The sequence below is a fragment of the Paenibacillus sp. Soil724D2 genome (assembly GCF_001427935.1).
Lineage (GTDB): Bacteria > Bacillota > Bacilli > Paenibacillales > NBRC-103111 > Paenibacillus_E.
Map to the genome: position 1 here is coordinate 57,672 of NZ_LMRY01000022.1, position 57,671 is coordinate 115,342.

Sequence of the window (57,671 nt, forward strand, 5' to 3'; positions counted from 1 at the left end):
AGCAGAAGTATTAGCCGATTGCATGGTGACGCAGGTGTTAATGGGAAAAGACGGGGTGGCGAAAGGCATCGCCTTCGTACATGACGGAAGAACTTATGAGCAAAAAGCTAAAATCGTGATTTTGTCTGCCTATGTTGTAGAAACGCCACGTTTACTTCTTAACTCTGCAAATTCTCAGTATCCGGATGGGCTAGCCAATAGCAGCGGTTGGGTGGGGAAATCTATTATGGTTCACAGCTCTCAAGACGTTTATGCCAGATTTGAAGAAGAAATCAGGCTGTATAAGGGTACACCCGTATTAGCTACAACACAAGATTTCTACCGTACTGATTCCAAAAACAACTTTGCTCGTGGATATACCCTTCATTCTCATGGAGCGAGACCGGTCGAGTTTTCGAAAGGTATTTCGCAAGCGGAAGGTGGACCCGTGTGGGGGGAGCGTCTCAGAGAGGCGATGTTGAATTATAACTACTACGGAAGAGTTACTTTGGTCGGCGAAGTACTTCCGAGTCCAATGAACCGGGTCACGTTGGTGGATGAAAAAGACGAATATGGATTGCCGCGTGCAAAAGTAACATTCAGCTATGGCGATAACGATCAGAAACTCATTGATCATGCGGTCGGCAATATGAGTACAATACTCGAGGCGGCAGGTGGGAAAGTCGAATACGTTGTTCCCGACACCGCTCATATGATGGGGGGCTGCCGTATGGGGAATGACCCCAAATCTTCAGTGGTCAATTCTTTTGGACAAACCCATGACATTCCTAACTTGTTTATATGCGATGCGAGTATTTTTGTAACATCGGGCGCCGGCAATCCAACCAATACGGTCATGTCACTTGCATTAAGAACTGCGGAATATATAAAGGAGAAAGCAAAAAAGTTTGAATTGTTGGGCTCGAGGTCGGTTTAGCCGACCTCCTTACAGATGCCTAAGTAAATAAACAGATGGGTAAAAATTGAAATGAAACTTCAAATAAAATCTTTTATTCAAGATACAGGCTTGATAGTCATGTACTTTCAAAGTAAGATGCCTACTTATCCTTTTGATCGCATTCGTGATACGGTTATCGGAGCTGCAACTGCGTTACTAATCCACGTACTCATATTCCCTCCTGATTCCGTTAGGAAAGCTAAAAACCATATGAGCAAATTTGCGGACCATTTAACTATGTCCTTTTTCAAGACTGCTCAATGGGTCGAAGCCGGTTGCTCCTTGATGGAATCACGTGACATGAACAAAGAAATTCAACAGTTATTCCAAGAACTGCATCAAGCTACGACCGAGATGGATAAGGCGAATCAAAGTCTAATTTATAATCTTTTCGCTTCAGAAAAACGTGTTACTTTAAGGCGAAAAACTCAGCATTTGCAACAACTCCGGCTATGCTTTGCCAATCTCACAGACATGATACGGATTTTTACGGAATGGTCCGAAAGTAAGCACTGGACGGCGGAGGATCAAAAGATTTGGGCTGATCATTTAAATACGATTGCCTTGTATATGAAAGAATGGAATTTACCTCTCAATAACCTAACCAATTCCAACCTCGTTAGTACTCCTGTCCCCAATATCAAAGCACCAGTCACTCTAGAGAAATATCAGTATCCTCTTACTTTATATATTAATGCTAATCAGATTATTCAAGATCTCCAAAAGTTCAGCAATAAGTGACTCAAGGATACCGAGAATAATTCTTCACTTACGCGGATGCCTATGTCAAATCCCTTTTAACCTTCATAGTGTGAGTAAACGGAGGTAAAGGAGTTAAGACATGAATAAGATACCTGTATCAGGTTTTGTATTTCACTCAAACGACTCATTATCAGATCATTCGCATGGATTGTATATTACTTCTTGGGATGGCAGGCCATACTTGCATCGGCATATGTTTTCTGGAATTACTTCATTAAATGATGGGCATGTACACGAATACGTTGGCATAACTGAGCCAGCTCCGACAGGCATCCCTCACTTTCATCGTTATCATACTGTTACTTCTATGAATGACGGTCACACTCATAGTATTGAAGGAACAACAGGTCCAGCAATCGATCTTCCCACTGGAGGGCATGTTCATTATTTTGAAGGATTTACAACGATAAATGGCATGCATCCACATACTCATCATTATAAAGGAACCACAGGAAATGAAGTTGGTTAGGCTATTAAGAGAACTTTCCTATGTATTTAGGGAAAGTTCTTTTTTGATTTTTAATGAAAATTTTATTTTTAACCCCATTTCTTTTTAAATAGTTTTCCTTATCCTAGAGTAAATGAATGGCTAGGAGGAAACTAAGGATGAAGAAGTGGTTTTTTTGGTTCATTATACTATTACTGCTTGGTTATGGAGTTGCTCAACATAAACTGCAAGTTGTTAACGAGAAACCACTGGAAGAAGCCAATCAAGCTCAAAAGGTGACTCCTCAAATGAAAGAACTTAAAGTAACAAAAGATCAGATTTATAAAGGCAATTTGTTGTTAGTCAATAAGGATCATCCTGTACCCCCAGGTGGCGAAGAGTCCGAAGCGGTCAATCTGTCTCAACATAAGGAACTGCTGAATGGATTCATTGTGCTGGATAAAACGATTCGGTTGTCGCCAGACTTGGTGCGAAAATTTACAGAAATGATAGGAGCTGCAGAAAAGGATGGGGTTAGCCGATTTTTAATCAGCAGCGGTTATCGGGACAATAAAGAACAAAATAAACTCTATCAACAAATGGGTGCTAAATATGCGTTGCCAGCAGGCTATAGCGAACACAATTTAGGTTTATCGCTGGATATTGGATCTACACAATCGGAGATGAGTCAAGCACCTGAAGGAAAGTGGCTGAAAAAAAACGCATCGAGATACGGCTTTATCTTGCGTTATCCGGCTGATAAAACTGCAATTACAGGTATTCAATTTGAGCCCTGGCATTTCCGCTATGTTGGTTTGCCGCACAGTGCAATTATGCAGGAAAATAATTTTGTCCTAGAACAATATTTGGACTTCTTGAAAGAAAAGAAGACCATTAAGACTATTGTAGATCGTCAAACCTATGAGATCTCCTACTATCCTGTCTCCAAAAATACAACTATCCTTGTGCCAGCGAATGGTCGCTATCAGATATCAGGCAACAATACGGACGGTATCATTGTGACCGTGTATTCATGATCAGGGCTTATGAGACTCAAGAAGGCGAGAATGGCGTATGAAACATAAGATAATGTTGAAAGATATTACAATTCAAGTACTGTTTACCCTGTATGTGTACATTTTGTTCAAAATTATTCTATTTAAGTTTGGCTCGATCGACATGTCATTTCTCTGGCATCAGCTTAGGTTGAATCTGTGGAACACGGATCATATGAGCAGGCAAATCCAAAAAGGAAATCTGGTTCCCTTTAAAGAAATATCCGGAACCATTCATGATATCTCGAGTCATGGTCTAATTAACCTGGTTGGGAATTTTACGATATTCATACCGTACGGTATTTTTCTTGGTTTAATGTTAAGAAACAAAAAGATATCATGTATGGATGCGTTCATTCTTTCTTTAGGTTTAAGTCTAATCCTGGAGTTAGCGCAGGCCTTTTTCTCTATTGGACGTTATGATGTAGATGATCTTATACTAAATTCAAGTGGGGGCTTGATCGGTTTCATTACTTTCAAATTATTCGCTATGTTAATTAATACATCAAGTGCTACCAAGCAAGAGGTAGCCCCATCTGATACAATAAAAGCGATACTAAGGTCATACAGGGGTGGAACGAATGAAGTCGATCACAATTCTGATAGCGGATGATGAGGTAGAAATTGCCGATCTGATTGAGTTGCATTTAAAAAAAGAGGGTTACCGCTGCATTAAAGTTGCTAATGGGCAGGAAGCCATTACTGCTGTTCAGACGCATTCCATTGATTTGGCGATTTTAGATATTATGATGCCCAAACTGAACGGCTATGAAGCAACAAGGCAAATTCGAATTCAGCATCATCTGCCTATCATTTTTTTAAGCGCCAAAGCGACCGACCTTGATAAGATTACAGGACTAGTAAATGGAGCGGATGATTATGTAACCAAACCGTTCAACCCGATGGAATTGGTCGCTCGCGTGAATGCCCAGCTGAGGCGTTCCACTCAGTTGAATCAGCCTCCAGCTGCAAACAAGTCTGTTTTGGAAGCGGGTGGAATGGTCATTTATCCTGAACAACGAACCGTTAGCCTCTATGGTGAAACGATTGAGATAACTCCGAAAGAGTTTGATATTCTGTATCTACTGGCCAGTTATCCGAAGAAAGTCTTTAGCGCGGAAAATATTTTTCAGCAGGTGTGGGGCGATACCTATTATGAAGGCAGCAATACGGTCATGGTGCATATTCGTACTTTACGGAAGAAGCTTGGAGAAGACGTTCATAAAAACAAATTGATCAAAACCGTTTGGGGCGTGGGGTATACATTCAATGGCTGAAATGATCCGAAGCTTTCGATTTAAAATGATTCAACTCTTTGGTTTAAGCATGCTTTTCTCCGCTGCCATTACCTATATGATCTATAAAGCCCTCCAACTCTATTATTATACGACCAAGTGGGAAAATCCATTGACCAAAATCCGGTTTATGATAAGAGAAATTGGGGATATTAACTTCTTTTTGCTTATTTTCATTCCTCTCTCGATTTTGTTTTTCTTTCTTCTTACCAATAGATACGCCGCTTATTTTAATGAAATATCCAACGGAATAAAACAGCTCGCGAATGGCGACTTCAACAATCGTATACTTATTCCATCCAAAGATGAATTCGGGGATATTGCGAGAGATATCAACCTGGCAAGTGAAAAGTTGCAGCAAGCTTTGGAGAGAGGAGACTTTGCAGAAAACAGCAAGGAACAATTGGTTTTGAATTTGGCTCATGATTTGCGTACGCCGCTGACCTCCGTTTTAGGTTATTTGGATTTCATTCTTCAGGACGATCAGCTGACTGCAGACCAAATCAAGCACTATACGAGCATTGCTTATACCAAGTCTCAACGTTTAGAAAAGCTCATTGACGAGCTATTCGAAATCACTCGAATGAACTATGGCAAGCTTACCATTGAAAAAAAGCAAATCGATCTGAGTGAGCTGCTCATCCAGTTAAACGAGGAGTTATACCCTGCCTTTGAGAAAAATAATGTAACAACCCGTTTGAATGTGACTCCGCATTTGACTGTTTGGGGTGACGGTGAGCTGTTGGCACGCGTATTTGAAAATCTGTTGACGAATGCCATTCGCTATGGAAAAGATGGTCAGTTTATTGATATTCATTGCCATATTGACGCAGAAGATGTGGTGATTCAAGTGGTTAATTATGGGGATTGCATTCCTCCGGAAGAGCTGCCGCATATCTTCGATATGTTTTTTACCGGCGATCAAGCGCGAACACATCGTGAGGGGAGCACTGGCCTTGGCTTATCCATAGCAAAGAACATTGTTGCCCAGCATCAAGGCACAATTTCTGCCCAGAGCAGTTTAATTCGTACGATTTTTGAAGTCCGTTTCCCACAAAAAGTGGCATCCGAAGGTCTCGGTTAACTATTGTGCCGACATGTCATGAAAACTTTCACTCCATGATCTTTGGAGGGGCTGGTATATTTGTATGATAGGGAGGGGAGAACCTTTATGGCGAAATATAAGGTAGTATTAACCAAAGAAACATGGCCTGCTGCCATGGAAAGAATTGTACAGCATTGTGAGGTAAAGGTTTGGAAAGAAGCAGAACCGATCCCACGGACATTATTACTCGAATGGTTAAAAGATGCGGAGGGTTTATTCAGCACAGGTGATGTAAAGGTAGACGAAGATTTGTTGGCTAATGCACCTCAACTAAGAGTAGTAGCACAATCATCAGTAGGGTACGATAATATGGATATCGATGCCTGCACAAGGAGGGGAATCCCCTTCGGAAATACACCTGGTGTGCTTGTCGAAACAACGGCAGATTTAACCTTTGCCTTACTACTGAGCGCAGCTCGCCGAATTCATGAATGTTGGGATTTCGTCAAATCAGGCCATTGGGCAACTAATAACAACATTCCATTCGGTGTAGATTTATTTGGGAAAACTCTCGGTATCGTAGGCATGGGAGATATCGGCTGCGCTGTAGCTAGGAGAGCTAGGGCGTGCGGACTGAACATTATTTACTATAACCGTACAAGGCGTATGGATGATCAGTTGCTTGAAGCGAGATATGTCGACTTTAGAGACTTGCTGCAAGAGTCCGACTTTATCATAACTCTCGTTCCTTTATCGAATAAAAGCCGGGGAATGTTTGGAGCGGAGGAGTTTGCGCAGATGAAGCCCTCAGCTTATTTTATCAATGCGGCACGCGGGCCTATCGTGAATACCGAGGCCCTTTACGAAGCATTGAAAAGCAAACAAATTGCATATGCCGCATTGGATGTGACTGATCCAGAACCCATTGCGGGAGACCATCCGTTACTCAGCCTTTCGAATATCTTAATAACCCCGCATGTAGGTAGTGCAACTTACGAAACGAGAAATCGCATGGCCCATTTAGCTGTGGATAATTTATTAGCAGGTCTGGGTAGACAACCGCTTCCAACTTGTGTGAATCCAACCGTTAATTATCCGAAGTAAGCCTTTTAAATGTAATTCTATTGGCTTCGCCTTTTATCAAAGGGCGAGGCTGTTTGCATTGTTTCCATGCATAACTATGGAGAAAAAAATGGATACTATGGTTAAAGGTGATATGTATGGAATTACCGGTTTCCGTTGATCTTTTCAGATCATAAAGCAAAAAGCTGCCATTGGCTTAATGGCAGCTTTTACTTTGTCAGTAGATAAGAAAGTATAAGTTTTATACTTTTGCTTCGCAGCTACCTTGACAAACACGCTCGTCCCAGAAGGACGACGAAGTCGCTTATCCCTAGTCCACCAGTGTTTCCCCGTGTTTCAGCAGTTTAAGACGGCTTGAATCGAGCTCCCTTCTCCGCCAATCGGCCAACAACCGGTCGAGTGCTTCCTGCGGCGTATCATCGGCTAGCCGAAAAGCGCCATAATGCATCGGGATGAACGTCTCGGCCCCTACATCGAGGAATGCCTGAACCGCCTCCTCCGGCGAAACGTGCTGCATACCCATAAACCACTCCGGCTCGTATGCGCCGATCGGCATGAGAGCATAGTGAATACCCGGAAATCTCGCGCCGATATCGCGGAAGCCTTGGAAATATCCGCTGTCTCCGGCAAAATAAATCGCATCGTTCTTCTCCGCGCCATCCACTAATAACTCTGGTGAGCGATTGATCACCCAGCCTCCCCAAAGCGACTTGTTCGTATCCGTCAGCGTACGCCGAGTCCAATGCTGCGCTGGAACGAAATGAAACTCCAGCGGCCCGACCGTCGTCTTCCCCCACCAAGGCAGCTCGTGGACTGTACTCAGCCCAAGCCGCCTTATCTTCATGCCAAGTCCTTCAGGCACTAGGGCAACAGGCGAGCCTTTCAGCTTGCTCAATGATCCGACGTGCAGGTGATCATAGTGCGAATGAGACAGCAAGACGATATCAACCGGCGGTATTTCATCGAGTGCAAGCCCTGGGGCCTCGAGCCTGCGGGCAAAGCCCATTCGGTTCGCCCATACCGGATCTGTAACGATCGTCAAACCAGCTATCTGCAGCAGGAAAGTCGAGTGTCCAATCCAGGTGATTGTTGTTTCGCTGCGGTTATGCAACAGGAGCTCTTGCTGCTTATGCTCCGCTTGGCCGATGCGTAAGGTGAGATCCTTGACTTTCCCTTTCCGTTCTTGCTGCCATCGGCGAATTTCCTTCCATGTTTTCACCTGCGCAGCTGGATCAGTATTGCTATAACGTTTGCGTGCCATAAATCGCTGCTCCCCTCATAAAGCCGCCATAAGTCCTTTGAAATAATATCTCCATACCTATTAAGATGTGGAATCTTATCATTTTTGTCAACTTTTAGTTGGTGTGATTTATCTCACATACCGGAAAGTTTTTTCGAAATATAATGAAGACAGAAAAGAAAAAAAGGAGATGGTTCAAATGATGAAATGGTTAAGGGGAAATCGTTACGCGGCGATGATGTTGGCGATTATTCGTTTGTATGTGGGTTGGCAGTGGATGACAGCGGGATGGCATAAAATCACCGGGGCAAAGCCATTTGACGCAGCGGGTTATTTGAAAGGCGCAATTGCGAAACCAGTCCTTGAATCGGGAACTACGGATATGGTTTACGCGAATTACGTGGCTTTCTTGAAAAGCTTTGCCCTCCCCAATGTGGGCGTCTTCAATACGTTAGTTCCTTGGGGGGAATTGTTAGTTGGTTTGGGTCTGATACTTGGCGCACTGACTACTACAGCCATATTGTTTGGATTATTAATGAACTTTATGTATATGTTCGCTGGAACGGTTAGCAGCAACCCATGGTTAGTACTTCTTGGATTCTTTATCATCGCCGCAGGTGCTAACGCAGGCAAGTTCGGCGTTGACCATCTGATCCTTCCGTATCTTCACAAATGGTTTGATAAAATGATCGATAGACTCCATTTGAAGCCAAAATATAAATAAATGTGCACAATGGAGCGGGTAATTTTCAAAGGACGTTCATACATGCCAAAAGAACCTACTCTTTGACTCAGTTCGCTGAAGAAGAGTAGGTGTTTTTTTCTCAAAACAAAACGGGATAGAGGGAGTGTGATAGTGATGCTTACAGGTGTCATTTTGGCTGGTGGAGCAAACCGTCGAATGAATGGAGAACTGAAAGCATTACTTCCATTTGGTGGACAGCCTCTCATTGTTCGCCAAGTGGATCGAATGAAGATATTGTGTGATGAAATCATTGTTGTAACCAACGATCCCAAGTCGTATCTGCCTATTCTGGATCGTTCGGTACGGATCATTACCGATTTTCACACCGGCTATGGACCGCTTGGGGGCATGCATGCGGGATTGTCGCTAGCTAAGCATTCATCGGTCTGGGTTGTTGGTTGTGATATGCCTTTTATTTCGTACAAAGCGGCCGAACTTTTGTGGAACAGAAAGCGGGAAGGCATTGAGGCTGTAGTTCCTCTTGTATCGGGTAAATTAGTTCCCCTGCATGGGATTTATGATCGAGAATGCAAGACTAAGATTCTTCCTCTGCTGGGTAAAGGTGAAACTCGGATTTCAGCTTTACTGGAACATATTTTCTGGAGTGAGTTAGGGGATGAATATTTGCAGAAGAATGGTGTCGATCTGAAATTCATTTCGAGCATCAAGACCATGGAAGATTATGAAGCTTTCCAACACACCGTGAAGCCGGGGATGTAAGGAATTGTGCCATTTTTGACCACTTAGGATTTTTCACATACAGAATGTGACATATATCATAGTGGCCTCTGAAGAATGCTCCTAGAATGAGGATAGCTGGATTTTAAGATGGAGGTGGGTCTGAAATGAGTATTAGAAAGTTAAGTAATGAGCAGCCCGAACAAATGAGAACAAAGGCGGAACAAGAGCCAGCATTGAAAGGCACATTTGCCTCGGTCATGCTGCTCGGAGCTTTTCTGGTCATAACCTGGGTCGCTGTATTTCTATTATTTCTGTACAGACAGTAGTTCATTTCACGATTAGAAAAGGGTGGTTTAAGCCATGCATATTCATAAACTGGAGAAAATTTGGCTAGCAATTGGGATCAGCATGCTGTTCGTGTTTCTTGGCGTTTTGGGTGTTTCTGCGTTTGCCATGGGGGTAAAACCGCCAAGTGAGCATCATCATCGGATTGATCCTGCGAAAGTAACAGAGACAGCACCTTTTGACAAACTAGGATTGTATAAGACTGGAGAAAAAGAATACGAAGCGGTGATGACCGCTTTTACATTCGGATATGCCCCAGACAAAATGGAAGTTCCTGTTGGTGCAACGATCAAATTTGTAGTAACGAGCCAGGATGTCGTTCACGGCTTCGAAATTCCAGGAACGAACGTAAATATGATGATTGTTCCAGACGAAATCAGCCAAGTATCGCATACGTTTACGAAACCAGGTGAGTACCTTATCTTGTGCAACGAATATTGCGGCGGAGCGCATGAATATATGAAAACGACCATTATCGTGAAATGACGGGAAAAAGCATAGAAGGGGGGAGTCTGCATGTTTGAAAATAAATTCGATCTCAAAGACGGGAAGCTGGTCGTTGCACACATCATCGTGGCTTTCCTTGCACTGCTCATCGGAGGGATTGCGGGGCTGCTGCAAACGTTAGTGAAGAGCGGGACGGTTAAGCTGCCATATGGCATCGGTTATTATGAATTGCTGACAGCGCATGGCGTTTTGATGGCGATCGTATTTACGACCTATTTTATTATAGGCTTTCTATTCTCTGGCATTTCATACACGTTAGGCGGAAAGCTGCTTCCGATTGTTAACCGTATGGGATGGCTTGGATTTGGTTTAATGACGGTGGGAACAGCCATCGGGGTAGCGATGGTTTTGACAGGAAAAGCGAGTGTACTGTATACGTTCTACGCACCCATGAAAGCTTCTCCTTACTTTTACATCGGATTAGCCCTGTTGGTGGTAGGAAGCTGGATTAGCGGGTGGGGCATCTTCTATCAACTGAAGTATTGGAAAAAGACGCATCAAGGCAAGCTCTCTCCGTTGTTTGCATTTATGGCGGTTATCACGTTCCTTATGTGGCAAATTGCTACAATCGGTGTTGCTGCCGAGGTGCTGATTCAGCTTATTCCATGGTCTTTCGGATGGGTGGAAACGATTAATGTGATGCTCAGCCGTACTCTGTTCTGGTACTTCGGCCATCCGCTCGTCTATTTCTGGTTAATGCCTGCCTATATGTGCTGGTATGTGATTATTCCGAAAATTATCGGAGGCAAAATATACAGTGACGCGCTCGCCAGATTGTCATTTATCCTCCTTCTGCTGTTTTCGATTCCGGTTGGCTTTCATCATCAATTGATGGAGCCTGGCATTAGTTCATTCTGGAAGTACCTGCAGGTTGTCTTGACCTTCATGGTGGTCGTTCCGTCGCTGATGACCGCATTTTCGTTATTTGCAACGTTTGAGATCAATGGTCGTGCCAAAGGAGCTAAAGGGCTGTTCGGTTGGATAAAAGTCATGCCATGGAAAGATGTGCGATTCTTCGCGCCATTCCTGGGTATGCTGATCTTTATTCCAGCTGGCGCAGGGGGTTTAATCAACGCAAGTAATCAAATGAACGCAGTGGTTCATAATACATTATGGGTAACGGGGCACTTTCACTTGACGGTTGCGACTAGTGTAGCGCTTACGTTCTTCGGAATTACGTACTGGCTGCTTCCAGCCGTTACGGGCCGTGTGCTTACTAAGCGCATGAACAAGCTTGGAATTATTCAAACGATCATTTGGTGTGTAGGCATGTTCTTTATGTCTGGTGCGATGCACCTTGTCGGATTATTCGGTGCTCCGCGGAGAACGGCATTCACGACCTATGAGGGGAATGCGGATGCGGCAAGCTGGATGCCCTATTATGTATTTATGGCTATTGGCGGTACGGTACTATTCATTGGCGTGTTGTTGATGGTGTACAATGTCTTCGCCCTGCTTCGGGCACCAAAGGGTGTGACAGAGTATCCAATCGGCGAAGCGATGGAACAAGCGGAACAGACTCCGGCCTACTTGGATCGTTGGAGTGTATGGATCAGTTTATCGGTGGCACTGATATTGATTGCTTATACAGTACCGTTAATGGATATGATTATGCATCCAGGCGTCGGTTCCAAAGGGTTTATCACTTGGTAAAAACGTAAGAAGCACCGGACTTTATGTGAATAAAAGCTGGTGCTTTTTTACCACATAAGAAAGTATAAGTTTTCGGTTCCCGAAAACTGCTTTATTGAAATGAGGCTGGAAAATAGGGACCTGGAGGGGTAACAATGTTTCTAGATGTTCGAGTTTTCGACGGACAGGTGAATGTAACGCCTAGGGGTAAAATTTATGTGGACGAAGCAACGATCATAAGGGAGAAGCTGTTTCCCTATTTGGACAAAGGCTGTAAGCAATTTGTCTTTAACTTATGCGAGGTGGACTATATCGATAGTTCCGGACTTGGTGTACTGGTTGCGCTTCAGAAGAGAGCTCATCTTAACGGCGGCGGGGTGGTCATTAAGGGTTTACAGGGGGATGTCAAAGAACTATTCGAGCTGACTCGATTAACGAATATTTTTGAAATCCATCCTTGATTTTGCCATATGTACATGTGAAACAAGTCGCTGACCTGGGGGTGATAATCGGACATGAAAGATAAGCTGCGGCTTTATGCACGTGTATTTAAAAAGGTTATGGAATCCATCATGATTACAGATTCTGGAGGTGTTATCCTATCGGTTAATCCAGCATTTACAACGACGACCGGGTATACGGAGGAGGAAGTGGTGGGTCAAACGCCGCGTATTTTGTACTCCGGTAAACAAAACCCTGAGTTCTATATTCATATGTGGGCAACGATTCATGAAACGGGTGGCTGGAAGGGCGAGATATGGAACCGACGGAAGAACGGGGACCTATATCTCGAATGGTTGACGATCAGTACTGTGAGAGATAAGCATGGCAAAATATCTAATTATGTAGGTATTTTCATGGACATAACGGAGCGCAAGAAGTCTGAGGAAAAATTGCAGCTGCACGCCAGAGTATTCGAAACTGCGAGTGAAGGGATCATGATTACGGATACAAAAGGATGGATATTATCGGTCAATCCGGCGTTTTCCGAAACAACCGGGTATACGGAAGCTGAGGCTTTAGGTCGAACTCCGCGCCTGTTGCATTCCGGCGTGCAGGATGCCGAATTTCATATTCAAATGTGGGCATCGATTCATGAAACGGGCAGCTGGCAGGGCGAGGTCTGGAATAAGCGAAAGAATGGGGAAATCTATCCGGAATGGCTGACGATTAATACGGTTAGAAATGAGAACGGTAAAATCTCCAATTATGTCGGGGTTTTCACGGATATTACAGAGCGTAAGCTATCGGAAGAGAATTTAAAATATTTGGCCCATTATGATGTATTGACCGGGCTCTCGAATCGATTTTTATTTCATGACCGACTGAGTCATGCGATTGTGCAGGCCAATCGTCAAGGCCACTGGGCTGCCCTGATGTTTATTGATCTCGACCATTTCAAACTGATTAACGATACATTGGGACATGCAGTTGGAGATCAACTGCTGCAGAATGCTGGCAAACGGCTGGAGAGCTGCGTTCGAACCGGCGATACAGTATCAAGATTGGGCGGTGATGAATTTACGGTTATTCTCCCCCACATTGATGAAACCGAAGATGCGCTGCTTGTAGCGCAGAAAATACTGGAGGAGCTGGCCCTTCCTTTCTTCTTAGCTGAGCAGGAGCTGTTTATAACAGCAAGTATTGGAATTAGCATTTATCCCTTGAATGGAGAAGATAGCGAAACCTTAATCAAACAAGCCGATTCGGCCATGTATCGCGCCAAGGAACAATCCAACAATTATCAGTTGTACACTTCCAATATGAACGCAACCTTCTACCGGAAAATGAAACTGGAGAACGGGTTACGAAAAGCATTGGAAAAAGACCAATTAAGAATTGTGTACCAGCCGCAAATGGATATTCAAACGGGCCGGATCAACGGCATAGAAGCCTTGCTTCGCTGGCAGCACCCCGAGATGGGAATGGTGCCACCGAACGAATTTATTCAGATCGTAGAGGAAAATGGTCAAATTGTCGAAATAGGAGAATGGGTGCTGCGGAGTGTTTGTGAGCAGAATAAGGCCTGGCAATTGGCAGGCTATCCTCCCTTGAAATGTGCTATCAATCTGTCGCCTCGACAGTTCAAAAATAAGAATTTGATTGAAACGGTCAAACAGATATTGAAGGAAACGGAGCAAGATCCGAGTTATCTATGCTTTGAAATTACGGAAAGCATCAGCATACACCAAATTGAGTCGGTACTGACTGTTCTGCATGATTTTAAAGAGATCGGGTTGGAGTTAGCTATTGATGATTTTGGCAAGGGACATTCCGCTTTAAGTTATTTGAAAAAGTATCCCATTGATATATTGAAAATTGATAAATGCTTCGTTCAGGGTATTGAAATGGATCGAGGGAACGCCTCGATTGCCAAGGCTGTGATTGATATGGCCCACGGTTTGGGGCTCCGAGTGATTGCCGAGGGCGTGGAAACGGAAGATCAACTGGCTTTTCTCAAGGACCTCCATTGTGATTCTATCCAAGGATATTGGTTAAGCCGACCGCTGCCTCCCGAAGGGATTGAAGTCTTCTTCTGTGATGAGCTTATTTTTGGATAGATAGCATTAAACCACCTTACAACGGGTAGAGATGACTCCAAAATTTGATTTTTAGAGTCGTTAAGCCATGTTACGAAGGGGTATGGGTATAGTGGTTACCAATGTTGTATTTCCTACAACAATTCACACGCCTAAGGGCTATTTTGCAACTTGAAGTTGCAGTTTGTACAACATTTCGAGCCCATTTGTTACGAAATTGCCAGTTTAGGACTAAATTGTTGTACATGATGCAACAATGAATGCAGAGAGGCGAGATTTAGGCAGCAATTGTTGCACTTTTTACAACATCACTCACTCAACAGAGAAATTGACTAAGCGTAAAAGCCTTCCTACATGCTACAGCAGTGCATGTAGGAAGGCTATTTTCATCCAAGAACAGAGGCCGATTTATCTCACTTTAAAGATTTCAATTTGTTTCTTTAAACTTGCGGATTGATCTCTCAATACATCGGAGGATGCAGCGATTTCCTCCATCACGGCCGTCTGTTCCTGTGTTGAAGCGAATACGCCCTTTGCGCCCAAAGAGATTTTGGAGGCAATGTCGGTGACATCTCGAGCTTCATTTAAGGTGAGCTGTACTTGATCCGCTTGGCTGGAGACCATGGATGCAATATGATCCACGAGTTGATCGACCTGATTTGCTTCACCAACGATACTTTGAAGCGCTGAAGCGGTTGACTCCCCATTCGCGGCTTCTTTATTGACCATTTCGAATTGCTGTGTAATTTTGAAGACGACATTCTTGACCTCAGACTGAATTTGGTCGATAAGCTGATTAATGTCATGAACGGCCTGCGAACTTTGCTCGGCGAGTTTCTTCACTTCACCCGCCACAACGGCAAAGCCTTTGCCATGTTCACCGGCTCTCGCAGCCTCAATGGAAGCATTCAAGGCTAATAAATGGGTTTGGTTGGCGAATTCACCCACAACGCTCGAAATCTCGCTGATTTGCTTCGCATTGCTTTCCAAACGTTGAACAGTATGGATGGATTCTTGATTAGAAGTCGCAAGGCTTTGCATCCCATTAACTAAAGACTGAATCACTCTTGCACTATCCTTAATGGTAATAATCATTTGCGTCGTTAAATGCCGGGCCTCATGGGCTTCTTTATTGATATCATCGGTGTTTCTCATGATTTGTTCGACGGACATGAACATGGCTTCGGAGGATTTCGATTGCTGCTCAGCTCCATGGGATATGTCTTCGATCGTCGTTGTTATCAGTTCCACATGAGCTGCTGCATGTCCAATCGCTGATCTCAATTCATCCACATGCATATCGGTTCCTATGAAGTTGACTGAAATTCCATCAATGATTTCTCTTAAATTTCCAATCATCATCGAGAAAGAAAGGCTGAGTGCTCTTAATTCATCATCCGATTTACTTGGAGTGATAGTAATTTGCAAATTTCCTGCCGAGGCCTCGTTTGCTGCGTCTATAAGCTGCAGTAGAGGTTTAATGAACCATTTTGCCGCAATCCATCCCAGAAATCCTGTCCAGAAAATACCCAAAGAAAGGGTGATCCATATGAACAACCAATCCGGCATGTAATCTTTAAATAAACCTTGCAGGGTAAAAATAAAAAAAGCACTTGTCCCATAGGTTACGGTGGATACTAACGTGATGCCAAGGACCATTTTCTTGACTATACTCCATTTAAATTTCTTCATCTTCGTCAGTCCCCATTCTGCCTTTTCTGTGATGAATTCTTCCAATAAGCACTTGTAAAAAATATAACAGAATCTTGAAAACGTAGATGTGATGTTTCTCACAGCGATAATCGGTAAAGAATTTATACTAGAGATAGAAGCAAACGACGAATGTTGGAGGGATGAATATGGCACCACTTTCAATAACCTGCATGTTGGGAATAGCCTCATCCAACCCAGATGAACTTGATTTTGCCACGGATCGTCTGAAGGAAGAGCATAACCAATTAAGACAGCAGCTTAAGGCTCTCGAGCATAGCGCTAAGGAAGTGAGCCTGTTGGATGATCCTGCTGAGGGAGTTCAGGTCTTGCGTCAACTAAGGCAGCAAACCGCTCATTTTGTGGAGGCATTGGAACACCATGCGGAGTGGGAGGATCAGGAGTTGTTCCCCTTTCTGCTTGATTACTTCAATCGACAATCAGCTCCATCGATAACTCCCTCTTTTTGGGTGCTTGAAAAGGATCACCAGCTGGCGATTTCATTTATCCAGACCTTCCATGAAACCATCATTGATTTAACGCCAATTGTCATCAAAAAACAGCTGATTGAGGCTGCGTCGCATCTCATTCAGGCCTGTTTAATTTTAAATGATCACTTTACGATGGAAGAACAGCTCGTAATTCCTTTGACGGAGAAAGTGCTAACGGACCTTGAATCCTTCTTCTCTTAGTTAATTGGACCATTTCAATGGGAATGCTACATGCGGCAAATCTCTTTCGGGCAGTTTTCGCAGTGGCAAACATCGCGGAGATAGGTTAAATCTTTAATCACGATATGGCCATTTTGAATCTCAAGCGCATCTTCCTTCTTCATATCACTCAACATCCGATTGACACTTTCCCGTGTAGCTCCAATCATATCGGCCATTTCTGTATGATTGATCTTGTAATTGATCAGCGTATGCTCACCGTTTGGAACGCCATACGAATTACTGAGTCTGATAAGTAACGAACAGAGTGCGCCTGGTTTTCCGTACATCATTAAATCACGGAACTTCGTTTCGGTCATGCGGTGCATAAGCCCCATCCATTTCATAAACTCGATGGCCAAATCCCCATGCTGCCATAGTAATACTTCGAGGTCTTTTCGTTGAATGACACCAATCTCACAATCAGCGGTTGCTTCTGCACTATAGCTTTGTACAGAATTCTGAAAGGGATCGATCTGACCGAACAAATCACCCGCCTGATGCAGGGAAATGATAAAGCTCTTACCTGTTTCCGATAGCTTGGTGATGCGCACCCCGCCTTTCATTACATAGTACAATTTATCCGCGATATCGCCTTCCCAGAAAAGATAATCACCTTTCTCCGCATGCTTCACATACATAATGCTTTGTAATTTATGGAAATTCTCTTCAGAAAAAAAGGCTAGAATACCGTTAATAGCCATCTGTACCAACTCCTCAACGTCTCTTTGTTATCTCTATCTTAACGGGTTCAGATGGTTTTGTTTATCGGGAGTTCTGCTGATCTTTGGAGGGGAAACTCCCTATCTGGTGTGAGATAAATCACAAGTTCATCCCTAACTTTCCTGAAGACTTCTGAGGTAATCTGCAGGTTAATTAGCGCAATTTCCTGATAGCGAAATCAGGGTTTTCCCTGACATACAAGATGAGATGAAACGTCTACAATGTTAATTAAAATAAATCGGCTCTGGTGCATAAGGAAATGGAGGTGGCCTATATGGCTCATGGGGATGCAATCATCATAGAAGAGCTGGAGCGTTTGCGAAGCCTAACGTCAAGTGATTTTATCGCACTGGCGCCATTGCATGACAATGCCCAGCGCATACGTTGGAAATATGCTTCAGGCAGTAGAAATGAACGCTATCGGCAAATGGTGATTAAATCAGGCCAAGGGTTAGCGGGTTCCGTCCTGCGTCTCGGCCGATGGGTGAAACTCGATGACTCGCATCCTGACTCGGATCAAGTGCGACGCAGTTGTCCTGTCCTACTTGCCGAGCAGCTGCAGACAGCAGCTGTATTTCCAATTTTGACGGAGTCCGATAATCTCTTGATAAAAGGCTTGCTTTTCATCGGAAAAAGAGCACAGCCCAGATATGCACAGGCTGAGCTACTAGCCGTTCAGGAGGTTCTTCCTAAACTGGCTTGGTATCTGAAAGAGATTACAGGAGAAAAGGTAAAATGAGTTCCATTACCGGAATTCATTTTATTTGTTATTATTAATATAATATGAGTGATGATAGGGTAGTTCTAATCGATTTATTGGAGGATGGGTATGCTTAAAATTCTGGTAGTTGATGATCATGCCGTAGTCAGGTCGGGATTAATGAGCCTGCTGAATGGAAAGCATAGCATGGAAGTTATCGGAGAAGCTGCCGATGGAAAAGAAGGCATTCAAGCCGCCCAGTTGCTGAAGCCGGATGTCGTATTAATGGATTTAAACATGCCCCATGGCATGGATGGACTTACAGCGACAAGAGAATTGAAGCGTCTGATGCCGGATTTGGCGGTGCTAGTGCTGACCATGCACGACGATGACGAGTACCTGTTTAGGGCTATTCACGCGGGTGCTTCAGGGTATATATTGAAAAGTGCTCCGCATGAGGAGCTGTTGACGGCCATCCGCTCAGTGGCATCTGGAAACGCCTATTTGTATCCTACTGCTACCAAACGACTGATGAGTGAATATATAGAACGCTTGAAGCATGGAGAAAATATCGGTCCTTACGAATCCCTTTCGGAACGCGAAAAGGAAGTTCTGTCTCTAATCGCCAAAGGATTTTCCAATAAAGAGATAGCCGAACAATTGATTATTAGCGTAAAAACGGTTGAGTCGCATAAAAGCAACGTGATGGAGAAGCTAGGACTCAAAACGAGACCAGAGTTGGTCAAGTTTGCGGTGAAGAAAGGATTGTTGAATTTTGAGTAAGAATGTAAACAGGGAGTACCCGGAAGTCATTGGTGAAAATGTAACCGAGCTTATTGCAAGCATGGATGATTATATTACGGACTCAACGTTTCAAGCTGATCTGAAACAATCACTCAAACAGCTGTCCAATGTCAAGTTTGCCCTAGATGAGTCTTCCATTGTTGCTGTCACGGATCATAAAGGGAGAATTCAATACGTGAACGATAAATTTTGCGAAATCTCCCAATATTCACGTGCTGAACTTCTCGGTCAAGACCACCGAATTATTAACTCGGGTTATCATCGGAAGGACTTCATGACCCTCTTGTGGCAAACGATCACCTCTGGCAAGGTGTGGCGCGGAGAGATCAAAAATAAAGCGAAAAGTGGTACATTCTATTGGGTGGATACGACGATTGTGCCGTTCGTAGATGAGCAAGGACAACCTTACCAGTATCTTGCGATTCGTAACGAAGTAACGCAATTAAAGCGTGTCGAAGAAGAGCTGCAGCTTATGATGTCGCAGGTCATGCAAATTCAGGAGGAAGAACGAAGGAAATTTTCACGTGAGCTGCATGATGGCATCGGACAGAGTCTATTCTCACTGTTGATACAGATGGATAGAGTGATCGGTGAAAGTGAGCAGTCTGAAATAACCGGGCTTCGGCAGGTTGTTTCGGGAATCATTGAGGAAGTTCGTAATTTGGCGTGGGAAATCCGTCCTTCTGTTCTGGATGATTTAGGTGTATTGCCGGCCATTCGAACCTATATAGAAAATTACACGGGGCATTACGGCATACGTGTCTTACTTGAAAGCAATTTGCGTAAGCGATTGGGAGCTTTGGAGGAAACGACTATATACCGAGTGATACAGGAGGCTCTTACCAACGTAGCCAAATATGCCGATGTATCAGAAGCTAGCGTGTTCGTTCTAGATAAAGACTCGTTTGTTGAAGTGCGCATCGAAGATCAGGGAAAAGGTTTTGTTCGCAGTGGCGGCTCCAAAGGAGTTGGGTTGTTCAGTATGGAGGAAAGAGCCAAGAGCATTGGCGGTGGAATCGCTATTCATTCTGAATTAGAAAAAGGGACGACAATCACCTTGATTGTTCCGAAAAGGTGAATATACATCCCTGTGGAGATGTTCGCTAAGCTCTTAGGAATTAAATGGCAGCCAGCATATGCCCATTCTTTGAGCCTGTTGCATTTTGGAATAAGAAGAACATTATCCGAAATCACGGTCGTCCTCCCCTGATCTCTTACACTTTAATTTTAGCAAGAACAAAATGTTGGAAAATCTAGGAAAAGTAATGTGTTCAAAAAGAAAAAGGCAGAACGTTTGATCGCTAAAGCATGATTAATCTCATACTCTATGCCAAAAGTCATGCCTTGTCATTATATTTGATGACGCACGGAGAATACGGCTGCTTGTGTTCGGTCACGTAGTCCTAGCTTTGCTATAAGATTCGAAACGTGATTTTTCACTGTACCTTCCGTGATAACAAGTAAGCCCGCAATTTCTTTATTATTTAATCCTTGACCCAATAAAGCAAGAACCTCTTTCTCTCGCTCGGTCAGTTGACTGAGCTGGGCAGGCTCATTACTATGTAAAGGGTGAGCGTTATCCGGGTGCCATTCCGACATTTTTTTCAACTCATTAAGCAGTGTTGTGGTTATATCTGGTTGAAGGACAGTCCCGCCATTGTACACCGTTTGAATTGCACTTACGATCGCCTCAGAGGGCATATCCTTCAACAAATAGCCATGGACGCCTTTTTCCAAAACTCTCAGAATTAACTCCGCGTCATCGAAGGTGGTCAGAATCAGTACCTTCGTCTCTGGTAAAGCCCTAAGAATCAATTCCGTTCCTTCCACACCATCCATGCCAGGCATTCGGATATCCATCAACACAACATCTGGTCGCCATTCGAGAGCTTTGGTATAGGCATCTCTCCCATCGACCGCTGTTCCTACGACTTCCATGCCCTGTTCCAACCCGATGATGGTCGCAAGTCCCTCTCTCATGAGCCTCTGATCGTCTACTATGAGGATTTTCAATGATTTACACGCTCCATTTCCGTGAATGGATAAGGGAATTGCACTTCGACAGCAAAACCCTCTTGCTGATCCAAGCTAAAATGCACCTGTCCGTTCCACTCCTTGACTCTTTCTTGCAAATTGATTAAACCAAACCCCGGCTTCAGGTCAGCAGGGACCTCTCCGTCATTACGTATGCACAGAGAAAAATCACTCTCCGAATAGATTAACAAGATTTTCGCATTCTTCGCATGGCCGTGTTTATGAGCATTCGTCAGTGACTCCTGTACGATTCGATAAGCCGTTAATTGAAGATCACCTGGCAGTGGGACGGTTATCCCCTTTACTTCTAAAGTGGTTTGAACCTCGGCAAATTTGGTAAACTCCTCCGTAAGCTTCCCAAGGCTATCATTTAAGGAAGTGGACGTAACAGGTTCATCTCGAATAGCCCTTACCGAAAGCCGGACCTCTTGCAAAGATGATCTTATTAAATCTTCACATTCTAGATAAGTTTGTTCACTGCGTAAAGGATCCAGACTGCTTAGCTTGCGAGCCGCTTGCATTTGAACCAATAATGCCGTCAGCTTATGGCCTACCGTATCATGAATATCTCGTGCAATGCGCACTCTTTCCCTAGTCGCTGCCCACTCCTCAGCTTTTAGAGCATAGTCCTGAAGTCGCTCATGGGATTGCATCAATTGTGTATACAACTGCATCGTATTCCGGCGTGCGCGTTGATAAAAGTTGATAAGAGCGCTCACAATACCTGCAAAAATAATGAACGAACAGGTAATAAAGTAGCCAATTTCATCGATTCGTTTAAATAAATACCAATCAATGCTTCCCATCGTAATAATAAAAACGACCAGCAGCAGTAAGCATGTGATAATCAGCATTCGGATGTTCTTTAAAAACATTAAAATCGCTAAGGCTGTAATTCCAATGAATAAATGGTTCGGGAAATTCCCACCAATATAGACATAACCATAAGAAGCGGATACCAAGAAATCTAAGATGAGAATGTGAAATAGCCAATTGTGTTTTTTTTGTATCTTTAAATAAAAAAAATGAACTAAAAGAAAAACCACCAATGAAAAGACAACAAAACTTAGTCCCCAAAAAATCGTAATTGAATTTCTAAAATAAAAAACACCGGTTAAAGCCAAATCAAAAGCAAGTTTTATACCAAAAAATAGCCTCCATGAAAGGCTTTTTTTTATTTTATCCGTTTTTCGGAGCATTCTCCTTGCTCACCTCATCTTGTGTGGATCCTATTGAAGCGATTATAGCATATGCCTTGCGTTTGCAAAAAACGTCCGGTTTGTTTCCACAATTTTAGAAGATCGTCGTCGAGAGGGATGTTTGTCTTTTGCGGAGGCGAGAAATTGTCCCACCACTGGTCAATCCATGTTCCATTGCAAATCATATAGTAATCGATACTGTCTTTCAAGATGAGCTCGTACTTTTCGCCTGGTCTCACATTGGCGGGTTTCATGGCATATTGAAGCGCGAGCTCTGCGACTTCATCGTCGATGAGCTGTACCGGTTTGTGAAAGGCGAGGATTTGCTCGGCAGAGTTACGTTGGATCAGTACTGCAGGTTGACTCCATGGTAGAGGTATCTCGTAGAAAAATTGTATAATGAAATGGACAATTTTTCCACGAGGAGTGTAGTGATGAACGCAATAGAAACACGGATTCATTCGTTGAAACAGTATGTGCCGGAGTTAACGGCACCATTCGATTTGGAAGATTTTTGGGATCGTGTCTCCGGGGAAGCAGCTGAATCCGTGAGATATACGATAGACCCGGTCGTCTCCCCCTTCCTACAAGCCGAGGTTTACAAAGTCGTATTGGAGGGTGCAGCAAATACACTCGTTCACGCTTGGTATATGCTGCCTTCCGTCCAGCTGCGTCATCCACTTCCCTGTATCGTAACCTTTCACGGCTATTCCGGTTCCAAAGGTCAGCCTGAGGATCACGCATCTTGGCTGCTTATGGGGTATGCCGTTCTCGCCATCGACGTTCGGGGGCAAGGAGGGGAGACCGGCAACGGGCTGCCGCAAGAATACGGTATGACCAAAGGGTGGATTACACAAGGGATTCTTGATCCTGAGGGTTCCTATTATCGGGCATTAGCTATCGATGGCATGCGTGCTGTACGGTGTGCGATGGCAATGCCGGAGATAGATCCCGAGAAGGTGTTTGTTTTTGGCGGCAGTCAAGGTGGCGGTTTGGCGCTTCTTGTATCCGCCTTGGAGCCTAACCTAAGGGCGGTAATCGCGCATGTACCGAACATGTGCCACATGGATCTGGGGATACTGCAATCCGTCAGCTCACTCACCGAAGCTGCGGAATTCGTAACTCGCTTCCCGGACCGCCTTGACGAGGTGCTGCGGACGCTTAGTTATTTCGACATCATGAATTTGGCGCATCGAATTACGCTGCCCGTGCATGTGACGGTCGGACTGAAGGACACCACCTGCTTACCCGAGGCAATCTTTGCCGCATATAATCGGATCGCATCTGTGGACAAATCGATTGAGGTTCACCCGTTCATGGGGCATGCGATGCCCCCGGGATTTCACGCAGCGGGACATGCCTTTTTCTCGCAGTGGCTTTGAGGGCAGGCGAAGGGGGACGGCTGCCTAGTAATGATCACTAGCTATTCACTACTAGGCTGTAGGCTCGCTTTTCATAAAGTTTTTAGCTAAATTCTCGACATTTAAATCTCTTGTATTGGATTCATATTCTCTTAAAATCTGAATCCAATACTGCTCCCCCGGTTTGTACGCTCTGAAAATAGCCTGTTCTTTATTTTCAATACGAACATCGTGACCGCAGTCTATTAAACATTGTTGATAATCATATATGGTAGGTTTCTGATCTTCTTCTAAGAATATAAGCCCTCTTAAAAGTTGTATGCTATCCTTGTGGATAACTTTAAAGTGAATAATGTGTTCTTTTTTCATAGATAAACACTTCCCCTAATATGACTATTCTTAGCTAATCATAAGATATATGATAGCTTCTTTTGTTGTTGGGGGCTGTGATTTTTGTTATAGCTTATCAATGAAAAGTTGGTAAGCGGAGCAAGTGGATGTAATTTGAACTGTCTGGATTTATTTGGAGCCGTTCATTGACATGCATATGCCGTCATGCTAAACTGTAACGAAATTGATTATAGATAAATAACTTCAGCATATCGTTTAGCAACCATGGGATAGACGATCTTAAGTGGGAGGAACATTCGTATGTCAACCGATTTACCGCAAGTAGAGCAACCATCCGAACCAGATGCGCCTGGTATTAGGCGAGAACGGACGGTCTCCTGGTTACTTTGCATTACCATTATTTTAGTCGTTATGAACACGATGATGTTCAATTTGGCATTGCCCAAAATTGCTGTCCAATTCGCTCTCAACCCGTCGACTGCGTCTTGGGTCGTGACAGGCTACTCCATCGTATTTGCCATCTCATCGATTACTTTCAGCCGATTGTCCGATTTCGTGCCCATTCGCAGACTCTTCACGGCGGCGCTGTTGGCATTAGGCGGGGCATCCGTGATTGGCATGTTCAGCGACGGATTTGGGCTGCTGCTTATCACGAGGCTTATTCAGGCCGCTGGCGCTGGTGCCATTCCATCGCTCGCGATCGTGCTTGTCACTCGTTACATTCCCGTGTCTCGCAGGGGCATGGCCATGTCGTTCATTTTGTCAGCCGCCTCACTAGGTCTCGGGCTTGGTCCGGTCGTCGGCGGATCGATCGTTCAGTATCTAGGGTGGCATTTCCTATTTGTGATCACCGGCCTAACCCTGCTGCTGATCCCAGTTTTCCTGTTAATACTTCCTCGGGAAAAGGCGGAGCGCGGCTCGTTCGATTTCATTGGCGCCGTCCTGATCGGGATGGGGACGACGGGGTTGCTGCTCTTTCTCACATCTAAGAGCATTGTTGCACTCGTTGTGGGCGTGATTGCCCTGGCATTGTTCGCGGTGCGCATCCGCAAAGCGGCGAATCCATTCGTCCTGCCCGCTCTATTCGGCGACAGACTGTACCTGGCGCTTGGTGCTATCGGTATTAGCGCCTACATGATCAGCTTCGCCTTCTTATTTCTCGCCCCGCAAATGCTGGCCAGAGTCTTCGGTTTAACTCCGGCCGTTTCGGGTCTTGTGCTCTTCCCAGGAGCGCTCCTTGCCATGCTGGTATCCAACCGTGTTGGCCGGCTCATCGATAGATACGGTAACGGTGCGCTCCTCCGCTACACGCCTTGGCTGCTGCTGGTTTCGACCGTGTTGCTCGCGCTGACGGCCGTCCATTCCTTTTATGGGCTTGCCGCCGTCTATATTCTAACGAGCATCAGCATTACTTCTATCTCCAGTGCGGTCTCCAACGAGCTATCAAGGCAGTTGACCAAAGAACGGATCGGCTCTGGTATGGGCTTATTCCAGCTGCTGCAATTTTTCAGCGGGGCTTTCGCCGTAGCTATCTCGGGAAGTGCACTCGTCTGGCAGAAGTCACTGCCAACAGAGCGCGCGTTCGACAATCTCATCTGGGGCATGGTAGGAATCGCCATATTGACCATCGTCTTTGCCTTTATTTATCGCGGTTATGCCAGAAAACGAACAAATGCCGCAGCTGCTCTGGCTTAATATAAAAGAGGATCCCACGTGGATCCTCTTTGTATTTATTACACGGTTATCATTAAGCCAATGATTCCTTCTGCGGCAGCTTCTCGTCCTTCTTAGGCTTTATCGCGAATAAGGCAATCACGCTGGCCAAGACACATATACCTGAAATGGTGTAGAACATCGTGGCCGGTGATATTTTCAAAAGGATGGAAGCAAGAGGAGGTCCAATGGCAACCCCGATGAAGCGGGTAGAACTATAAATAGATGTGATTGTACCGCGCTGCTCCTTCTCGATCCCTCTTGTAATCATGACGTCAAGGCACGGCAACGCTGCGCCAATTCCGATTCCTGCCAGGCCAATCAAAGTAATGAGCCAATAAATCGACGTTACCATACCGCATAGAAGAATACTTCCGGATAGTAAGATCAACCCCGCGAAAATAATCCATTTCATGAGCCTCTCGTCCTTGCCAATTCCTTTACCCGTACCAAAAGAAGAGATACATAAGGCAGCAAGAGGAATAGCAAGGATACATCCTTTTATTACACCAAAAACGTTAAATTTTTCTTCTAATAAGTCTGACAAATAATATAAAGTTCCGAATATGACAAGCATACAAATACATCCGATAGCGAATATCGCATAAAGCCAGCGCCCATTGTTCTTGAAAATGTTTCTGATATGGGAAAGGTAGCTTGCAAAAGTCACCTTATCCGTTTTCTCCGATTTCTTTTCTGGGGATTTAACCAAATAGAATACAAGCAGCATCGAAATCAGACAGAGTATGGGAATGAACATAAAGGGCAGGAACCAGATGACAATTGCAAGAGCGGACCCTAGAATGGGGCTGACCACTTTCCCGAATGTATTCGCTGTCTCTACAAGGCCAAGGCCGCTGCTGACATCACTTTCTTCTTTGAAGATATCACCCACTAGTGGAATGACAATGGGAAAAGCACCCGCCGCGCCAATGCCTTGAATGAAGCGGCCAACTAAGATGATAGCATAGGATTGATCCATCCACCATGCCGCTAAACCCGCAATCAAACCACCAATACCTGTGATAATTAAGCTGGGTATAATGACGATTTTCCGACCAAATCTGTCGGATAAATAACCGGCAATAGGGATTAAAATAATGGCCACGGCCGAGTAAACCGTAATCAGCAAACTTACTTGTAGAGAAGTGATTCCTAGTTTACTCCGGATGGCTGGTAACACAGGAATTAACATGGAATTCCCCAGAGTCATGATAAGTGGTATGGATGCTATAGAGAAAAGCTGCTTTTTATTCTCGATACTCATAGCTTAGTGCTCTGTACACCTCTCAATCCATTATTCATGTACATTAAATTAACCCAAGACGCGGAGCCCTATCCATCCAAGCTTCCAATTCAGAAATGGATATCTAGTAAATCAAGAGTATAGCCTAACCGTTATGTGGAAAAATTAAAGCGTATATGTAAAAATGGGGGGCTTTTCAGGTGCGCAAGACAGAAAATCAGTTGTCAGTTTTCTCTTTAGGCGGAATTAATGAAATTGGTAAAAATATGTATGTGGTGCAATATGGAGATGATATTATTGTCATTGATTGCGGCTCAAAGTTTCCGGATGAAAGCTTACTCGGCATTGACTTGATCGTTCCGGATATTACTTACTTACTCGAAAATAGTGATAAAGTCCGAGCACTGATTATTACGCATGGGCATGAAGATCATATCGGGGGCATTCCGTATATACGAAGACAATTGAACATGCCGATTTATGCAACTCGGCTAACGCTAGGGCTCATTGAGGGTAAGTTGAGAGAGGCTGGATTGCTTGCAGATACGAAATTTATTGAAATTGATTCTGATTCGAGCATCGAGCTAGGACAAATCACGACGACCTTTTTCAAAACAAATCATAGTATCCCTGATTGCTTAGGAGTTGTTTTCCATACACCTGAAGGAACGGTCGTACATACGGGAGATTTCAAATTTGATTTAACCCCGGTCAACAATCAATACCCCGATATTCATAAGATGGCGGAGATTGGGAAGAATGGTATTCTGCTGCTTTTATCAGAAAGCACGAATGCCGAGCGCCCGGGCTACACACCTTCGGAAAGTCTTGTAGGTAAGCATATTGAGGATGCCTTTCATAAAGCGAAGCAAAAAGTGTTCATAGCCACCTTTGCCTCTAATGTTCATAGGCTTCAGCAAGTCGTTGATGCTGCTCAGGCAACGAATCGGAAATTAGCCTTACTTGGCCGCAGTATGGTCAATGTTGTGAGAATTGCTTCCGAGCTTGGCTACCTAACGGTCCCTGAAGGGATGCTAGTGGAAGCGGGAGAAGTCAATCGTATGGCTCCAGAACAGATAGCGATCTTATGTACCGGTAGCCAAGGAGAACCGATGGCTGCATTATCGCGATTATCCCGTTCCATTTATCGTCAGGTTGAAATTATGCGTGGAGACACCGTTATTCTATCCTCATCCCCGATTCCGGGAAATGAACGCAATGTATCGCGGACTGTCGATCATTTATTCAGCCTAGGGGCTGAAGTCATTTATGGTTCGAGCTCAGCTACAGGCATGCACGTATCCGGACATGGTAGCCAAGAAGAGCTGAAGTTAATGCTGACACTGATGAAGCCGAAGTATTTTATTCCGATTCATGGCGAGTTCAGAATGCTTCATCAGCACCGGATTTTGGCTGAAGGCGTCGGCGTGGACCCGGTTAACATCTACATTTTAAATAATGGCGATGTCGTGGATATCAAGAACGAGGTGGCAACTCAGAGCCGCAAAGTGTACGCGGGGAATACCCTTGTCGATGGATTAGGGGATGTTGGCAACATTGTTCTGCGTGACCGTAAACAACTGGCCGAGGATGGTATCTTGATCGTGGTTCTACTGCTTAGTAAAAGTGACGGTAAAATTTTGTCCGGTCCGGATATCATTTCCCGCGGGTTTGTCTATGTTCGAGAGTCGGAAGACCTGATGGATCAAGCTAATATGCTAGCAACAGAAACGATAAACAGGCTCCAAAAAGAAAACGTGAATCAATGGAATGTGCTTAAAACGAATGTAAAAGAAGCGCTAGGAAAGCTCTTTTATGAAAAGACGGGCAGGAGACCCGTTATTCTCACCATACTCACGGAAATTTAGAAAAAGAAGCGGACCTAGACATTCATCGCTATGGCTCAGCATTCCCGCGGCCCCCGCCGGTTTGCCCCCTCATAAGGTTTTCATCCTTATAGCGGTGTTGCTCGGCCGCGGCGGCGAGATAGCGATGCTTTTCATCGCTATAGCTCAGCATTCCCGCGGCCACTGCCGGTTGCCCCCTCATAAGGATGTTTTTCATCCTTATAGCGGGGTTGCTCGGCCGCGGCGGCGAGATAGCGATGTTTTTCATCGCTATGGCTCAGCATTCCCGCGGCCACTGCCGGTTTGACCCATCATAAGGATGTTTTTCATCCTTATGGCGGGTTGCTCGGCCGCAGCAGCGAGATAGCGATCCGACCTTACATTAGCTAGCGCTGCCAGCCAAGAGAACCGTTGCTAGAAACACCAGCTGCAGCAGCAATCGAGCGAGAAGCTTAGGCGTAGGTCTTCCGCCGATGGTTAATCGCTCCCGGGCCGCCTTCACGTTGGCTGGGAACATGGCTATAAGGAGCAACGCCAAGCAGATGGAAGCCACGCGGGAGGTAGCGGGAAGAAGAATGCCGACGGCTCCGGCAATTTCCAGCCAGCCAGTGGCAGTAACCAACAAATCCTTCCTCGGGAATGCGGGAGGAACCATTCGGATCAGGTCTTGTCGGTTTCTTCCCCAGTGGGCGGAAGCGGTAACCAGCAGCATGATGGCCACCGCTATTTGAGTCGGATTTTGCCAACCGTCGAAATAGGACCAGCCAAACAGACCTAGAACCTTAAATAGCGTAAATGAAACAACAAGCACATAAAAAGGTATCATGGATATCCCTCCGTAAAAAGTCTATTGGCTTGACTTGGTTTGTAACATATCTCTTATAAACAACGAATAATCTTGGGTATTAAAAGATGTCCCAGCCAGTGGAATCGAGGAGCGCAAGCGTAAACCTAGTGAGAGCAGAACGAACATCTCCGCTGTCTGATCCGTATCCACTGATTTCGGAATGACCCCGTGTTCTTGGCCAGTCATTATCCACTGTTTGGATACATGCACAGACCGCTCATAATACTGCTTGAGCACATCTGAGACCATAGGCTGATCCTCTTTTCCTAATAGATACATCAGCACTTTGTTCGTTACATCCTGACCATCTTCCAGAGCCGATAAACTTTCTGTGATCTTTTGCATTGGATTATCGAATGTTGGGCGGTCTTGCTCCACTTCGTCCATAAAGCGTTTGTTGGTCTCTTCTAGCCGTTCTTGCAGTACCCAAGCAAAGATTTCGTCTTTATTTTTCACGTAATGAAAGATAGCTCCCTTAGACAATCCTGATTTCTCCATGATGTCTTTCATTGTGATTGAGTGACACCCTCTTTCCCTTATCAGCTCTTTGGTTGAATTTAGCAGCAGCTTCGTTGTTTGCTGCCTGCGTTCCTCTTGTTTCAAAGTCATCCCTCCGGGTACGTTTGTAACCTAAAATATGTTAATTATCCCTATACACATATTATACATACCGACCATCGGTTTGTAAATGAGTTTGAATCATTATTAGACGACAAACAAGCGCATGCCGCCCAAATGGCGCATGCGCTTGTTTATGTGCAATATCTAGACAGGAAGCAGAAGCACTTTGCCCGAAGTCATATTTGCCGTATACTGCTTGATGGCATCAACGGTTTGACTCATCGGGAAGTTTTGGCTAATCTCAGTTTGGATAAGTGATCCGATTGTCTTTTTCATCGACCCCTGCAGGGCGAGAAGTTCAAAAATAGATTGCGTTTTCACCCAATCGGATGCCCAGAATCCGGCGATACGTTTCCGGCGAAAAACAAGATCATCGGCGTTGATCGTTGTCGTTTTTCCACCCAGAAGGCCGTATTGGAAAATGGTCGACCCATCAGGGAGTGCCGATAGAACGAGGCCCGTTAAGTCGCCTCCTACGGCATCAAAGCATACGGTAGCTCCTAGCTCATGGGACTTACGCTTTAAGTCCTCCGTGAAGGTAGCTGAGCTGCTGTTGACGATATGCTGTCCGCCTATTTCGCTCAGCAGCCGTTCATGTTCTTCCTTGCGAACAACACTAATTACAGGAATACCATGCTCTTTGCCGAGCTTCACTAGAATTCTGCCAAGTGCGCTGGCACCGGCTGTTTGAACGATGGCTTTAGATTTATGTTGCTTGGCTATCTTCACCATGGCCATGGCACTCGCCGGATTGACGAAGAAGACAGCACCCTGCTCATCGGATACATGATCTGGCAGCACCATGCAGGTCATAGCACTCGCTTTGGTATAGGGTGCCCAGGAGCCGTAAACTTCGGATACGAAGGCGACACGCTTCCCTTTTAACATCCGTGCTGCAAGGCTGCTGCCTGTTGCGATAACTGTACCGCATCCTTCCATGCCGCCAACCGAAGGCAGTTCTCGTTGTATGCCATAATGACCGTGCAGAAATAATAAGTCGGCGGGATTAATGGAGGCAGCATGTACTTTAATCAGCACCTCACCGCTGTTTATTTCTGGGATAGCAGTCTCGCCAAATTCAATACCTGAAATCCCTCCATACTCCTTGATCATTACGGCATTCATTATCTTCGTCATGCGAGTAAACCCACCTTATCTATTTGCGTATAATGTTCTCTAATGATTATATATGACGGCTGCAAAAGTGGGAATATTTATAACTGTCTGATAAATCCATGAGCGATATTGAGATCCGAGGGCAAGAATTTGGTAGCGCCTGATTTGATCAAACCAGCAAGAACGACACAATTAGAGGCAATGGCCCCGCGCATCCATTTGGGATCGAAGGGAGAGTTGGCTTCTAAGGTTTGAAGGTCCTGTGCTGCCAATTGTCTGGTTAGTTGGGTGAAATCATTTCGATGGCAATACAGATCATCCTCAAGCTCGATCTGGAAATGACGCAAATACGTTTTCTCACCGCCTGTATACGCAAATTGCTCCAAGGAAGCCGGTAATCGGCAGGAGAGCCATTTGATACAAGTGGCAATCTGTCTTTGATCTGGAGGTCCGAGTAAGTTGAATTGTTGGTTAAGATCCGAGATGCCGAATGGAATCAGGTAAGGAGCTTCGCTTTCACTCGTGATAATTTGGATGCTCCCTCCCCCGGCATTGATCACATCAAGGTCACTGGGGATATCTGATTCGGCTATAGCTTTCTTCAGCAAGTCAGCCTCTTCTTTCTGGCTGATAGTTCTGTAAGCAATCCTCAAATTCCTACAAACTTCCTGCATATGTTCGGACAAAAGAGGTGATCTTCGCATCGCTTCTGTACCGATAGCTTCGATGTCTCCTTGGCCAAGGCCTTCGATAAAGGAGCCCTGCGTAGAAAGCAATAACTTTAAAGTACCTTCAATAGACGGCAGATCTACCCCGCTCTCCAGAAGCTCCCAGGTTAGAACATCCACTTGTTCAATATGATCGTTTGATTTCCTGAACACTTTGGCACTATGACTTCCCAAATCCAAAATTAATTTATTACTGTGCATAAGATCTCACCCATTTGTTCGATAGTTTGGTTATCCCCTAGCGTGGTCTCAGAAGTCCAATACTAAAGGATCAATGATTTCTATGTCAACCAATTTTTGCTAAAAATTAGTAAAAGTTTGTATAAAGATCTAGTTTCAACAAATTGCCTTGTTTTACGACACTGAAGGAATGAAATCAGAGGGAGTAGAGGGGGATAGATGCAGGAGTTTGCAGCTTAAGTTGGACTCTCTTGGAAGAAGTTGATTGGAAATGGGGCATCGAAGCAAGTTAAGCTCAAAAAGAATACTTTATCTGCCGAGAGATGCCCTGAATCGGAATCCATCGTCAAATTTGCTCAATTGAGAACCCGGATGAATGCATCCCTATTCGCGGTTGAATGATGTTGTAAAAATGCAACAATTGCTGCCTAGATCCCGGTTTTCTCCCTTCGTTATTGTATTACGTACAACAATGGGGGCGCATACAGGCCATTTCGCAACAAATTGGTTCGAAATGTTGTATAACCTGCAACTTCAACTTGCAAAACAGTCCTTGGGCGTGTGAATTGTTGTAGAAATTACAACATGTGTAACCACGATTGCCAATCTTCCCACACATAGCTGCTGAACGACTCTAAAACCAAAATCTTGGAGTTATTACTACCCTATGCTAAATAGAAGCTCCCAAAGACCCTTATTTCTCTGAGTAGCTAGCTTTTCAYCCTRTCAACGMCAAATARGAGCCTCTAAAGGCTCTTATTCCGCTCCAATAGCCACTTTTTGCGAAAATAGAAGCTCCCAAAGACCCTTATTTCTGAGAGTAGCTAGCTTTTCATCCTRTCAAYGACAAATARGAGCCTCTAAAGGCTYTTATTCCGCTCYAATAGCCACTTTTTGCGAAAATAGAAGCTCCCAAAGGCTCTTATTTCTCTCAGTAGCTAGCATTCCCTTATGCGACAAAAATAGGGCTGCCCTCAAGATCTAATTGACCTTTTGGGACAGCCCCTTCTTCACATGACAAATTTATAGCCTACGCCCCACACGGTTTTTATGTATTTCGGTTCTTTGGGATTGACTTCAATTTTTCTGCGCAAATTCGTAATATGAACATCAATGGCGCGGTCGTTTATGTAGGAATCGAAACCACGTAATGCATTTATGAGATCTTCTCGGCGGTAAACGCGTTCGGGATGCTCGTACAGCAGCCGGATAAGCTCGAATTCGGAGAACGTCATTTCGATGGATTCGCCTCGGACGTAGAGCGTTCTTTTTTCCAAATTCATGTTTAAATCCGTGGCTGGTACGGTAACTTCATGATCTGCATGAAGTGTTGTGGTCTCGGTAGGATGTCCCAATTTGAAACGACGTAATAGAGCTTGTATTCTGGCTTTCATCTCATGCATGCTGAATGGTTTGACTAAATAATCGTCTGCACCTACTGTGAATGCTTCAATCTTTTCGCTCACTCTGGAGTCGGATGAAATGATAATAATGGGCACAGGAGTTATGTTCCGCAGGGAAGTACACAGCTCTGTTCCTTCAAAGTCAGGAAGATTGAGGTCGAGAAGAATGAGATCCGGTTCGAACTCACGCAATGCTGCAAGTCCTTCCTGACCGTTGTGGGACCTTAGGACCAGGAAGTCTTCCTCTTTCAGATACATACAGATCATTTCGCCGATAATATCATCGTCCTCAATTAGTAGAACTCTGTCCATTAGAAATTCCCCCAAACTAAGCTAAATTTTCTAATTCAAATTCGTGAAATGAACAGAGGGAATGCATGTGCTAACACTTTACTCATTAATTCTATTATACGGTGTCGAAATTTAAGAGTAAACCGCTATCATTGACATTTTAAGAGAAATTGTTAGTAAATTATTAGCGAAATTAGAAGGTGGAATTCGTACCATTTAGGTAAGTAACCTAATAAGTGGAAAGTATAATTACAGATAATGCGTATTTATTGCTTGTAAGGGTGGTGGGGAAAATGGGTCTTTTGGACGGGTATGGTGTTCTAATTGTAAGTGAATCAAGTGAATTAAGATCAGAAGTAGAGTCCTTAATCGAGAAGGATACACAGTTCGTAATGACAGGTATGGCGAAGCATGGAAATGCCGTACTTGACTGCATCTTGGCTAGTAGACCGGATTTGGTCATCATTGATTTAGATATGGTTAACTCAGATGGGTTACTTGCGCTTCATCTTATTATGAATCATAGTCCTATTCCTGTCGTAGTACTTAGTACGCATACACCCGAAGGTTCTATGAAGACCATTCAAGCGATGCGGTTAGGTGCGGCAGATTATTTTCATAAAGAAATGTTATCCCAGGAATTGAAAAATAAGATTGTGACCTCTTATTTTCTAGAACGCTGTAAAATGGCCATTCAAAACGGGATTCTAGGCGTCTATGACTCTCCCTTCTATTCAACAGGAATTGCAGAAACAGTTCTTTCTGCCCCCCTGACACATAGACAAGATCAGTTCCAAAGGCGCATGGACATCGAGTTTCATTTGCGAAGAGCGATTGACAATAAGGAATTTCATCTCGTTTATCAACCTGTCGTTGATGTACATTCGAATCGTATTGTAGGACTAGAGAGCCTGATTCGTTGGAATAACGCTACTTTGGGTCATGTACCTCCATCTGATTTTATCCCTGTAGCGGAAGAAAGCGGTCTAATTCATGAAATTGGGGAATGGGTGCTGAAGGAAGCCTGTATGCAGAACAAGCGGTGGCAGGAGGCGGGCCTTTCCAAGGTGTTTGTAGCGGTTAATCTGTCTAGACGACAGTTCAATGATAGCCGGCTTAGCCGGATGATTCAGACTATTTTGGAGAAAACAGGCTTACAGCCCAAGTACTTGGAGCTTGAGATTACCGAAAGTATGAGTATGGAAGTTGAGCTAGCCGCAGACGCTCTTCGTCAGCTGAAGAAGCTGGGTGTTCGCGTCGCTATGGATGATTTTGGGACCGGGTACAGCTCACTCGGGTATCTCAGAGATTTTCCCATTGATAAATTGAAAATTGACCAATCCTTTATTAAGGGATTGACACAAAGCCAAGTGAATGCGGTAATCGTAAACACGATGGTCACGATGGCTAGAAATTTGAATCTTCTCGTTGTAGCGGAAGGGGTAGAGACAGAGGAGGAGCTTGAAGTACTGCGGGAGTGCGGCTGCAGGCTGGTCCAAGGCTATTATTTCAGCCAGCCGGTCATGGCGAAGCGTATCGAGGAAATGCTGCATCTAGAAACCAAACAAACAGGATAACGTGATTATCCTACATTCTAAGTCGATATAGGCTGGTGATTTCTCTGCTTCACGCCTTGATTACCAATTTTGCTATTATAACGATTTTTGTATTATTTGTGGATCAGCTTTCCATCACGATGAAACTGAATGAGAAGCCTGCTTGGCTCTATAAGGTTTTTATTGGGCTTTCATATGGCATGTTGGTTTTTGTCCTCTTACACTTCAGTATCCCTGTTGATGATCACGTTATTATTAACTTTCGCGGAATAGCCCTACTGCTTTCAATTTATCTAGGAGGATTCCTCTCCATAAGTATTACATATGTTTGTTTATGGATAGGGCGTTACATTTTTGAAGGTCACATAGAAATTCCACAGCTGATATTTGGCATGATTGCTGTCACTGGGACCAGTATTATTTTTGCTAGAGCGCGATCATATTGGCTTAAATGGTTATATGGAAGCGTTATTTTCTACCCGTCCTATTATACGATGATTTGGTTTGTTTATCGAACACCTTTTGATATCTTTTACAGTTATATTTTCACGCAGCTGGTTTGTTCGTTTCTTGTTGCTTGTTTTGTGCGATATTTGGTCCGGGCTCGTGAGTACAAGCAGAAGATCTATCAAGTGGAACAGGAACTAATCGATATGCTGCGCTTTCAAGCAGGGTTTACATTCAAACTCCATAAACACTGGGATCGATACGTTTACGTTCTATTTGAAGGACAGTTGGTTTATCATCTTGGTCTGAGACCTAGTCAATTCATCGGAAAAGAGTTGGACGAAGTCCATGTATTAAGTGAAGAATTTAAACAATTCGTAAAGCAGCATTATGATAAGGCTTGGGAAGGTGAACGAGTCTCGTATGAATACGATTGCAACGGTTCTACGATCCTTGTTAACTTACAGCCCATATATAAGTATGGCTCCGTCAATGAAGTAATTGGATCCGCTGTGGATGTGACCGAGCACCGTGCCGCGCAAATCAAAGCGAGAGTCAGAGATGAGCAATATCGGACGTTGGTGGAAAATTCGGAGGACTTTATTTTCAAATTTCGACTGGACGGAAGTATCTCCTCTACGAACTACAAAATGCATCAGACCTTTCAGCTAGAGCCTGAGCAAGCAAAGGGACAGCAATTAACGGACCTGGTCCAGATGGATGATCCGGAGAAGTGGGAGCGGATATTCGTACAAACGATTGAGAGGGGGAAAACGCAGCAATTTGCGATCAATTTGCTGCTTCCGGATGGCAATCAGCATGCGTATAACGTCACTTTGTCCCCTTTATTCAATGAGGATAAAACAGAAATCACCGGCGTCACCGGCACGGTACATGATATAACCGACTTGAAGAAGCGTGAGGAAGCGGATGAGTCCAACAGGGCGAAGAGTAAGTTTCTAGCGAGGATGAGTCATGAAATACGCACGCCCCTGAACGGTATTATTGGACTTTCCTTACTTTTACAACGGACAGAATTAACGGCGATTCAGAAGGATTATTTGGACAAAATTGATTGTTCCTCTAATGTCCTGCTTGCAACGATTAACGATATTCTTGATTTCTCAAAAATCGAGGCAGGCAAAATGATCTTAGAGATGGTGGATTTCTCACTAGAGTTATCTCTCCAAAAGGTTGCTGATCTGGTCAGTATATCTATAGGCAAGAAGCGAATCGAAATCATGCTGGATACTCCAGCAGATTTACCGGATATCGTTAGTGGGGATTCCTTTCGTCTAGAACAAGTACTCATTAATTTATCTAATAATGCGATTAAATTTACGAAGCAAGGCTATATCCGTTTGAAAGTTCGGGTCGAGAAATATGTGGACGAAGGAGTCGTTGTTTCTTTTACAATGGAAGACTCTGGAATCGGTATTTCTAAGGAACAGCTATCGCAGCTATTCTTACCGTTCTCGCAAGCAGATACATCTATTAGCCGCAGGTATGGCGGTACCGGGTTAGGACTAGTCATTTGTCAGCATTTGGTGCAGTCTATGGGGGGCGTTTTGCAGGTGGATACGGTCCTCGGGGAAGGCAGCCGCTTTTATTTTAGCCTGATGTTTGGTGCAAAGGGGAATGCAGGGAAAGGGGCAAATCGGTTGCACAAGCACGCTGGGCTGCTGCAGGGGAATAACCGTGCGCTCTTAGCTGAAGATCATCCAGTTGTAGCGCAGCATTTATCGGAGCTCCTAGATTCCTTTCTGTTTCAAGTGGATACGGTTACTTCCTCATCCGAATTGTTTACTTCATTGGAACATGATAGCGCGAACAAGTCTGTAAATGACTATCTATTCCTGGATATGCAAATGGATCAAATGCAGCATCCCGCCACTTGGCGTCGTGTCTTAGATTCGATAGATCGCTCAAAGACGAGAGTGATTGCGTTTACAACACTTGAAGGCAGAGAGGAAATGTCCGAACTGCCATCAGAGCTGAAAGCGGATGCAGTTATTGTTAAGCCTGTCAGCAGGCTGACATTGCAGAATAGTTTACAGGCTTTGAATCAACGTGTACTGGAGGCATTTCAAGCCTCTGCAAACAAATCTAATGAAGTAAATAACTTGTCTTCTATGTCCAAAGGTAATATTTTGGTTGCTGAGGATAATGAAATTAATCAATTGGTGATTGTTGGCCTTCTTGAACAATTAGGTTACCAAGCGGTTATTGCGCAGAATGGCTATGAAGTCCTGGAACTTGTTGATCAGCAGGAATGGAAACTGATTCTAATGGATATTCATATGCCTGAGATGGATGGTTATGAGGCAACACAGCGGCTGAGGAAGCTCAAACAGATGAATAGGATTCCGATCATTGCCCTTACGGCAGATGTCATGATGCAGGAACGACCGGAAGTTCTTAAACTTGGGCTGAATGATATCCTGATTAAACCAGTAGATGAAAAGCAGCTTTCCGATATGTTGGAGAAGTGGTTAAATCCGAGTTGGTTATTTGAAATCGAGGGTGTAGACACCACGCAAATCATGAGAAATATCGATCATAAAATACATATTCTTCAATATATGATGGAGAAATTTAAGCAGGATTACCGTAATTTCTCAGAACAATTTTTTCCATTGATCATCAATCAGGAGAATGCGACTGCACGCAGAATGGTTCATACGCTTAAAGGTATTGCAGCCAATTTCTACGCGGAGCCGTTGTTAACAGCGGTTCTGGCTTTGGAAAAAGCGATGGCAAACGGAATAAATCTGGATGTCTGTCATGAGGGGGTTATACGTATTCAGATTGAAATTGAGCGGATACTTGGCATGAAGCAAGATGACCTGCAAGCAAATTATTGGAGTCGTTAGATAACTGGTTCTAACTTTGGAAGCTGCCGCGGCAGCTTTTTCTTTTTTTGAGGAGGAAAAAAATCATATAATAGAGACATGAAGATTTATAGTGAAAAGGCAGGTGTACGATATGAAAAAAGTAAAAGTTTATCATTACGATGCATTCAGTCATATTCCTAACAAGGGTAACCCTGCGGGCGTCGTATTGGAAGGCGAGACGCTTTCTGACGATGACATGCAAAAAATAGCAGAACAAGTTGGTTTTAATGAAACGGCTTTCCCGCTTAAGTCCGAAAAAGCTGATCTCCAGATTCGATTCTTTACACCTGGTCATGAAATGAATCTCTGTGGTCATGCTACAATGGCGACCATTTATGCATTGAAAACAAAAGGGTTGCTTGGAGATCGAACTGATTTGACGATTGAAACAAAGGCAGGCGTATTATCGATTAGATTTGACTCACAACTGAATAAAGGGATTTACATAACGATGCAGCAAGCCCCTCCGCAATTCCAAGAGTTCAATAGTTCACTGAAAGATTTGGCATCTGTTATGGGGATTCAAGAAGAAGATATAGAAACCAATCTACCAACAGTGTATGGAAGTACGGGCATATGGACGTTGTTAGTCCCGATAAAAAGTCTTAGTACTTTCAAGGCAATAAAACCGAATAATAAGCAATTCCCAGAGGTATTAAAAGAAATGCCAAACGCATCGGTACATCCTTTCTGCTTAGAAACATACGATGTGAATGCGCACATGCATGCTCGTCATTTTTCATCTCCTTATTCCGGTACGATTGAGGACCCGGTAACTGGCACCGCTTCTGGTGTAATGGGGGCTTATTATGCCAAATATTTGAACAAGGAAGCTGACTCTCCACTAAATCTTTTAATTGAGCAAGGCCATGAGATGGGCCGGGATGGCAGAATTCACGTAACAGTAACACCAAACAATGATCAATATGGCATAGAGATTAAGGGTACTGCTGTTCATGTTAAAGATTTCGAGGTCTCCATATAATGCGGGCGCTTACGGATATATCACTGGAATGAAATACGCTCCTTTGAGTAACAATAACGCGAAGCGCATTTAGTGAGATAACGGAGGGATTTCTTTGGATCAAAATGAATTGCATAAGAAGCTTGGACGTCCAGTTAGCTGGGCCATAACCTCGAATCCGGAAGAGAACGAGGATAACGCTATCTCGAATAATGTGGACAAGACCGATGAAGAAGTTCCGTCTAACTATCAGGCGATGGGTGAAAGTTATAGCGATACGACTAATTTTGAAGTTAACAAAGAGCCCGGCAGATTGAATTAAAATGAAAAACAGGTGAGCCATGTTGAGAGTTTTCAATGTGGCTTTTTTTATTGCTAACTATTAATTACGCTTTATAATTAGGGGGAATATGGATGGTATACATATTTTATCTAAACATGTACTTTTAAGTGAGCTACCGAACAAGAAAGGGACTGCATTGTGAAAAAATATGTTATTTCAACTTGTATACTCCTCCTAATTTTTTCTGGAGTTGCACTGCGTAAAGACTTCACTTTGTTCATTAAAAACATCGAAAAGGAATTTTATTATCACTCGTCAAAATTGAATTTCAGCACCTTTCATTTTAACGGCAAAGTGATTACATATGTACAAAATATTACGTATCTTGGTGAAACATCAACAGCCTTATATTCTTGTGAAGGGATAGAAGGTATAAAAGTAGAGCGAAACACGGTTTATTCTTTTACAGGGTGTACCAGTCAGGAGAAAGATAAAGAGATCTTTAATATGGAGGTATTTTGGATTCCTAACTAATAATGTAGAACAGTATTCAAGCATGGCATATGGTTCAGGCTTTCAATCACCTAAACGACTTCAGCAGTTTCCAAAGTGGTACCAGAATCCTCGAAGAATTTATGCGACGATTTCTGTGCTCGTTTTTGCCTCGGTTATCATATATCAAGTTGTCCAAAATAATGTTGCGGTAGCTACGGGAAAATAGCTTTGGAATATCAGTAACATCTTTGAGCGCCTTATCGGACAATCGGTGGGGCGCTTTGTCATGCGTTGGACAATTTGAGGGAAAAATTGTAACTTTCATGCAAAACTCACGTCTAATTATCGAAAGGAGATGAATAGTTTGAGCAAATGGTTAACCTCGCTGCTAGCCGCAGCCATAATTGTACTATCCGGGCCGCAGCTCTCTCATGCTGAACAGGAGCTTGCTGCACCAAGTGCTATGCCTTATGTAACCTTGTTGGACGAGTTTACTTTATATGCAAGCAAGGAAACAAGATCAGATGAGGCCATCGGCTCGCTTAGCGCCTTCCAGTCTGTCCACTTAGCTCCGATAGAGAGTAACATGCTGCTGGGCATCACTGGTATGGATAAAGTGCCGGTTATGACATGGCTTGGTGAAGCATGGATTAACTTGAAGGATGGCGCGTACAAATACGGACAAATGGAGCTTCAGGAGCAAACACTGACTTTACTTGAAAAGGAAACAGATCTGTATGACTCAGCGTCATCGATGAAGATGACCGCGTACAAACTCTCTCCGCAAACGGTTCAAGCGGTTGCCTCTATCTCTGTGTGCGACCCTTATACGCCATGCTACTCCAATGATAAGTGGTATTTAATCAAAACTTCGTGGCTTGGCGACAAGTGGGTTCGTCCGTATCATTATGCAGAAAAATACAAAGGTTCTCCGGTCGAAGGAATGATATCGATTGAACAGGATACTGAAGTTTATATGTTGCCTTTCGAGAAGCCTTTGTCTGACGAGCCGAAACTGACCCCTCAGATAGTAAAGCCTATTGAGAAGTATATGCAGCAAGCGCGAATGGTCCCTCCAAGCGTCTGGTATAAGGTCGATACATCCAAAGGATTAAGATGGATACACGCAGATGATTCCCATGGACTTGGATTTGAGGGTGTAGAGAAGGTCGATCTTAAACTCGACATTCCTGTCCCATTTCACTATTACCAATTACCATTCCCTTATAGCGACGAGTTACCTGGACCTCAACTGCCGCAAACCGTTCATGCGATTGGAAAAATAGATGGTTGGTACTTTGTCGTTACAGATGGTTCTGGCAAATGGATCAACTTGGCCAAGGAAATCTCTTCCCGGTTCACTGGTGACTTCGATAACGATGCCAAATTTGGGGTAAAGCTGAGTGATGTTAGTCTTGAACTGACGGCGGCATCCATTGCACTGGATACACCGTATATGGATGCTTCATTGACTACGCAGGAGCTTACCTTTACACCACAAACCGTCACCGCTTCACGTGAATGGAAGTCTCCAAACGGAGAGTTGTGGTATTACATTCATACTTGGCAAGGAGCCAAATGGGTGCGTCCATAAGGTATATTTAGTAGAGTGGCCTTATGAATTAATCAGGTCCGGAAATTATAAATAAAACTCCTGTTTTTTCCGGACCTAAAAAAAGTGGTACGAGTTTTCTTATACATTCAACTTCTCTAACTCTTGGGTTTGCGGTTAGCGAAAAACATCAGTCCGAATGAGATAATGATTATGACTCCTGCCCAGCACCATGCGAGGGTTTGATCACCAGATTCCACAGCAATATAGATGGCGGTAGGCAAAGTTTGGGTTTTGTGAGGGATGTTGCCTGCTATCATTAGTGTTGCGCCGAATTCCCCCAGCCCTCGAGCAAAGCCAAGAATGTAAGCTGCCGTAACCGAGCGCCATGCCAAAGGTAAGGTTATATATCGTAGAACTTGCCACTCGTTTGCTCCCGTTGATCTCCCTGCGTCTTCCAGATCCTTATTGACCGAAGAAAATCCGGTTTTCATCGTTTGATAGACTAAAGGAAAAGCCACCACGATCGAAGCGATCACCGCAGCCCCCCATGTAAAGATGATCGACTGATTGAAGAAGCTTTCCATGAGGTACCCAATCCAACTCTTTTTACCCAATAGGACCAGCAAGATAAAGCCTACGACAGTCGGAGGCAGTACCAAAGGCAGAAGAAACGTAGTTTCTAACAATGTCTTTCCGCGAAAGTGCCGCCGCGACATTCCCCAAGCTGCTAATCCACCAATCAAAAGAACAAAAATGCTGGATACGACGGCAACCTTTAACGAAAGGAATATAGGATAAGCAAATTCTGTCCAGTTTATCTGTTTCATCATCATTTTGGAATAGAGAAGCCGTATTTTACAAACACATCTTGGACTTCTTTACTTTGAAGATATGTGTAAAAGTCAGCGATTTCTTTGTTGTGTTTGGTAGCTTTGACAATGCCGGCAGGATATTCAATGGGGGTGTACGTTTTTGGATCAACACTGAAAGCTACTTTCACATTTTTTGAAGTCAGCGCATCAGTCTTATAAACAAACCCGGCTTCGGCATTCCCAGACTCTACGTAGGTAAGTACTTGGCGTACATCCTTGCCCTGTACGATTTTGGCTTGAAGCGTATCCCAAAGCTTCGCGTTAGTCAATGCTTCTTTGGCATAGCTGCCAGCAGGAACGGTTTGCGGTTCTCCAATTGCTAAGTGCTTGATCATTTCTTTTGTTAAATCTTCTGTTTTTTGTACGGCCACTTTGCCATCAGCGGGAACTACGAGAACTAATTCATTAATTAGCAAGCTTTTTTGCTGTGTTGGATCAATCAACTGCTTGTCAACTAGGGTTTTCATATTTTTAGTCGCTGCCGAAAAGAATAAATCTGCAGGAGCCCCTTGTTCGATTTGTTGTTGCAGAGCCCCTGAAGCTCCGAAGTTAAAATTGAGTTTGATTTGTTTGTTTTTGCTCTCGTAATTCGTTTGAATCTCTTTGAAGGCATCGGTTAAGCTTGCGGCTGCGGAAATCGTTAATTCTACTTTCTCGATGGGTACTTGTGTTGAATTTGCAGCAGGCTGCTCCTTTTTGCTCGCACAACCTGTGATGATCAGATTAGTTATAATAAAACATAATAAAACATAACTAAACACTCTTATTTTTAGCATTGTGATCCCTCCAAGCTTAAGTTTATATATATTTGATTATAAATGAAATAGTATAATTATTGATCATTATATTAAACCATATTTAATTAGTAAACAGCGGGATTGAAATACCCTATCTATCAGCTTATGATAGATGATAATGTATCATCAGTTTTGAAGTAGGATTAAATCTACTCTACTTTATGAAAAACGTGCCTTTGGAGGCTTACAATGACAGCTGACATTTCCTATACAACGGAAGAAATATCTAAACTTTTGAAAATCTCCAAACTAACCGTTTATGATCTAATTAAAAAAGGGGATCTGCCTTCCTATCGTGTCGGAAAGCAAATGCGTGTAGACGCATCGGATCTCGAAGCCTATAAAACACGTACGAAAGGAGGCATGGCATCTACTCCTAAAAAGGATCTGGCCGAACCTCCTACACAGCAGCAATCTTATGCTGCCTCATCTTCGAAACAATCTCTAGTTATAACGGGACAAGACATTAGCTTGGACATTTTAGCCAAACATATCGAGAGACATGTACCCAATTACAGACCGCTTCGTTCATACGTGGGAAGTCTAGATAGCTTAATTTCGATGTATAAGGGTGAATCTGATATTGTCAGCACCCATTTGCTGGATGGTGACACGGGTGAATACAACATTCCCTATATCCGAAAATTGCTGACGGGTTCTTCCTATCTTGTTATGAATCTCGTTTCACGTTCGGCTGGCCTATACGTTAAGCAAGGAAATCCTAAACAGATTTACGGCTGGGCTGATCTCGAGAAGTCTGGACTTCAATTGGCCAATCGTGAAAAAGGTTCCGGCGCACGTGTTCTTCTCGATGAGCAGCTCCGTCTTCATGGAATCCCACATCGGCGGCTAAGCGGTTATGAGCAGGAGGAATCGAATCACATGGGCGTAGCTGGTAAAGTCGCCACGGGTGAAGCGGATTTCGGAGTTGGGATTGAAAGAGCAGCCTATATGGTTGGCGGCGTTGAGTTCATACCACTTATTCAAGAACGGTATGACCTTGTCATGTTAAAGAAACCGGAGAATCTGGAATGGATTGAGAGAGTGAAGCAAGTCTTACAATCGGAATTCTTCCATAATGAGCTGCGTCCTATCCAAGGTTATGACTTATCTCAGACAGGGCGCATTATATTCGAGACTTAACGATATCAGAACGATTGCATTTTAAACATGTCAATTCACTTATGGTCTAGTGAATTGGCATGTTTTTTTTAATCGCTTTGGTGTCAAAGGAGGAGGAGGAATTCCGTCTAAGGACTGATTTTAATCCTAGGGATCTCATTTACAATAAATTCAAATGAGATGAACGGTCATGGAAGAGTGGTGAGAATGCTGCATTATTTGCTTGGTTTAGTGAGAAAACAGATTATATGGTGCAGTTGCATGCCCATGTATGTGCGCTTGGGAGTACGAATGGGATGGTTCATTCGAACAGTTCTCATTCACAAGAAACGAATGCAAAGGAGGATGACGCGGGGGAAAATGCCAGTTTGAATATCTTCATGCAACTCATACATGAATATAAAAAGCTTACCTAATCGCAAGCGATTAGATAAGCTCCTTAGGCACAATTTAAAACACTTTCGTCGTCCAAGATTCACAATTCCATGTTTCTGTTACGACATCGCGATAAAAGTCTGGTTCATGGGAAATCAGCAGAATACTGCCTTTGTACGCCTGGAGAGCACGCTTCAGTTCATCCTTCGCATCGACATCCAAGTGGTTCGTCGGCTCATCGAGCACGAGTAAGTTCGTCTCGCGGTTGATCAGCTTGCAAAGCCTAACCTTTGCTTTCTCACCACCGCTGAGTACCACAACTTTACTCTCGATATGCTTGGTTGTGAGCCCGCATTTGGCTAATGCCGCGCGTACTTCGAATTGTGAGAATGAGGGGAACTCATTCCACACTTCCTCAATGCAGGTGTTGTTATTGGAATCCTTGATCTCCTGTTGGAAGTAACCGATTTGGAGGTTATCTCCCTTTTGTACAGATCCGGATAGTGACTTGATTTCACCTAAAATACTGCGCAGCAAGGTCGTTTTACCAATTCCGTTCGCCCCTACAAGCGCGATCTTCTGGCCTCGTTCCATACGAAGGTTGAGCGGTCTGGATAAAGGATCCTCGTAACCGATAACGAGATCAGTCGCTTCAAAAATCAGCTTGCCAGCCGTTCTCCCCTCCTTGAAATTAAACTGAGGCTTCGGTTTTTCTCTGCCCAGCTCGATGACTTCCATCTTGTCCAGCTTCTTTTGCCGGGACATCGCCATATTCCGCGTCGCGACACTCGCTTTGTTACGGGCTACGAAGTCCTTTAATTCAGAGATTTCCTGCTGTTGACGCTTATACGCGGATTCAAGCTGCGACTTTCTCATTTCGTGAACCTGCTGGAAATGCTCGTAATCGCCAACATAACGGTTTAAGGCTTGATTTTCCATGTGATAAATCAAGTTGATAACGCTATTAAGGAACGGAATGTCATGTGAGATGAGAATGAAGGCATTCTCATACTCTTGCAGGTAGCGTTTTAACCATTCGATATGCTGTTCATCGAGATAGTTCGTCGGCTCATCGAGGAGCAGGATATCCGGCTTTTCAAGCAGAAGCTTCGCAAGCAACACCTTCGTCCGCTGCCCACCGCTTAAATCATTGACGTCCTTATCCAGTCCAATATCCGTAAGGCCTAGGCCACGGGCGGTTTCTTCGATCTTGGCATCGATCATGTAGAAATCTTGATTCGTCAGTGTATCCTGAATCGTTCCAACATCTTCAAGCATTTGCTCAAGCTCTTCCGGCGTTACGTCGCCCATCTTGGCGTACATATCGTTCATTTCCTGTTCCATGTCGAACAGATATTGAAAGGCTCCCTTTAAGATGTCGCGGATCGAAAGGCCTTTGTTCAGTACAGCATGTTGATCAAGGTAACCAACGCGCATACGTTTGGACCATTCGACCTTGCCGTCATCCGGCTGGAGCTTACCTGTAATGATATTCATGAAGGTGGACTTCCCTTCACCGTTAGCGCCGATGAGTCCGATGTGCTCGCCCTTGAGTAAGCGGAAGGATACATCGTTGAAGATAGCGCGGTCTCCAAAGCCGTGACTTAGTCGTTCTACGTTTAATATGCTCATGAATGACACCTTTTCTTTTGATCTATTCTTACTTTATTCCTATTTTATTATAAACGATAGGTAACGAACAACACCAAAAAAGACCATCTCCATTTAGAGCAGCTAGACGTCGTAATATTTGTTGTTATGGTTACATATTCCTTCATAATTTAGCTAGCATTGGGGAAAATAACATTTGCCAACTTCAAGTACAGGAGATAGAAGACAATGACGACATCAACTTGCAAGTGTGGATCGACGATCCTACAAGAGGTGGTATTCCCCGTTAGTCCGAATCGCATCTACGAGGCATTGACCGATGCAACACTGTTTAGTGAGGTGATGGGAGGCTCTCCGACAGAAACGTCGACCGAATCCAGCGGCACCTTTTCCTGCTTCGGAGGGATAGTTGTAGGGAAGAATATAGAGCTAAGGCCAAATAAGCGAATTATTCAAGCATGGCGTATCAAGGATTGGGAAGAGGGCGTATATTCCCTGGTGAAGTTCGAGCTGGAGGAACAAGGGGAGGGAACTCGCTTAACCTTGAGCCATACAGGATTTCCTGAGGACCAAAGTGAACATTTGTCTAAGGGTTGGCATATCAACTACTGGGAACCGCTAAAACAATACTTTGCCTAACACAAAAAAGCGTTATCCGTTCACTTGAACGATAACGTTTTTTATTGTATAGGAAATTATGAAAAATACCGATCTGTGAATAATCAAACTCTGTCGGCGAGCTTCGGCTCGCAGAGCTCTCGCTGTAAGCGCGGTTTTCGCGCTTATTTGTTCGTGCACTCCAGGTTAAGCGCGTTTTCCGCGCTTAATTGTTCTCATTTTTGGGCTGCTAATCCCTAATGACATAACCTTGTCCAAGTTCAATCTCTGTGAAACCCGCCATATGGCGCGCTTGAAATCCGATAGGCTTGTTTCTGCCCATGACGATGATATTTAGTATGTCGGAGGCATCCTCAGATGGCAGGGCAAACGATTTGACATAAGCATATTCCTCGCTAAGAGTCGTATGAATGGCATTTAGAAGCTGATCATTCTCGCCTTTGCCCATCAGATTCATGATGATAGACCCTTGGGAATCGAGTTTTTCCCGCGTTATCCTGAAAAATTCCCTGGATGTTAAATGCAGAGGAGTACCCTTCTCTGTGAAGGCGTCCAAAATAATATAATCGTAGGTCAGCGGTTCCTCACTCCCGAGAATCTGGCGTCCATCACCAACAATCACATTATCCTTGCGGTATCCAAAAAACCTCTTGCTTAACTCCACGATTTTATCATCAAGCTCTGCTACTTTAAATCGTTTCTCCAAATAATGCCCAGCAATCGTTCCAATTCCATGCCCAATGACAAATACATCTTCGAATGATGGGGCGTTAAAATCCATTAAATGGATAATTGCCCGCGGGTATTCAAATAGGATTCTTTCCGGATTATTCAAATCCATCGCACCTTGTATAGCCTGATTGGAAAACTCCAAGACTCGGAAGTTTCCTTTCTCACCATATAGTTCCGGAGTGTCGTATACAGATATCTCGTGATTATTGCTGGCCTCTTTAAACAATAAATCCAAATCATCAATCTCCTTCTTATAACTTCCTATTTCTTACAACTAAATACAATGGCTAGCGTCTAATCGTTTAAAGAATGAAGAAGAGGTGCAGCTCATTGAAAAAATTTCTATTGGGATTAAGTTGTGGTTTCGTTATTGCTTGTTCATCGGTTGCTGTGGCTTCGGATACTATTCAAGCCTTGTTATTTCCAGCAAGCTTTGAAATCAATGGTAATACTGCGTCATTAAACAATGACTACAAGGTACTGAACGTAGACGGACATGCTTATGTACCTATCCGTTTTGTCGCTGAAAACTTGGGGGCTACGATTGACTATGATGCGGATACAAATATGATTTTCGTGAAAAATGGAAACTTAACGTTAATAGATCCCAATTATAAAGGCATATCTGTTGGAAACTTAATTCTAACAAAAAAGGGTGAAAACACGAAAGTCACAGGGCAACTGAAAATGGAAGGTATGGGTAATACCAAGAATATGATAGGAGCAAACCTTTCTTTTTACAATGATAAAAGTGAAAAAATTGGGGAAGTTGCCATCAGCGGCAATGATTTTGGGGTCGATGCCCAGACCTTCGTGTCAGAGGGATTAGGGGATTTTCGAGCATACTCAACGGTCAATCTTCATATTGGCGCCATAAATAATCGGATTATTAGTCAAGTCCCAAGCATCACCTATGAAAATAAGACATACAATTTCACACTAAAACTCCCTAAGCGTTGGGAAGGGAAATATGAGGTCGCGAACTCCATATTTATAGCTTCTAAACGTGAAAATTTTGATTTTATCGATAGAGCAAATAAAGAGTTTGGGGGCGTGTCCTTTACGCTCTCGATATGGACGAAAGAAGACTGGCAGATAAACGGTGAAGAAACAGCTAGGAATAGTCATCTCTCAAAAATTGGAGAAGAGGGAGACCGTGTTTTCACGCTAAGCACTCCAACAGATGTACAGTATAATCTACAAGATGAGAAGTTGAAGGCTGAGTATCTTTCTATGTATGACGATATCATTAACATAAAAACGACTTTTGAGATTAAACATTAGTTCGTATTTATTTATAAATGCTGACAGACTGTTGTCACAGAATGAATGTTATATTCTCTATATTAAAACTAGTAGGAGGATATATACATGCATGCAGCAGTTACTGAAAAACAGATTTATGGCAAAAGAATAAGAACAAATAATCAAAATACAAACAAAATACTTAGTCTGTGGGAAGAGTTTCTTCGTTTAAATGTAAAAGGTGATATCTATGCAGTTTATAATCATTATTCAAGTGATTTTACAGGTGATTATGATTTGCATATTGGTTCTGAAGAGAAATTTACGGATGAGAGTAGTGTCATAATTCTAGCAGGAAACTACCATGTTGTAGAAGTAGATCATACGGATCCGCAAGGCGTCTTTCATGCTTGGGAGGATATCTGGAAAAGTGATATTAAAAGAGCATATAAAACTGATTTTGAATTTTATTCTCAGGATGGCAGAATAAAGATATTTCTATCCGTTGAATAATGAATAGGAAAGAGATCCACAACCCGTTGTTGTGGATCTCTTTCTGTCTTTTTAAAAACAAATTATCGATTGCGTTGTAACACCAAATATCCGCTAAAACTTGAAGTTTTTTTCTGGAAGACGATCTTAAAACCGATGTCATGGTCTAATAAGCAGTTTAAGGCATTGATAAGCAATCCATTGGGAACCAATGTAAATCTGCAAGGTTGAGCATTGCCAATAACACGAGCAGCAATAATCCTGCGTGCGGAACCTGGGCGAAGAGGGTTTCTTGTCCAACTGATCAATATTAGATCAGGTTGTAAAACAGCTTTTGCACGAGCCATTCCGATCACCTCGTTTCTATATTAGATTCTCTATATAAAATGCAAAGTAGATTCATAATGTGCTAAACAAAAGGCGGAGTAATGAACACTGGCATGCATAACAAAAAAGGAGAGGTTGCCCTCTCCTTACGACATGTTCTGCATTTGATGGTTGATCTCACAAGTAAGATACCATCGAAGTTGTTTATCCTTGTGTCACTCGTCGGCCATACTCGGCTTTGCGATAGTCCTTCGGCACGATGCCTTTGCTTTCCCGAAAAATGCGGGAGAATGTCTTATAAGAACCGTACCCGACTTCCAAGGCAATCTCCGTCACGCTCATGTCGGTGGATACAAGCAGGCTGCACGCATGGCGAAGTCGCAGATCGTGAAGGAAATGAACGAACGTTTGGCCGGTCGTTTGTTTAATGACCTCGCTGATGCGGGATACACTCATGGTGAACCGAGTCGCAAGGTCAGATAATGCCAGATCCTCTTGATAGTTCCGGTGGATGTAGTGAATGATTGGCCACACCGAAGGGCTCGTTTTTGCCCCTGAGATTGGCGAGATGGCCGTAGCTTCAGTCTGTCCTGCTTGTTTCCAACGATAACGATCGAACCGAACAAGAATTTCCTTCAGTCTTGCTTTCAGAAGCGTCTGCCTGTAGCGTTCGTTCGCGTTGTACTCTTTGTACATATCTTCAATGAGAGCACTCATTTGCTGTTGATCTTGCCCACTCAGTTGGACATAGCCCGGCAGGGTATTCGTATCATTAAACAAGCCAGACAAGCCTTGATCGTTCCCTGGCTCCATAAGCAAGTCCATACTGAACGAACAGTTGAATAGGACTAGATGCTCCCCCGGATCTGTGAAAATTTCATGCACCTGATAGGGCAGTACGAACGTAAAAGTGCCTGGTGTCATCGTATGTTTCACATCATTTATGGTTTCTGCTCCTCGGCCATGGACGACATAAGAGAACTCTAAGTAATCATGGCGATGTGCCCGAAAGCCACGGTCGAGCGTATTCCTGCTGAAGTGAAAAGGGAAGGACGACTCCATATTGGGGTATGTTTTTAGATAATCGGGAAAGTACGTCATAGTGAGGCTGATCTCCTTCGAAAAAATGGGACGTTTTCCGAAATAACGGTACGACTTCTTGCTGCACTTATTTTACCATAAAAGGAGATCGAACAGGATGTGCATATGAGGAGGAACGAACAGTGGGAAGCGTTAACAAAATTAGAGTAGGTATTATTGGAGCGGGAAATATTGGCGGGGTTCATATTCGTGAATTTTCAAAGCTAGCCAATTTATGTGAAATTACGGCGATTACGGATGCCTATCTGCCACTCGCGGAAGCACGCGCGCAGGAACATGGTATTCCTTACGTGCCGGCTACCCCCGAAGAACTTATACAAAGTGCGAATGTAGACGCTGTTATTATCGGCGTGCCTAATATGCACCATGCTTCGCTTGCTGTACAAGCGATTGAAGCAGGTAAGCATGTGCTGATTGAGAAGCCAATGGGTATTAATGCAGAAGCGGCCAAACAAATTTACAAGGCCAGTCAAGCATCAGATAAAGTCGTCATGATCGGTCACCAAATGCGCTGGGAATCCGTGCCCCTTCAGATCAAAGAGCAGGTCGATGCCGGTGAGCTAGGCAAAATTTATACAGCGAAAACAGGTTGGTTCCGCCGCAAGGGTATTCCTGGTTGGGGCACCTGGTTTACGAAAATGGAGGAGTCCGGCGGGGGCCCGCTGATTGATATTGGCGTTCATATGCTGGATCTTGCCCTCTACTTGATGGGGAATCCGAAGCCAGTGTCGGTATCGGGCGCTACGTATGCCGAATTCGGGCCTCGCCGCAAAGGAATCGGAACATGGGGTACGCCGAATTGGAACGGTACGTATGACGTCGAAGATTTGGCTACTGCTTTGATTCGCATGGAAGATGGCAGCACGCTGACGCTGGAAGTGAGCTGGGCCGTACATATGGATACGGACAATACACCGTTCGTTCACCTGATGGGAACAGAAGGCGGAGCGAGCTATCGCGGAGCTAACGGTAAGCTGTTGACGGAGAAGTTTAATAAAGCAATTGAGACCGATCTGAAGAAACCGGATGATGATGAGGGTGAACGTCTGCGCCTCAGCCTCCATTTCCTAGATTGCATTCGTGAAGGCAAACAACCGATTACATCGGCACTCTCCGGCTATACGAACAATTTAATTCTCGATGCTATTTACGAATCTTCACGAACTGGGAATGAAGTGAAGCTGAACTGGAACGAATAACATCACACTTGGAGGAATGAATATGCTTAGAGGATTAACGGGGGCTGGACTCGGCAAGCTTGAAAGTAATGAACAATTCATAGAGTTAGCGGCAAAATATGGCTTCGAGGCCGTCGATATCGACGCGCTTGGTTTAGTAGAGAGCTACAGTATAGATGGGGCACGTGAGCTGCTCAATAAACATGGCCTCGTCATTGGTTCCATCGGTTTGCCAGTTGAATGGCGAGGGACGGAAGAGACGTTCCGCGCAGACTTGCCGAAGCTGACACAAGCAGCAGCAGCTGCCGCAGCACTTGGATGTACGAACTGCTGCACGTACGTGTTACCTTCAACAGATTTGGGCGCTGCGCATTTCATGGCGTTAGCTACACGCAGACTGCGTACTTGTGCCCAAATCCTAGGGGCCTACGGCATCCGTCTTGGATTAGAGTTCGTTGGTCCGCATCATCTGCGTACGCGCTGGAAGCATCCGTTCATCTGGACGCTGGATGAGACGCTGGATTGGATCGACGCCATTGGCGAGAGCAACGTTGGCTTATTGTTCGACGCGTACCATTGGTACACGAACGGGTTAACGGTGGCAGATATTGAGAAGCTTCGCGCTGAGCAGATCGTACATGTCCACATCAACGACGCACCAGATGTTCCCGTGGAAGAAGTGCTGGATAATGGACGCTTGTATCCAGGTGAGGGTGTAATAGATTTGGCAGGCTTCCTGCAAGGGCTGCAGCGTATTGGTTATAAGGGGGCTGTCTCTCAGGAAATATTGACGGCAACGCCGCCGACAGAATCCCCTGAGAGCTTAGTCCAACGTTCCAAAGCCGGCTTTGATAAAGTGTATGCGGCAGCTGGGATTTGATTTTGTAACATAGATGGTAATGTTTAAGTAAGATAGGCTCGCCTTGAGTGAGGATGGCATAGACGTGATGAAGAAGCTTGCTGGCGCAAGTGTTCACGGCCACCTTCAAGGCGTGCCTTTTCTCTTTTTATACCGTTAAAAATTATTCGACAAAGGTTCCTAAAATCCCACCCTACGGAATGACAACCTTTTTATCCATTTTCTTATAGTATTTTCTTGTCCATAGAACATAACACATCATGAATTTAAAGGAGATATCAAAGGGGAAATGGAACAAGAAGACTATATCGCAGAGGCAACCTTTCATGCTAATATTTCATACCTCATTCAAGCCCAAACGAAGAAGCAAGCCTTAGAACAGGTCGCATACGAATTAAACAAAACCAACATCCAGCTTAGTGAAATTACGCTTGAGAATGAATTAGGGGACTCCTACGTTTTTACGGTTCGAGAAGTTGAACAAATGGATTGGTATGACGTGGATCATACAGAGTGCAGTAACCAGTTTAAGGTGTTTGGTTGTATGCAGCTGCTTATTATCCTACGGAAACAGAAAGACACTCCGAAAGATGTTGAACAAGCAACCTACCGTTTGTCTCAGTCACTTGTATACGGTAAACCAGTTTTGACGATATCAGAAGGCTATAAGCACATATTTTTAACCGTTTCACAACATAAAATGGCGTGGAAAACCAAGCTTCAGGAAACAGAATTGGAAACGGAAACAGTGCTTTTAAGTAAACTTGCCTAACAATAATTGAAAGAGAGGATACGATCATGCAAATCAAAAAGAAAAACGACATTGGTGAGATTTTGGACAATTTTTCATCGTTTGCCAAATGGGACGCCTCAGGAGAGAAACTATACCTTGTGTTTGCCGACAACAAACGCGGAGGGCAATGGACTTTGATGAACTACTCGGATGATCGTTTCAGCGTTCATGGACTTGGCCAAGACTATGTAGATGAGAAAGAATCATTCTTTGAGGAACGTAACAGCGTTGTATCGTTCTTATGGGATAATCGTGCTGCACTCAAAGCAGCTGTCAAACCAACAACCTAGCTTTTGGTTGCTAGGATTAGGACAAGCAAGGAAGGCAAGGAACCTACACGCTAGGTGCCGAGCCTTCTTTCTTTTTGTCCCGATACTGGCCGGGGGTTAACCCTTCTTGCTTGCGGAACGAACGGATGAAGTTTTGCGAATTGTTATAGCGCAGCTTGGAAGAGATATCCTTGATCGGCATATCGGTTTCGGATAGCCATTTCTTAGCCATGTTGAACCGGTAGGCCGACAAGTAGTCACTGAAGGAGCAGTTCGTTTCTTTGCGGAAAATACTGCTCAAATAATTCGCGTTATAATGCAGTCGGGAGGCGCACTCCTCAAGCGTCAGGTCGGTATCGTAATAGTGCTGCACGAGATCAATAATCTTCTCGGAAATATTGTGGTACTGGGCATCCTGCCGGTCGCGATAAATGCGAATCAGCGGGTGAATAACCTCTGTCCAGAACCAGTCCTCGATTTCGGCTGTCATATGCAAATTCAGGAGCTCCTCGAAGAGGGATCCTTTGTTCGGATGAATCTGATTCAAGCTGATCCCGGATTCCTGCATCACCATGAGCAGGTTGTTAAGCAGCCGTGCCAGTGGAATTTGATATTCCTGCGGCGTCAGCGGAGATGCAAATACGGCTTGCAGCAGCTGCTTCAGAAGCTCCTTGGACTTATCCTTTTCGGCAAGCTTGATCGCATCAATCAATTCATTCTCGATCGGCTTCGGATAGTTTAAATTCAAGTAATGCTTCCCTGAGTTAATATTTTCATATTGAATGATGATGCCTTCACCCAGCTTGATGCGATGCTTCAAAGCCTCTAGACCTTCCCGATAGGCAATCGACATCTGCGAGAATGCGTGAATCGGGAGACTCATCCCAATGCTGACGTGGAGATTCAGAAAGCTATAGATATGCTGCTGCATCTGCTCGGTTAATGCATATACGGTATTGCTAAAGGCAGCTTCTTCACTATCGGCACTTCCAATCAAAGTGACCACGGTCTGGTCAATAATGATGGGAGCGAGACGCTGCTGTGAAGGGACCAGTTCCTCGATCATATTGTGCACAGCGAAGAGCAGCAGCTCCATATCCCGTTTTTCGTAACGCGTATTGTCGATAGAATCGATCTGCATCGTGATCACAGACATCGTTTTCCACTCTTCAATGTGCTTGTTATAGCCGAACTGTGCCAATTTCTCCAGCAGCTCGCCCTGTTTGATATGCCCTTGAAAAGCCTTGATTAAGAAAAACGTCCGTACCTGGCCGATATGCTGATGGACTTCTCTTTCCAGTTGGGACTTCGATTGGAACAAGGTATGGACATGCTCGCTGATCATCTGGAACTCGTTGGCCTTCCGCTTCTGATTGACGGTCACAAGCCCTCCGATTTGGTTCAAAAGAAGCTGGATCGGCGAATACATCTTGCGCGAGCCTAGCCAAGCTAAGACCATGGAGAGGAGCAGCATCAGGACGCATACATAGATCGTATAGGTTCCGATTTTACTTGATTCCTTTGTCAAACTGTCGATGGAGGTTAAGGATAAATAGGTCCAGTTGTTGAGATTTGAACGCAGGAAGCTGACGGAATAAGGTTTCTCGTTAATATCCACTGAGAATTGGCCCATTGGCGCCTCTAACTGCTTCAAATCCGTAAGGCCAGCTTCGGTAATGGATTTGCCGATTAGGCTTGAATCCGGATGCATGAGAATCCGATTCTGTTCATCCATAATCAGGATGTCATCCAGATTCTCGGTATCATTTTTAATCAGATCCTGCAGGCTGCAGGCAGGGATGTTAGCCAGAGCCAAGCCGTATTTCTCCAAACCGGTGGTGGGCAGCTTTTTAACTAGAGAAATACTGTAGTCACACGTTACGCTTCTCGCATTTTCTTCCGTAAAAAACCACTTGGAGGGATTAAGCGTCCAAATGCTGCTCTCCTGCGTGTTCATCAGGGTCATAAGCTTATCGTAATAAGGGTAGCTGTCATAGCGGTACAAGCCCGAATTCTTAATCATCCAGTTTTCCCTGGCATTGATCAAGATGACATCTTCCAGCTTGGTATCAAAAGATTGCATATAGCGAATTTCGCTGCGCAGGTCATCGTACATCATGAAATCGTTTACAGTTAGGGGCATATCCATCGCCTTTTTGAGCACGGTAGAGTTGATGACCTGATTAAGTGTATGGTTGACAGTCGTTAATTTCTGCTCTACATTGGAGTTGATTTGGGTGATCAGCTGCATTTTACCTTCGTTGACATTCTTTTGAATTTCGCTCGACGAGGTTACGAAGGCGAAGGCGCCGATGAAGATAACCGGCAGTGTGCTGAGCAGGAACCCGAATATGGTCATTTTGCTAAGAAAACTTAAAGAGCGCATCGCATCCAACACCTATCTATCTTGAGGATGTTCATTCAGACTATCTATGTATTGTAGTCAAGACAGGCGTTAAGAGCAATAATCATCTGAGTGACGGATAATCATTTTCTCTGATTCTGACTATAAACACCGCTGTTATAAGGGAGGATCTCTCATGAGAACAAGTTTATATGGCAAGGGTTTCAAGGTTTTTGGTCTCCTTTTGATAGGACTCTTGATGGTTACTTTGATCAGTGCTTGTCAGAAAAGCAGCTCTCAAAAGACAGATGACGTGAACGGTAATCGTCCCATTATATCGATTATGGCACCGCTGCATTTTCCGCATCCACCCATCCCTGAACTCGTTCAGGAAATCGAGAATCGCACACAAACGAAGCTTGATCTTAACTGGGTTCCGGACGGTATATATACCGATAAAATGAACACTGCGCTCACCACAAACTCTTTGAAAAAAGCAACCTATGTGAAATATACGGACTACATGCTGATGAAAAATTCGATCCGTTCCGGTGCATTTTGGGATATCGGACCTTACTTGGCGGCGTATCCGAATCTGAAACAGCTGAACAAGGAGATTTTGGGACAGGCATCTGTCGATGGCAAAATCTATGGCTTGTACACCGAGCGGCCCTCCTCTCGGCAGGGCATTATTATTCGTGAAGATTGGCTGAACAATCTGAAGCTGGCTAAGCCGACGAATCTGGATGAGCTGTATCAGGTATTGAAAGCTTTCACGTTCGGTGATCCTGACCTGAATGGGAAGGCAGACACTATCGGTCTGACCGACCGGAATGATTTGGTTTTTGGCGCGTTCAAAACGAT

At 44.1% G+C, this 57,671-nt stretch carries 56 protein-coding genes (2 of these 56 cut by a window edge); 37 read left to right on the forward strand and 19 right to left on the reverse strand.

Annotated elements, in window-relative coordinates; translation table 11 throughout:
- The 8 genes from ASG85_RS18940 to ASG85_RS18975 form a co-directional block, all read left to right on the forward strand.
- Positions 1-916, forward strand: the 3' portion of a protein-coding gene (locus ASG85_RS18940; RefSeq protein WP_156396684.1) for a GMC family oxidoreductase. Its footprint begins 677 nt before the window's first position; the window shows 916 of its 1,593 coding nt (coding positions 678-1,593); its start codon lies beyond the left edge, outside the window; it ends in the stop codon at positions 914-916.
- Positions 917-967: 51 nt separating this feature from the next.
- On the forward strand, positions 968-1,678 hold the full coding sequence (locus tag ASG85_RS18945) for a hypothetical protein (protein ID WP_060647466.1): 711 nt from the start codon (positions 968-970) through the stop codon (positions 1,676-1,678).
- A 100-nt stretch (positions 1,679-1,778) separates the two neighbouring features.
- A complete protein-coding gene (locus ASG85_RS18950; protein WP_060647467.1) occupies positions 1,779-2,168 on the forward strand; it encodes a YmaF family protein in 390 nt (129 codons plus the stop codon).
- 137 nt (positions 2,169-2,305) lie between these two features.
- A complete protein-coding gene (locus tag ASG85_RS18955) occupies positions 2,306-3,163 on the forward strand; it encodes a D-alanyl-D-alanine carboxypeptidase family protein (RefSeq protein ID WP_057303948.1) in 858 nt (285 codons plus the stop codon).
- Positions 3,164-3,200: 37 nt separating this feature from the next.
- On the forward strand, positions 3,201-3,794 hold the full coding sequence (locus ASG85_RS18960) for a VanZ family protein (protein ID WP_057303949.1): 594 nt from the start codon (positions 3,201-3,203) through the stop codon (positions 3,792-3,794).
- Positions 3,763-4,458 (forward strand): response regulator transcription factor, encoded by a 696-nt coding sequence (locus tag ASG85_RS18965; RefSeq protein ID WP_057303950.1) that lies wholly within the window; start codon positions 3,763-3,765, stop codon positions 4,456-4,458. The genes ASG85_RS18960 and ASG85_RS18965 overlap by 32 nt, the downstream gene beginning before the upstream one ends.
- Positions 4,451-5,560, forward strand: coding sequence for a sensor histidine kinase (locus ASG85_RS18970; protein ID WP_057303951.1), 1,110 nt, complete (start codon positions 4,451-4,453; stop codon positions 5,558-5,560). The genes ASG85_RS18965 and ASG85_RS18970 overlap by 8 nt, the downstream gene beginning before the upstream one ends.
- 87 nt (positions 5,561-5,647) lie before the next feature.
- On the forward strand, positions 5,648-6,625 hold the full coding sequence (locus ASG85_RS18975) for a 2-hydroxyacid dehydrogenase (RefSeq protein ID WP_060647468.1): 978 nt from the start codon (positions 5,648-5,650) through the stop codon (positions 6,623-6,625).
- A gap of 289 nt (positions 6,626-6,914) precedes the next feature.
- Here ASG85_RS18975 and ASG85_RS18980 read toward each other — a convergent pair whose 3' ends face one another.
- Complete coding sequence (locus ASG85_RS18980; RefSeq protein ID WP_057303953.1) at positions 6,915-7,865, reverse strand: MBL fold metallo-hydrolase; 951 nt, start codon at positions 7,863-7,865, stop codon at positions 6,915-6,917.
- Positions 7,866-8,043: 178 nt separating this feature from the next.
- Here ASG85_RS18980 and ASG85_RS18985 point away from each other — a divergent pair, with 178 nt between their 5' ends.
- The 7 genes from ASG85_RS18985 to ASG85_RS19015 all read left to right on the forward strand — a co-directional run bounded on the left by ASG85_RS18985 (position 8,044) and on the right by ASG85_RS19015 (position 14,315).
- Complete coding sequence (locus ASG85_RS18985; protein ID WP_060647469.1) at positions 8,044-8,568, forward strand: DoxX family membrane protein; 525 nt, start codon at positions 8,044-8,046, stop codon at positions 8,566-8,568.
- A 135-nt stretch (positions 8,569-8,703) separates the two neighbouring features.
- Positions 8,704-9,309: a molybdenum cofactor guanylyltransferase gene (locus tag ASG85_RS18990; protein WP_060647470.1), complete on the forward strand. Its 606-nt coding sequence runs from the start codon at positions 8,704-8,706 to the stop codon at positions 9,307-9,309.
- Positions 9,310-9,434: 125 nt separating this feature from the next.
- Positions 9,435-9,596 carry a cytochrome c oxidase subunit 2A gene (locus tag ASG85_RS18995; protein ID WP_060647471.1) on the forward strand — a complete coding sequence of 54 codons (162 nt, stop codon included), beginning with the start codon at positions 9,435-9,437 and terminating at the stop codon, positions 9,594-9,596.
- Between the two features lie 34 nt (positions 9,597-9,630).
- Positions 9,631-10,101 carry a cytochrome c oxidase subunit II gene (locus ASG85_RS19000; protein ID WP_060647472.1) on the forward strand — a complete coding sequence of 157 codons (471 nt, stop codon included), beginning with the start codon at positions 9,631-9,633 and terminating at the stop codon, positions 10,099-10,101.
- A 30-nt stretch (positions 10,102-10,131) separates the two neighbouring features.
- A complete protein-coding gene (locus tag ASG85_RS19005) occupies positions 10,132-11,775 on the forward strand; it encodes a cbb3-type cytochrome c oxidase subunit I (protein WP_060647473.1) in 1,644 nt (547 codons plus the stop codon).
- Positions 11,776-11,909: 134 nt separating this feature from the next.
- On the forward strand, positions 11,910-12,215 hold the full coding sequence (locus tag ASG85_RS19010) for an STAS domain-containing protein (RefSeq protein ID WP_060647474.1): 306 nt from the start codon (positions 11,910-11,912) through the stop codon (positions 12,213-12,215).
- A gap of 54 nt (positions 12,216-12,269) precedes the next feature.
- Positions 12,270-14,315 carry a bifunctional diguanylate cyclase/phosphodiesterase gene (locus tag ASG85_RS19015; RefSeq protein ID WP_060647475.1) on the forward strand — a complete coding sequence of 682 codons (2,046 nt, stop codon included), beginning with the start codon at positions 12,270-12,272 and terminating at the stop codon, positions 14,313-14,315.
- A gap of 387 nt (positions 14,316-14,702) precedes the next feature.
- Here ASG85_RS19015 and ASG85_RS19020 read toward each other — a convergent pair whose 3' ends face one another.
- The gene (locus ASG85_RS19020) at positions 14,703-15,986 is read right to left on the reverse strand and encodes a methyl-accepting chemotaxis protein (RefSeq protein WP_060647476.1); all 1,284 of its coding nucleotides are present in this window, start codon (positions 15,984-15,986) and stop codon (positions 14,703-14,705) included.
- 167 nt (positions 15,987-16,153) lie between these two features.
- Between ASG85_RS19020 and ASG85_RS19025 the strand changes: the two genes are divergently transcribed.
- Positions 16,154-16,696 (forward strand): hemerythrin domain-containing protein, encoded by a 543-nt coding sequence (locus ASG85_RS19025; protein WP_060647477.1) that lies wholly within the window; start codon positions 16,154-16,156, stop codon positions 16,694-16,696.
- 26 nt (positions 16,697-16,722) lie between these two features.
- Here the strand turns inward: ASG85_RS19025 and ASG85_RS19030 are convergent, their stop codons facing one another.
- Positions 16,723-17,418: a Crp/Fnr family transcriptional regulator gene (locus ASG85_RS19030; RefSeq protein ID WP_060647478.1), complete on the reverse strand. Its 696-nt coding sequence runs from the start codon at positions 17,416-17,418 to the stop codon at positions 16,723-16,725.
- A 293-nt stretch (positions 17,419-17,711) separates the two neighbouring features.
- On the opposite strand from ASG85_RS19030, the gene ASG85_RS19035 reads away from it, so the two are divergent.
- The 3 genes from ASG85_RS19035 (at position 17,712) to ASG85_RS19045 (ending at position 20,019) form a co-directional block, all read left to right on the forward strand.
- Positions 17,712-18,176 carry a GAF domain-containing protein gene (locus ASG85_RS19035; protein ID WP_060647479.1) on the forward strand — a complete coding sequence of 155 codons (465 nt, stop codon included), beginning with the start codon at positions 17,712-17,714 and terminating at the stop codon, positions 18,174-18,176.
- A 90-nt stretch (positions 18,177-18,266) separates the two neighbouring features.
- The gene (locus ASG85_RS19040) at positions 18,267-18,920 is read left to right on the forward strand and encodes a response regulator (protein ID WP_060647480.1); all 654 of its coding nucleotides are present in this window, start codon (positions 18,267-18,269) and stop codon (positions 18,918-18,920) included.
- Positions 18,921-18,981: 61 nt separating this feature from the next.
- A complete protein-coding gene (locus tag ASG85_RS19045; protein ID WP_200961693.1) occupies positions 18,982-20,019 on the forward strand; it encodes a PAS domain-containing sensor histidine kinase in 1,038 nt (345 codons plus the stop codon).
- A 272-nt stretch (positions 20,020-20,291) separates the two neighbouring features.
- Here the strand turns inward: ASG85_RS19045 and ASG85_RS19050 are convergent, their stop codons facing one another.
- Positions 20,292-20,954: a response regulator gene (locus tag ASG85_RS19050; RefSeq protein WP_060647482.1), complete on the reverse strand. Its 663-nt coding sequence runs from the start codon at positions 20,952-20,954 to the stop codon at positions 20,292-20,294.
- Complete coding sequence (locus ASG85_RS19055; protein ID WP_235550173.1) at positions 20,951-21,829, reverse strand: sensor histidine kinase; 879 nt, start codon at positions 21,827-21,829, stop codon at positions 20,951-20,953. The genes ASG85_RS19050 and ASG85_RS19055 overlap by 4 nt, the downstream gene beginning before the upstream one ends.
- 473 nt (positions 21,830-22,302) lie before the next feature.
- On the opposite strand from ASG85_RS19055, the gene ASG85_RS19060 reads away from it, so the two are divergent.
- Positions 22,303-22,548, forward strand: a complete 246-nt coding sequence (locus tag ASG85_RS19060) for a hypothetical protein (protein ID WP_060647484.1) — start codon at positions 22,303-22,305, stop codon at positions 22,546-22,548.
- A gap of 60 nt (positions 22,549-22,608) precedes the next feature.
- Positions 22,609-23,556, forward strand: coding sequence for an acetylxylan esterase (locus tag ASG85_RS19065; RefSeq protein WP_057303970.1), 948 nt, complete (start codon positions 22,609-22,611; stop codon positions 23,554-23,556).
- 51 nt (positions 23,557-23,607) lie between these two features.
- Here the strand turns inward: ASG85_RS19065 and ASG85_RS19070 are convergent, their stop codons facing one another.
- On the reverse strand, positions 23,608-23,904 hold the full coding sequence (locus ASG85_RS19070) for a hypothetical protein (protein WP_057303971.1): 297 nt from the start codon (positions 23,902-23,904) through the stop codon (positions 23,608-23,610).
- A gap of 282 nt (positions 23,905-24,186) precedes the next feature.
- Here ASG85_RS19070 and ASG85_RS19075 point away from each other — a divergent pair, with 282 nt between their 5' ends.
- Entirely contained in the window at positions 24,187-25,581 is a 1,395-nt protein-coding gene (locus ASG85_RS19075; RefSeq protein WP_060647485.1) for an MFS transporter, read from the forward strand.
- A gap of 52 nt (positions 25,582-25,633) precedes the next feature.
- Here ASG85_RS19075 and ASG85_RS19080 read toward each other — a convergent pair whose 3' ends face one another.
- A complete protein-coding gene (locus ASG85_RS19080) occupies positions 25,634-26,866 on the reverse strand; it encodes an MFS transporter (RefSeq protein ID WP_060647486.1) in 1,233 nt (410 codons plus the stop codon).
- A 179-nt stretch (positions 26,867-27,045) separates the two neighbouring features.
- Here ASG85_RS19080 and ASG85_RS19085 point away from each other — a divergent pair, with 179 nt between their 5' ends.
- Positions 27,046-28,713, forward strand: coding sequence for a ribonuclease J (locus ASG85_RS19085; RefSeq protein ID WP_060647487.1), 1,668 nt, complete (start codon positions 27,046-27,048; stop codon positions 28,711-28,713).
- Positions 28,714-29,074: 361 nt separating this feature from the next.
- Here ASG85_RS19085 and ASG85_RS19090 read toward each other — a convergent pair whose 3' ends face one another.
- From ASG85_RS19090 to ASG85_RS19110, 5 genes are all read right to left on the reverse strand, one after another.
- Entirely contained in the window at positions 29,075-29,518 is a 444-nt protein-coding gene (locus ASG85_RS19090; RefSeq protein WP_060647488.1) for a hypothetical protein, read from the reverse strand.
- A 21-nt stretch (positions 29,519-29,539) separates the two neighbouring features.
- On the reverse strand, positions 29,540-30,142 hold the full coding sequence (locus tag ASG85_RS19095; RefSeq protein WP_060647489.1) for a TetR/AcrR family transcriptional regulator: 603 nt from the start codon (positions 30,140-30,142) through the stop codon (positions 29,540-29,542).
- A 162-nt stretch (positions 30,143-30,304) separates the two neighbouring features.
- Positions 30,305-31,297: a zinc-binding dehydrogenase gene (locus ASG85_RS19100; protein WP_060647490.1), complete on the reverse strand. Its 993-nt coding sequence runs from the start codon at positions 31,295-31,297 to the stop codon at positions 30,305-30,307.
- A 77-nt stretch (positions 31,298-31,374) separates the two neighbouring features.
- On the reverse strand, positions 31,375-32,205 hold the full coding sequence (locus tag ASG85_RS19105) for a hypothetical protein (protein WP_060647491.1): 831 nt from the start codon (positions 32,203-32,205) through the stop codon (positions 31,375-31,377).
- Positions 32,206-33,194: 989 nt separating this feature from the next.
- Complete coding sequence (locus tag ASG85_RS19110; RefSeq protein ID WP_060647492.1) at positions 33,195-33,899, reverse strand: response regulator transcription factor; 705 nt, start codon at positions 33,897-33,899, stop codon at positions 33,195-33,197.
- 272 nt (positions 33,900-34,171) lie between these two features.
- Between ASG85_RS19110 and ASG85_RS19115 the strand changes: the two genes are divergently transcribed.
- From ASG85_RS19115 to ASG85_RS19140, 5 genes are all read left to right on the forward strand, one after another.
- Positions 34,172-35,455, forward strand: a complete 1,284-nt coding sequence (locus ASG85_RS19115; protein ID WP_060647493.1) for an EAL domain-containing protein — start codon at positions 34,172-34,174, stop codon at positions 35,453-35,455.
- Positions 35,456-35,826: 371 nt separating this feature from the next.
- Complete coding sequence (locus tag ASG85_RS19120; RefSeq protein ID WP_235550175.1) at positions 35,827-38,754, forward strand: response regulator; 2,928 nt, start codon at positions 35,827-35,829, stop codon at positions 38,752-38,754.
- A gap of 112 nt (positions 38,755-38,866) precedes the next feature.
- Entirely contained in the window at positions 38,867-39,760 is an 894-nt protein-coding gene (locus ASG85_RS19125) for a PhzF family phenazine biosynthesis protein (protein ID WP_060647495.1), read from the forward strand.
- Positions 39,761-39,854: 94 nt separating this feature from the next.
- A complete protein-coding gene (locus tag ASG85_RS19130) occupies positions 39,855-40,061 on the forward strand; it encodes a hypothetical protein (RefSeq protein ID WP_057303983.1) in 207 nt (68 codons plus the stop codon).
- Positions 40,062-40,881: 820 nt separating this feature from the next.
- Positions 40,882-42,111 carry a hypothetical protein gene (locus tag ASG85_RS19140; protein ID WP_060647497.1) on the forward strand — a complete coding sequence of 410 codons (1,230 nt, stop codon included), beginning with the start codon at positions 40,882-40,884 and terminating at the stop codon, positions 42,109-42,111.
- Between the two features lie 116 nt (positions 42,112-42,227).
- Here ASG85_RS19140 and modB read toward each other — a convergent pair whose 3' ends face one another.
- Together modB and modA are read right to left on the reverse strand one after the other, a co-directional pair.
- Positions 42,228-42,899: a molybdate ABC transporter permease subunit gene (gene modB, locus ASG85_RS19145; protein ID WP_060647511.1), complete on the reverse strand. Its 672-nt coding sequence runs from the start codon at positions 42,897-42,899 to the stop codon at positions 42,228-42,230.
- A gap of 2 nt (positions 42,900-42,901) precedes the next feature.
- Positions 42,902-43,720, reverse strand: a complete 819-nt coding sequence (gene modA / locus ASG85_RS19150) for a molybdate ABC transporter substrate-binding protein (RefSeq protein WP_060647498.1) — start codon at positions 43,718-43,720, stop codon at positions 42,902-42,904.
- A gap of 210 nt (positions 43,721-43,930) precedes the next feature.
- On the opposite strand from modA, the gene ASG85_RS19155 reads away from it, so the two are divergent.
- Positions 43,931-44,884, forward strand: coding sequence for a substrate-binding domain-containing protein (locus tag ASG85_RS19155; RefSeq protein WP_060647499.1), 954 nt, complete (start codon positions 43,931-43,933; stop codon positions 44,882-44,884).
- A gap of 429 nt (positions 44,885-45,313) precedes the next feature.
- Here ASG85_RS19155 and ASG85_RS19160 read toward each other — a convergent pair whose 3' ends face one another.
- Positions 45,314-46,870 carry an ABC-F family ATP-binding cassette domain-containing protein gene (locus tag ASG85_RS19160; protein WP_029195725.1) on the reverse strand — a complete coding sequence of 519 codons (1,557 nt, stop codon included), beginning with the start codon at positions 46,868-46,870 and terminating at the stop codon, positions 45,314-45,316.
- Positions 46,871-47,077: 207 nt separating this feature from the next.
- Between ASG85_RS19160 and ASG85_RS19165 the strand changes: the two genes are divergently transcribed.
- Positions 47,078-47,488: an SRPBCC domain-containing protein gene (locus tag ASG85_RS19165; RefSeq protein WP_060647500.1), complete on the forward strand. Its 411-nt coding sequence runs from the start codon at positions 47,078-47,080 to the stop codon at positions 47,486-47,488.
- Between the two features lie 208 nt (positions 47,489-47,696).
- On the opposite strand, the gene ASG85_RS19170 is transcribed toward ASG85_RS19165, so the two are convergent.
- A complete protein-coding gene (locus ASG85_RS19170; protein WP_060647501.1) occupies positions 47,697-48,434 on the reverse strand; it encodes a spermidine synthase in 738 nt (245 codons plus the stop codon).
- A gap of 95 nt (positions 48,435-48,529) precedes the next feature.
- Here ASG85_RS19170 and ASG85_RS19175 point away from each other — a divergent pair, with 95 nt between their 5' ends.
- The gene (locus ASG85_RS19175; protein WP_060647502.1) at positions 48,530-49,483 is read left to right on the forward strand and encodes a stalk domain-containing protein; all 954 of its coding nucleotides are present in this window, start codon (positions 48,530-48,532) and stop codon (positions 49,481-49,483) included.
- An 87-nt stretch (positions 49,484-49,570) separates the two neighbouring features.
- Positions 49,571-49,957, forward strand: a complete 387-nt coding sequence (locus tag ASG85_RS19180; protein WP_060647503.1) for a GyrI-like domain-containing protein — start codon at positions 49,571-49,573, stop codon at positions 49,955-49,957.
- 62 nt (positions 49,958-50,019) lie between these two features.
- Here the strand turns inward: ASG85_RS19180 and ASG85_RS19185 are convergent, their stop codons facing one another.
- Both ASG85_RS19185 and ASG85_RS19190 read right to left on the reverse strand, forming a co-directional pair.
- On the reverse strand, positions 50,020-50,283 hold the full coding sequence (locus ASG85_RS19185) for a hypothetical protein (RefSeq protein ID WP_060647504.1): 264 nt from the start codon (positions 50,281-50,283) through the stop codon (positions 50,020-50,022).
- Between the two features lie 184 nt (positions 50,284-50,467).
- Positions 50,468-51,364 (reverse strand): AraC family transcriptional regulator, encoded by an 897-nt coding sequence (locus tag ASG85_RS19190; protein ID WP_057303992.1) that lies wholly within the window; start codon positions 51,362-51,364, stop codon positions 50,468-50,470.
- Between the two features lie 122 nt (positions 51,365-51,486).
- Between ASG85_RS19190 and ASG85_RS19195 the strand changes: the two genes are divergently transcribed.
- The 4 genes from ASG85_RS19195 (at position 51,487) to ASG85_RS19210 (ending at position 54,484) form a co-directional block, all read left to right on the forward strand.
- Positions 51,487-52,563, forward strand: coding sequence for a Gfo/Idh/MocA family protein (locus ASG85_RS19195; RefSeq protein ID WP_057303993.1), 1,077 nt, complete (start codon positions 51,487-51,489; stop codon positions 52,561-52,563).
- A 22-nt stretch (positions 52,564-52,585) separates the two neighbouring features.
- On the forward strand, positions 52,586-53,422 hold the full coding sequence (locus ASG85_RS19200) for a sugar phosphate isomerase/epimerase family protein (protein ID WP_057303994.1): 837 nt from the start codon (positions 52,586-52,588) through the stop codon (positions 53,420-53,422).
- Between the two features lie 268 nt (positions 53,423-53,690).
- Entirely contained in the window at positions 53,691-54,173 is a 483-nt protein-coding gene (locus ASG85_RS19205) for a hypothetical protein (protein WP_060647505.1), read from the forward strand.
- A gap of 26 nt (positions 54,174-54,199) precedes the next feature.
- Positions 54,200-54,484 carry a hypothetical protein gene (locus ASG85_RS19210; protein WP_057303996.1) on the forward strand — a complete coding sequence of 95 codons (285 nt, stop codon included), beginning with the start codon at positions 54,200-54,202 and terminating at the stop codon, positions 54,482-54,484.
- A 43-nt stretch (positions 54,485-54,527) separates the two neighbouring features.
- Here ASG85_RS19210 and ASG85_RS19215 read toward each other — a convergent pair whose 3' ends face one another.
- Positions 54,528-56,849, reverse strand: coding sequence for a helix-turn-helix domain-containing protein (locus ASG85_RS19215; RefSeq protein ID WP_060647506.1), 2,322 nt, complete (start codon positions 56,847-56,849; stop codon positions 54,528-54,530).
- A gap of 154 nt (positions 56,850-57,003) precedes the next feature.
- Between ASG85_RS19215 and ASG85_RS19220 the strand changes: the two genes are divergently transcribed.
- Positions 57,004-57,671 carry the 5' portion of an extracellular solute-binding protein gene (locus tag ASG85_RS19220; protein ID WP_060647507.1) on the forward strand. 856 nt of this gene lie beyond the right edge of the window, so the window shows 668 of its 1,524 coding nt (coding positions 1-668); its start codon is at positions 57,004-57,006; its stop codon lies beyond the right edge, outside the window.

Bases quoted from the DNA above. Each gene is read 5' to 3' on its own strand.
- ASG85_RS18945 (WP_060647466.1), top strand. From the start codon at position 968: ATGAAACTTCAAATAAAATCTTTTATTCAAGATACAGGCTTGATAGTC.
- ASG85_RS18950 (WP_060647467.1), top strand. From the start codon at position 1,779: ATGAATAAGATACCTGTATCAGGTTTTGTATTTCACTCAAACGACTCA.
- ASG85_RS18955 (WP_057303948.1), top strand. From the start codon at position 2,306: ATGAAGAAGTGGTTTTTTTGGTTCATTATACTATTACTGCTTGGTTAT.
- ASG85_RS18960 (WP_057303949.1), top strand. From the start codon at position 3,201: ATGAAACATAAGATAATGTTGAAAGATATTACAATTCAAGTACTGTTT.
- ASG85_RS18965 (WP_057303950.1), top strand. From the start codon at position 3,763: ATGAAGTCGATCACAATTCTGATAGCGGATGATGAGGTAGAAATTGCC.
- ASG85_RS18970 (WP_057303951.1), top strand. From the start codon at position 4,451: ATGGCTGAAATGATCCGAAGCTTTCGATTTAAAATGATTCAACTCTTT.
- ASG85_RS18975 (WP_060647468.1), top strand. From the start codon at position 5,648: ATGGCGAAATATAAGGTAGTATTAACCAAAGAAACATGGCCTGCTGCC.
- ASG85_RS18980 (WP_057303953.1), bottom strand. From the start codon at position 7,865: ATGGCACGCAAACGTTATAGCAATACTGATCCAGCTGCGCAGGTGAAA.
- ASG85_RS18985 (WP_060647469.1), top strand. From the start codon at position 8,044: ATGATGAAATGGTTAAGGGGAAATCGTTACGCGGCGATGATGTTGGCG.
- ASG85_RS18990 (WP_060647470.1), top strand. From the start codon at position 8,704: ATGCTTACAGGTGTCATTTTGGCTGGTGGAGCAAACCGTCGAATGAAT.
- ASG85_RS18995 (WP_060647471.1), top strand. From the start codon at position 9,435: ATGAGTATTAGAAAGTTAAGTAATGAGCAGCCCGAACAAATGAGAACA.
- ASG85_RS19000 (WP_060647472.1), top strand. From the start codon at position 9,631: ATGCATATTCATAAACTGGAGAAAATTTGGCTAGCAATTGGGATCAGC.
- ASG85_RS19005 (WP_060647473.1), top strand. From the start codon at position 10,132: ATGTTTGAAAATAAATTCGATCTCAAAGACGGGAAGCTGGTCGTTGCA.
- ASG85_RS19010 (WP_060647474.1), top strand. From the start codon at position 11,910: ATGTTTCTAGATGTTCGAGTTTTCGACGGACAGGTGAATGTAACGCCT.
- ASG85_RS19015 (WP_060647475.1), top strand. From the start codon at position 12,270: ATGAAAGATAAGCTGCGGCTTTATGCACGTGTATTTAAAAAGGTTATG.
- ASG85_RS19020 (WP_060647476.1), bottom strand. From the start codon at position 15,986: ATGAAGAAATTTAAATGGAGTATAGTCAAGAAAATGGTCCTTGGCATC.
- ASG85_RS19025 (WP_060647477.1), top strand. From the start codon at position 16,154: ATGGCACCACTTTCAATAACCTGCATGTTGGGAATAGCCTCATCCAAC.
- ASG85_RS19030 (WP_060647478.1), bottom strand. From the start codon at position 17,418: ATGGCTATTAACGGTATTCTAGCCTTTTTTTCTGAAGAGAATTTCCAT.
- ASG85_RS19035 (WP_060647479.1), top strand. From the start codon at position 17,712: ATGGCTCATGGGGATGCAATCATCATAGAAGAGCTGGAGCGTTTGCGA.
- ASG85_RS19040 (WP_060647480.1), top strand. From the start codon at position 18,267: ATGCTTAAAATTCTGGTAGTTGATGATCATGCCGTAGTCAGGTCGGGA.
- ASG85_RS19045 (WP_200961693.1), top strand. From the start codon at position 18,982: ATGGATGATTATATTACGGACTCAACGTTTCAAGCTGATCTGAAACAA.
- ASG85_RS19055 (WP_235550173.1), bottom strand. From the start codon at position 21,829: ATGCTGATTATCACATGCTTACTGCTGCTGGTCGTTTTTATTATTACG.
- ASG85_RS19065 (WP_057303970.1), top strand. From the start codon at position 22,609: ATGAACGCAATAGAAACACGGATTCATTCGTTGAAACAGTATGTGCCG.
- ASG85_RS19070 (WP_057303971.1), bottom strand. From the start codon at position 23,904: ATGAAAAAAGAACACATTATTCACTTTAAAGTTATCCACAAGGATAGC.
- ASG85_RS19075 (WP_060647485.1), top strand. From the start codon at position 24,187: ATGTCAACCGATTTACCGCAAGTAGAGCAACCATCCGAACCAGATGCG.
- ASG85_RS19080 (WP_060647486.1), bottom strand. From the start codon at position 26,866: ATGAGTATCGAGAATAAAAAGCAGCTTTTCTCTATAGCATCCATACCA.
- ASG85_RS19090 (WP_060647488.1), bottom strand. From the start codon at position 29,518: ATGATACCTTTTTATGTGCTTGTTGTTTCATTTACGCTATTTAAGGTT.
- ASG85_RS19100 (WP_060647490.1), bottom strand. From the start codon at position 31,297: ATGACGAAGATAATGAATGCCGTAATGATCAAGGAGTATGGAGGGATT.
- ASG85_RS19105 (WP_060647491.1), bottom strand. From the start codon at position 32,205: ATGCACAGTAATAAATTAATTTTGGATTTGGGAAGTCATAGTGCCAAA.
- ASG85_RS19110 (WP_060647492.1), bottom strand. From the start codon at position 33,899: ATGGACAGAGTTCTACTAATTGAGGACGATGATATTATCGGCGAAATG.
- ASG85_RS19115 (WP_060647493.1), top strand. From the start codon at position 34,172: ATGGGTCTTTTGGACGGGTATGGTGTTCTAATTGTAAGTGAATCAAGT.
- ASG85_RS19120 (WP_235550175.1), top strand. From the start codon at position 35,827: ATGATTGCTGTCACTGGGACCAGTATTATTTTTGCTAGAGCGCGATCA.
- ASG85_RS19125 (WP_060647495.1), top strand. From the start codon at position 38,867: ATGAAAAAAGTAAAAGTTTATCATTACGATGCATTCAGTCATATTCCT.
- modB (WP_060647511.1), bottom strand. From the start codon at position 42,899: ATGAAACAGATAAACTGGACAGAATTTGCTTATCCTATATTCCTTTCG.
- modA (WP_060647498.1), bottom strand. From the start codon at position 43,720: ATGCTAAAAATAAGAGTGTTTAGTTATGTTTTATTATGTTTTATTATA.
- ASG85_RS19155 (WP_060647499.1), top strand. From the start codon at position 43,931: ATGACAGCTGACATTTCCTATACAACGGAAGAAATATCTAAACTTTTG.
- ASG85_RS19160 (WP_029195725.1), bottom strand. From the start codon at position 46,870: ATGAGCATATTAAACGTAGAACGACTAAGTCACGGCTTTGGAGACCGC.
- ASG85_RS19165 (WP_060647500.1), top strand. From the start codon at position 47,078: ATGACGACATCAACTTGCAAGTGTGGATCGACGATCCTACAAGAGGTG.
- ASG85_RS19180 (WP_060647503.1), top strand. From the start codon at position 49,571: ATGCATGCAGCAGTTACTGAAAAACAGATTTATGGCAAAAGAATAAGA.
- ASG85_RS19185 (WP_060647504.1), bottom strand. From the start codon at position 50,283: ATGGCTCGTGCAAAAGCTGTTTTACAACCTGATCTAATATTGATCAGT.
- ASG85_RS19190 (WP_057303992.1), bottom strand. From the start codon at position 51,364: ATGACGTACTTTCCCGATTATCTAAAAACATACCCCAATATGGAGTCG.
- ASG85_RS19200 (WP_057303994.1), top strand. From the start codon at position 52,586: ATGCTTAGAGGATTAACGGGGGCTGGACTCGGCAAGCTTGAAAGTAAT.
- ASG85_RS19205 (WP_060647505.1), top strand. From the start codon at position 53,691: ATGGAACAAGAAGACTATATCGCAGAGGCAACCTTTCATGCTAATATT.
- ASG85_RS19210 (WP_057303996.1), top strand. From the start codon at position 54,200: ATGCAAATCAAAAAGAAAAACGACATTGGTGAGATTTTGGACAATTTT.
- ASG85_RS19215 (WP_060647506.1), bottom strand. From the start codon at position 56,849: ATGCGCTCTTTAAGTTTTCTTAGCAAAATGACCATATTCGGGTTCCTG.